The organism is Atopobacter sp. AH10 (assembly GCF_003664595.1).
Taxonomy (GTDB): domain Bacteria; phylum Bacillota; class Bacilli; order Lactobacillales; family Aerococcaceae; genus Atopobacter.
The window spans coordinates 1-57,671 of record NZ_QXPZ01000003.1 but is presented as its reverse complement, the minus strand read 5'-3'; the positions used below and the strand labels follow the sequence as shown (position 1 = coordinate 57,671).

At 38.8% G+C, this 57,671-nt stretch carries 48 protein-coding genes and 1 pseudogene (1 of these 49 running past the window's edge); 6 read left to right on the top strand and 43 right to left on the bottom strand.

Going from position 1 to position 57,671, the window contains the following annotated elements:
• Together D3H64_RS01530 and D3H64_RS01525 are read right to left on the bottom strand one after the other, a co-directional pair.
• A protein-coding gene (locus D3H64_RS01530) for a V-type ATP synthase subunit I (protein ID WP_121564158.1) crosses the window boundary here: on the bottom strand, nt 1-172 show its 5' portion. It extends 1,772 nt beyond the left edge of the window; only the first 172 of its 1,944 coding nucleotides appear in the window; its start codon is at nt 170-172; its stop codon lies off the left edge, out of view.
• Nucleotides 150-485, bottom strand: a complete 336-nt coding sequence (locus tag D3H64_RS01525; RefSeq protein ID WP_121564156.1) for a hypothetical protein — start codon at nt 483-485, stop codon at nt 150-152. Before D3H64_RS01525 ends, D3H64_RS01530 begins: the two co-directional genes overlap by 23 nt.
• A gap of 462 nt (nt 486-947) precedes the next feature.
• On the opposite strand from D3H64_RS01525, the gene D3H64_RS01520 reads away from it, so the two are divergent.
• Nucleotides 948-1,235 (top strand): hypothetical protein, encoded by a 288-nt coding sequence (locus D3H64_RS01520; RefSeq protein WP_121564154.1) that lies wholly within the window; start codon nt 948-950, stop codon nt 1,233-1,235.
• 210 nt (nt 1,236-1,445) lie between these two features.
• Here the strand turns inward: D3H64_RS01520 and cls are convergent, their stop codons facing one another.
• The 10 genes from cls to D3H64_RS01470 form a co-directional block, all read right to left on the bottom strand.
• On the bottom strand, nt 1,446-2,897 hold the full coding sequence (gene cls / locus D3H64_RS01515; protein WP_121564152.1) for a cardiolipin synthase: 1,452 nt from the start codon (nt 2,895-2,897) through the stop codon (nt 1,446-1,448).
• Between the two features lie 45 nt (nt 2,898-2,942).
• Nucleotides 2,943-3,548 (bottom strand): hypothetical protein, encoded by a 606-nt coding sequence (locus D3H64_RS01510; RefSeq protein WP_121564150.1) that lies wholly within the window; start codon nt 3,546-3,548, stop codon nt 2,943-2,945.
• A gap of 11 nt (nt 3,549-3,559) precedes the next feature.
• Nucleotides 3,560-5,251 carry a ribonuclease J gene (locus D3H64_RS01505; protein WP_121564148.1) on the bottom strand — a complete coding sequence of 564 codons (1,692 nt, stop codon included), beginning with the start codon at nt 5,249-5,251 and terminating at the stop codon, nt 3,560-3,562.
• A gap of 414 nt (nt 5,252-5,665) precedes the next feature.
• Nucleotides 5,666-7,765, bottom strand: coding sequence for a polyribonucleotide nucleotidyltransferase (gene pnp, locus D3H64_RS01500; protein ID WP_121564146.1), 2,100 nt, complete (start codon nt 7,763-7,765; stop codon nt 5,666-5,668).
• A gap of 159 nt (nt 7,766-7,924) precedes the next feature.
• A complete protein-coding gene (gene rpsO / locus D3H64_RS01495) occupies nt 7,925-8,194 on the bottom strand; it encodes a 30S ribosomal protein S15 (protein ID WP_121564144.1) in 270 nt (89 codons plus the stop codon).
• Nucleotides 8,195-8,361: 167 nt separating this feature from the next.
• Complete coding sequence (locus D3H64_RS01490) at nt 8,362-9,084, bottom strand: rhodanese-like domain-containing protein (protein WP_158589190.1); 723 nt, start codon at nt 9,082-9,084, stop codon at nt 8,362-8,364.
• 13 nt (nt 9,085-9,097) lie between these two features.
• Nucleotides 9,098-11,092, bottom strand: coding sequence for an excinuclease ABC subunit UvrB (gene uvrB / locus D3H64_RS01485; protein WP_121564140.1), 1,995 nt, complete (start codon nt 11,090-11,092; stop codon nt 9,098-9,100).
• Nucleotides 11,093-11,388: 296 nt separating this feature from the next.
• The gene (locus tag D3H64_RS01480; protein ID WP_121564138.1) at nt 11,389-11,763 is read right to left on the bottom strand and encodes a hypothetical protein; all 375 of its coding nucleotides are present in this window, start codon (nt 11,761-11,763) and stop codon (nt 11,389-11,391) included.
• A 30-nt stretch (nt 11,764-11,793) separates the two neighbouring features.
• The gene (locus D3H64_RS01475) at nt 11,794-12,924 is read right to left on the bottom strand and encodes a sulfurtransferase (protein ID WP_121564136.1); all 1,131 of its coding nucleotides are present in this window, start codon (nt 12,922-12,924) and stop codon (nt 11,794-11,796) included.
• Nucleotides 12,925-13,198: 274 nt separating this feature from the next.
• Nucleotides 13,199-14,497 carry an SLC13 family permease gene (locus tag D3H64_RS01470; protein WP_121564134.1) on the bottom strand — a complete coding sequence of 433 codons (1,299 nt, stop codon included), beginning with the start codon at nt 14,495-14,497 and terminating at the stop codon, nt 13,199-13,201.
• 528 nt (nt 14,498-15,025) lie between these two features.
• Here D3H64_RS01470 and rpsT point away from each other — a divergent pair.
• Nucleotides 15,026-15,280: a 30S ribosomal protein S20 gene (gene rpsT / locus D3H64_RS01465; protein WP_121564132.1), complete on the top strand. Its 255-nt coding sequence runs from the start codon at nt 15,026-15,028 to the stop codon at nt 15,278-15,280.
• A gap of 212 nt (nt 15,281-15,492) precedes the next feature.
• Here rpsT and holA read toward each other — a convergent pair whose 3' ends face one another.
• From holA to pdhA, 28 genes are all read right to left on the bottom strand, one after another.
• Nucleotides 15,493-16,512, bottom strand: coding sequence for a DNA polymerase III subunit delta (gene holA, locus D3H64_RS01460; RefSeq protein ID WP_121564130.1), 1,020 nt, complete (start codon nt 16,510-16,512; stop codon nt 15,493-15,495).
• A 79-nt stretch (nt 16,513-16,591) separates the two neighbouring features.
• Nucleotides 16,592-18,847, bottom strand: coding sequence for a DNA internalization-related competence protein ComEC/Rec2 (locus D3H64_RS01455; protein ID WP_147429881.1), 2,256 nt, complete (start codon nt 18,845-18,847; stop codon nt 16,592-16,594).
• A gap of 141 nt (nt 18,848-18,988) precedes the next feature.
• Nucleotides 18,989-19,711, bottom strand: coding sequence for a helix-hairpin-helix domain-containing protein (locus D3H64_RS01450; RefSeq protein WP_121564126.1), 723 nt, complete (start codon nt 19,709-19,711; stop codon nt 18,989-18,991).
• A gap of 293 nt (nt 19,712-20,004) precedes the next feature.
• Nucleotides 20,005-20,502 carry a pantetheine-phosphate adenylyltransferase gene (gene coaD, locus D3H64_RS01445; RefSeq protein ID WP_121564124.1) on the bottom strand — a complete coding sequence of 166 codons (498 nt, stop codon included), beginning with the start codon at nt 20,500-20,502 and terminating at the stop codon, nt 20,005-20,007.
• A 17-nt stretch (nt 20,503-20,519) separates the two neighbouring features.
• A complete protein-coding gene (gene rsmD, locus D3H64_RS01440) occupies nt 20,520-21,071 on the bottom strand; it encodes a 16S rRNA (guanine(966)-N(2))-methyltransferase RsmD (protein WP_121564122.1) in 552 nt (183 codons plus the stop codon).
• Entirely contained in the window at nt 21,062-21,379 is a 318-nt protein-coding gene (locus tag D3H64_RS01435; RefSeq protein WP_199700114.1) for a YlbG family protein, read from the bottom strand. Before D3H64_RS01435 ends, rsmD begins: the two co-directional genes overlap by 10 nt.
• Nucleotides 21,376-22,419, bottom strand: coding sequence for a CAP-associated domain-containing protein (locus tag D3H64_RS01430; protein WP_121564120.1), 1,044 nt, complete (start codon nt 22,417-22,419; stop codon nt 21,376-21,378). Before D3H64_RS01430 ends, D3H64_RS01435 begins: the two co-directional genes overlap by 4 nt.
• Entirely contained in the window at nt 22,416-23,726 is a 1,311-nt protein-coding gene (locus D3H64_RS01425; protein WP_121564118.1) for an FtsW/RodA/SpoVE family cell cycle protein, read from the bottom strand. Before D3H64_RS01425 ends, D3H64_RS01430 begins: the two co-directional genes overlap by 4 nt.
• Complete coding sequence (locus D3H64_RS01420) at nt 23,723-24,001, bottom strand: DUF1507 family protein (protein ID WP_233554861.1); 279 nt, start codon at nt 23,999-24,001, stop codon at nt 23,723-23,725. The genes D3H64_RS01425 and D3H64_RS01420 overlap by 4 nt, the downstream gene beginning before the upstream one ends.
• Nucleotides 24,002-24,216: 215 nt before the next feature.
• The gene (typA, locus tag D3H64_RS01415) at nt 24,217-26,067 is read right to left on the bottom strand and encodes a translational GTPase TypA (RefSeq protein ID WP_121564114.1); all 1,851 of its coding nucleotides are present in this window, start codon (nt 26,065-26,067) and stop codon (nt 24,217-24,219) included.
• Nucleotides 26,068-26,319: 252 nt separating this feature from the next.
• On the bottom strand, nt 26,320-27,117 hold the full coding sequence (locus tag D3H64_RS01410) for an inositol monophosphatase family protein (RefSeq protein ID WP_121564112.1): 798 nt from the start codon (nt 27,115-27,117) through the stop codon (nt 26,320-26,322).
• A 2-nt stretch (nt 27,118-27,119) separates the two neighbouring features.
• Complete coding sequence (locus tag D3H64_RS01405) at nt 27,120-27,419, bottom strand: UPF0223 family protein (protein ID WP_255420991.1); 300 nt, start codon at nt 27,417-27,419, stop codon at nt 27,120-27,122.
• Nucleotides 27,420-27,591: 172 nt separating this feature from the next.
• Nucleotides 27,592-29,349, bottom strand: a complete 1,758-nt coding sequence (locus tag D3H64_RS01400; RefSeq protein WP_121564110.1) for an ABC transporter ATP-binding protein — start codon at nt 29,347-29,349, stop codon at nt 27,592-27,594.
• Between the two features lies 1 nt (nt 29,350).
• Nucleotides 29,351-31,084, bottom strand: a complete 1,734-nt coding sequence (locus tag D3H64_RS01395; protein WP_121564108.1) for an ABC transporter ATP-binding protein — start codon at nt 31,082-31,084, stop codon at nt 29,351-29,353.
• A gap of 247 nt (nt 31,085-31,331) precedes the next feature.
• A complete protein-coding gene (gene purK, locus D3H64_RS01390; protein ID WP_121564106.1) occupies nt 31,332-32,489 on the bottom strand; it encodes a 5-(carboxyamino)imidazole ribonucleotide synthase in 1,158 nt (385 codons plus the stop codon).
• The gene (gene purE / locus D3H64_RS01385; protein ID WP_121564197.1) at nt 32,476-32,946 is read right to left on the bottom strand and encodes a 5-(carboxyamino)imidazole ribonucleotide mutase; all 471 of its coding nucleotides are present in this window, start codon (nt 32,944-32,946) and stop codon (nt 32,476-32,478) included. The genes purK and purE overlap by 14 nt, the downstream gene beginning before the upstream one ends.
• 156 nt (nt 32,947-33,102) lie before the next feature.
• Complete coding sequence (gene purD, locus D3H64_RS01380) at nt 33,103-34,362, bottom strand: phosphoribosylamine--glycine ligase (protein ID WP_121564104.1); 1,260 nt, start codon at nt 34,360-34,362, stop codon at nt 33,103-33,105.
• 23 nt (nt 34,363-34,385) lie between these two features.
• Nucleotides 34,386-35,957 carry a bifunctional phosphoribosylaminoimidazolecarboxamide formyltransferase/IMP cyclohydrolase gene (purH, locus tag D3H64_RS01375; RefSeq protein WP_121564102.1) on the bottom strand — a complete coding sequence of 524 codons (1,572 nt, stop codon included), beginning with the start codon at nt 35,955-35,957 and terminating at the stop codon, nt 34,386-34,388.
• A 12-nt stretch (nt 35,958-35,969) separates the two neighbouring features.
• Nucleotides 35,970-36,533, bottom strand: coding sequence for a phosphoribosylglycinamide formyltransferase (purN, locus tag D3H64_RS01370; RefSeq protein WP_121564100.1), 564 nt, complete (start codon nt 36,531-36,533; stop codon nt 35,970-35,972).
• Nucleotides 36,533-37,573 (bottom strand): phosphoribosylformylglycinamidine cyclo-ligase, encoded by a 1,041-nt coding sequence (purM, locus tag D3H64_RS01365; protein WP_121564195.1) that lies wholly within the window; start codon nt 37,571-37,573, stop codon nt 36,533-36,535. Before purM ends, purN begins: the two co-directional genes overlap by 1 nt.
• 1 nt (nt 37,574) lies before the next feature.
• Complete coding sequence (gene purF / locus D3H64_RS01360; RefSeq protein ID WP_121564098.1) at nt 37,575-39,119, bottom strand: amidophosphoribosyltransferase; 1,545 nt, start codon at nt 39,117-39,119, stop codon at nt 37,575-37,577.
• Nucleotides 39,101-41,317, bottom strand: a complete 2,217-nt coding sequence (purL, locus tag D3H64_RS01355; protein ID WP_121564096.1) for a phosphoribosylformylglycinamidine synthase subunit PurL — start codon at nt 41,315-41,317, stop codon at nt 39,101-39,103. Before purL ends, purF begins: the two co-directional genes overlap by 19 nt.
• Nucleotides 41,318-41,331: 14 nt before the next feature.
• Nucleotides 41,332-42,015, bottom strand: a complete 684-nt coding sequence (gene purQ / locus D3H64_RS01350) for a phosphoribosylformylglycinamidine synthase subunit PurQ (protein ID WP_121564094.1) — start codon at nt 42,013-42,015, stop codon at nt 41,332-41,334.
• A 2-nt stretch (nt 42,016-42,017) separates the two neighbouring features.
• Complete coding sequence (gene purS, locus D3H64_RS01345; protein ID WP_121564092.1) at nt 42,018-42,266, bottom strand: phosphoribosylformylglycinamidine synthase subunit PurS; 249 nt, start codon at nt 42,264-42,266, stop codon at nt 42,018-42,020.
• Nucleotides 42,267-42,829: 563 nt separating this feature from the next.
• Nucleotides 42,830-44,236 (bottom strand): dihydrolipoyl dehydrogenase, encoded by a 1,407-nt coding sequence (gene lpdA / locus D3H64_RS01340; protein WP_121564090.1) that lies wholly within the window; start codon nt 44,234-44,236, stop codon nt 42,830-42,832.
• Between the two features lie 9 nt (nt 44,237-44,245).
• Nucleotides 44,246-45,595 carry a dihydrolipoamide acetyltransferase family protein gene (locus D3H64_RS01335; RefSeq protein WP_121564088.1) on the bottom strand — a complete coding sequence of 450 codons (1,350 nt, stop codon included), beginning with the start codon at nt 45,593-45,595 and terminating at the stop codon, nt 44,246-44,248.
• 17 nt (nt 45,596-45,612) lie between these two features.
• Entirely contained in the window at nt 45,613-46,593 is a 981-nt protein-coding gene (locus D3H64_RS01330) for an alpha-ketoacid dehydrogenase subunit beta (protein ID WP_121564086.1), read from the bottom strand.
• A gap of 2 nt (nt 46,594-46,595) precedes the next feature.
• A complete protein-coding gene (gene pdhA / locus D3H64_RS01325) occupies nt 46,596-47,702 on the bottom strand; it encodes a pyruvate dehydrogenase (acetyl-transferring) E1 component subunit alpha (protein ID WP_121564084.1) in 1,107 nt (368 codons plus the stop codon).
• A 469-nt stretch (nt 47,703-48,171) separates the two neighbouring features.
• Between pdhA and def the strand changes: the two genes are divergently transcribed.
• The 3 genes from def to rnjA all read left to right on the top strand — a co-directional run bounded on the left by def (nt 48,172) and on the right by rnjA (nt 51,063).
• Entirely contained in the window at nt 48,172-48,723 is a 552-nt protein-coding gene (def, locus tag D3H64_RS01320; protein ID WP_121564082.1) for a peptide deformylase, read from the top strand.
• Nucleotides 48,724-49,160: 437 nt separating this feature from the next.
• On the top strand, nt 49,161-49,385 hold the full coding sequence (locus tag D3H64_RS01315; protein WP_121564080.1) for a DNA-directed RNA polymerase subunit epsilon: 225 nt from the start codon (nt 49,161-49,163) through the stop codon (nt 49,383-49,385).
• Nucleotides 49,375-51,063: a ribonuclease J1 gene (gene rnjA / locus D3H64_RS01310; RefSeq protein WP_121564078.1), complete on the top strand. Its 1,689-nt coding sequence runs from the start codon at nt 49,375-49,377 to the stop codon at nt 51,061-51,063. The genes D3H64_RS01315 and rnjA overlap by 11 nt, the downstream gene beginning before the upstream one ends.
• Before the next feature lie 197 nt (nt 51,064-51,260).
• Here the strand turns inward: rnjA and D3H64_RS01305 are convergent, their stop codons facing one another.
• From D3H64_RS01305 to D3H64_RS01295, 3 genes are all read right to left on the bottom strand, one after another.
• Entirely contained in the window at nt 51,261-52,700 is a 1,440-nt protein-coding gene (locus tag D3H64_RS01305) for an APC family permease (protein WP_121564076.1), read from the bottom strand.
• A 788-nt stretch (nt 52,701-53,488) separates the two neighbouring features.
• A complete protein-coding gene (locus D3H64_RS01300) occupies nt 53,489-54,928 on the bottom strand; it encodes an APC family permease (protein ID WP_121564074.1) in 1,440 nt (479 codons plus the stop codon).
• Between the two features lie 636 nt (nt 54,929-55,564).
• Nucleotides 55,565-57,004, bottom strand: a complete 1,440-nt coding sequence (locus tag D3H64_RS01295) for an amino acid permease (protein ID WP_121564072.1) — start codon at nt 57,002-57,004, stop codon at nt 55,565-55,567.
• A gap of 318 nt (nt 57,005-57,322) precedes the next feature.
• On the opposite strand from D3H64_RS01295, the pseudogene D3H64_RS01290 reads away from it, so the two are divergent.
• Nucleotides 57,323-57,671 (top strand): annotated as a pseudogene (locus D3H64_RS01290) (IS21 family transposase); the annotation flags it as partial.

Here is a 57,671-nt window from a genome sequence, read left to right as displayed (position 1 = left end):
ATGCGCGATAAAATTTAGCTTGATAATGATTGGCTAAAATTTCACTCGCTTGCTCTTCACGGTTGAGGTCATAGACTTCGAATTTTTCTAGAGATTGGATGGCTTTTAGCAAACTGTTCTTTTGATTGAGTGGTGCAATAAGAGTCACCTTATTCATCGTTGCTATTGCCATATCGGTGAATAACCTCCTTTATCGTTAATTCTACTAGCTCTTCACGTCGTTGGTCAAAGACCTGCGTCAAGCGCTGCTTTTCAGAGGTACCTTCTTTAGACAATTTCACCTGAACTTCATCTAAAGCGATATCCTTGTCCGACCGAAGTTTGTCTTGAAATTCAGACAACTCACTGTCTGCAGAATCTTTCAATCCGCTTACTTGACCTTCATGATCACTAAGCAGATTGGCGACACGACTAGCTGCTTCTTGCTCGATTCGTTGAGCTTCATTTTCGATTGCTTCAACAGAATCCAGAATAGAGTTGCTCACATCTCCACCTCCATCTTAACAAATTAACTTAATGCTTAAAGGCATTAACATTCTTATTATATACCAATTAAAATTGCATTCAAATTTAAATAAAGGCGATTTCAATAGAATACCCTGCATCATACTAAACATTTATATATAGGTAGTAATTGGTAAAAAACTCATCTCTTTTGTTTCAAATTTTTTTTTGCGAAGTCAACCTTTTCACTCCATCTTCAATCCCTAAGGAAAAGTCCATGCATCCGCCTATAGTGTAGTAGCATCTTGTCTTCTATCCATTAGCTAGCCCCATCTCCATTGGTGTAAAAGGCCATGAGATCACTTTTATACTTCTCCATTGTCCAATCAACTCCTTTTCCCTTAATAAAAAAAGAACCCCCTAAAAATGTCATCGTCCCCCTTGACAACAAGAACACCTGTTCGTATAATAGGAATACAAACAAACGTTCGGGGGAAGAAAAAATGGAACAACTATCTTACTTAGACTATCCAAGCATCCAATCTTTAGAAGACCTTATCGAGCCAATTGAAGAAGTCTTATCTCAACTTTCATTGGCCTACTGTGCTGACACGCCATGTCGAATCATTGCAGAGTTTAAAGATTTAAATGGTTTCGTTTATCAGGCTAGTTTCGATGCTCGAGTTCATCAGTTTAGTAGCCAAAAGCAAACCGTTTACGTGGAAGACCTAAAAACTAGAGCCTGCTATCTTTTGCCTATCGAAAGGATTCTCAGTGCTCAACCCCTTTAAAGCCATTCTTTTTAAACACCTATCCGCCCTGTGAAGAATAGCATCCTAGATAAGAGGATAGCTCTTTCAAAATCCCAATATCTTGGCAGCTAGAAGGGTCATTAGCTTTTCATCCTCCAATTTTGCTAGTCCATTTTATCCAATAAACGAAGAAAACGCCAGATCTCTTATCTGGCGTTTTCTTCGTTTATTTCATCTAGACTACTAACTCTACAATATAGGCGAGAACAGTCTGGAAAAAGCTTGTTTAAATTTTTTCCACTTAGACTGACGATTAAAATATTCAGCATCAGCAATATGGCACTTGCGACAATCTTCGATAAAATGCGCTGCCATTTCTCTAGCGACTCTGTGATCATAGATAAAAGCATTAATTTCAAAATTTAAACGAAAAGAGCGCACATCAAAATTAGCTGTCCCTATCGTACACATTTGCCCATCAACGACCATAGACTTACTATGCAAAAAGCCATCTTGATAAGTATAGACACGAGCCCCTAATTTTTCTAAAAGTTTAGCATAATACTCGGTTGCCCTATAAACCAAGACATGATCGGGTTTACAAGGGATCATCAGTCTCACATCAATTCCTGATTGTAAGGCTAGCTGCAAACTTTCAAACATACTTTCATCAGGGATAAAGTAAGGGGTCTGGATAAAAATATATCGTCGTGCCGTACTAATCATCTTCTTCATCCCTAATTTAATTTGCTGTTCAGAATCAGGTCCAGAGGTTACTATTTGCATAGCCGTTTTCCCACTTTCGTTATTTTTGGGGAAATAACGATCAGAGGGACGCAACTGCTCGCTTTCAATCGCTACAGCATTCCAATCCATAAAGAACCTGCTTTGAAGATTAAGAACTGCATTTCCTGTTAACCTGACATGAGTATCTCTCCAATAGCCAAGTTTGCCTTTCCCAATGTACTCATCCCCAATATTGTAACCTCCAAAATAACCGATTTTCCCATCAATAACAACTATTTTCCGGTGATTACGAAAGTTAATCCGAAAATTAAAGAAAGAATAGGCTGACCCAAAAAAGGGTTTAGCAAATCCTCCATTCTTTTCAATTGCTTTGAAAGCATCTCGGTGAGTACGATTAGAACCTAGCGCATCATATAAAACAATAACTTCGACACCTAGAGAGGCTTTCTGGGCCAAAAGATCAATGATTTTCTTTCCTAATTCATCGTCTCTGAAGATATAATAAAGCATATGAATATGGTCTTTTGCAGCTATGATATCCTTCATTAAGGATTCAAACTTTTCTTGACCATCAACGATAAGCCTCAGAGAATTATTGGTCGTAAGAATAGATTCATCATTATTGAGAAAAATGGTGGCTAAATCTTGTTGATAGGGATTGCCATTAAAATAACTTGTCAATAAATCGTCATTGAAGAGTTCTTTTTGCGTATCAACCCACTCTTCTAGTCCAATGAGATCTTGTAAGGCCATACGATTCAATCGTGACTTTGGTAAACGTCTACCAAAGAAAAAGTAAAGCACCAGCCCAACACCAGGTAAAAAGATTAAAAGTAAAAGCCAAGCCCAAGTTGCCGCAATATCCCTAGGTTCACGAAAAACTGTGATGATCGATATCAAGACATTCAGCGCCACAAGATAGGTTAGTATATTAAAAAGAGTATCTACCCACATCTTTTCACCTGCTCACTCTTAATAAGAATAAGGCTTAAACGCCATTTAATCATTTAATAAGTGGGATCGTTCTCTAGCATTAATATGCCCTGTATGACGAGGAATGAGCAAATCAGCCTTTCCTTTAATCACCAATACAAAGATCAAGGAAAAAATTAACCAATTCGCCAAAGCATTAACCATCAGATTTTTCCATGAAAGGACTTCTAATCCAAGCCAAGCCTCTACCATCCCACTCGCTCCAGAAACATATTGACTAATTGCTAAAATTAGGGAAAAAGCCAGGACACTCATCATAGATCCAGTCGTTGTATTTAAAATGGTTGACGTATACTTCCGATTAAAGGCAGTCCGAATCGTATATTTAGAAAAGAATCCAGCTACTGAAGAAGCTGCTAAAGGTAACATCAGCGTCAAAATAGTTAAGCTGAAATCTTGTTCAAAAAATCCTTTCACCAGTCCAATAAAAAGACCTGCTATAGCAGCCGTAAAGCCAGCAACAGCGACTCCTCTTCGTAAGCTATACCATATAATTGGAAGAAGCATCCAAAAGAAAGATAGACTAGGCGAAAATGCCGGCAAGTAGCTTAATCCTATCGTTGCAAGTAGAGTAAAGAAAAACTCCATCAGTAACTCAGTCGCTTTTGCCATACTAATCCCTCCTATTTTTTCGCTTTTTTGTAATTAGATGCGTCCATAACAACTGGAAGGACGACTGGACGACGACTGGTTTCTTGGAAGAGATAACGAGATACTTTTTCTCTAATAGCTTGTTTCAGGTCATTCCAATCAAAATCCTCTTGGTGTTTTTCTAAATAGTTTTCAGCTATTTCACGAGATAAACGTTCACTTTCATCTAAAAGATTGCCTGAAGTTTTCATGAAGATAAAGCCTCGAGAGATAGATCGAGGGCCAGATAAAATTTTTCCTTCTCTTCTTGAAATAGTCATCGCAATCACAAATATCCCATCTTCTGATAAAATGCGTCGATCCTTCAAGACGATATTCCCAATATCTCCTACACCAGCCCCATCTACTAAAACATTACCAACTGGCACTTGCCCAGTAACTTCCATCCTACGATGATTAAAGGCAATGACATCTCCATTCATTGGGACATAAGTATTCTTATAGTTCATACCGACTTCATGAGCCAATTGAGCATGCGCAACCAACTTGCTATACTCTCCCAAAACAGGAATCAAATATTTCGGTTGCAAGAGGTTGATCATTAATTGCAATTGCCCTGGTGTTGCATGGCCAGACGCTTTTGTATTCGATGGTAAGGTGACTACTTCAGCTTCAGAACGATAGATCAAATCTTTTGTTTGAGCTAAAAGCATTTCCATGGAAACATTAGGTGTAGTGGCAAAATAAACCACATCTCCTTCTTTTAATTGAAGGTCCTTATGTTGTCCCTTAGCCATAGCTTGCAGAGAATGTATAGGTTCCCCATTTGCCCCTGTTTCTAAAATAACAAGTTGATCCTCTTTTACTTTAGACATTTGATGTCGTTGGATAATCAAATCCTTGCTTGGAATGGTTAATTTACCCAAACGTATAGCTGTATCAATAATCCGTTCTAACTTTTTGCCTGTTAAATAAATTTTCTTGTTCGTTTCATGCGCCGCATCAAAAACCTGTTGCACCCGTTGAATGTTACTTGCTATACAAGCAACAATCACTCGACCACTTGCATTTAAAAATAAATCGACAATGCTATCCGCAATTTGATATTCACTAGCATTTTCAATTTCAGACTCAGCCTCACGAGAATCACTTAATAAGGCTAAAACCCCTTCTTCTCCTAAGTCTGTCAAGCGTCCAAATTGTGTTTGATAAAGCTTGGAAGCTGATTGATCAAACTTAAAGTCCCCTGTATAAACTATAGAACCTTGATCAGTTCTTAGAGCAATGGCGACAGAATCAGGGATAGAGTGAGTCGTTTTAATAAAACTGACTTCGATGCCATTATCAAAGGCTATTTCTGTGTCAGTATCGATCACATGATAATCATTAAAATGACAATCTACACTAGCTTCTTCCCCATAAATTTTCGCTAATTCAATGGTTAATTCCGTCCCAAAAACAGGTGCTTGAACATGTTCCAAAAGATAAGGCAGGGCCCCTACAGCATCCGCATGCCCGTGAGTGAGGAAAATTCCCTTCACTCGATCACGCCTTTCAATCAAATACGTGAAATCTGGGATAACCACATCAATACCTAGCAACTCATCATCTGGATAAAGCAAGCCACAATCAAATACGAAGATGTCTTCACCACATTCCACTACAAAACAACTTTTACCTGCTTCACGTGTCCCACCTAATGGGATAATTGTTAATTTGTCCATTCAAAAACTCCTTTATTTTATTTCAGAACATCGGGCAATTTCATGCCACTTCTTGTTATTTTTTGATCAACGTGAACAATTCAGTTATTCTATTATATCATAAGATTGGCAAAAATGAAGATCATAGGCTTTATTCGATAAGCTCTATAGGCTTGAAAAAGCACCCTCTAGACAATGGATGAATTAAAGAAACCTTTTTAATCCTGCTTTTTGTTCAAGAAACTAAAGGCTAGGAGCTAACATTCCAAAATTCCTCTAGTCATCTCGCTGCTAGAAATTAGGCAAACTCTAATCTAAAGCTTATAGGGCTACTAGTAAAACACGTCAATAAGAAAACTATTTCACAAGAAATCTCAAAGAAAAACCTCTTAAAGTCGGCCACTTTAAGAGGTTTTAAACAACAATTCCTTACTATTAGAGTAAAACTTTGTGAGATAGGTTGATCCGTCCACGGTTATCAATTTCCACTACTTTAACCTGTATATGGTCACCGATAGACACTTCATCTTCCACTCTTTCGACACGTTTATCTGAAAGCTGAGAAATATGAACTAAGCCATCTTTACCTGGAGCAATTTCTACAAAGGCTCCAAATTTTTCAATGCGTTTCACTTCACCGTCATAAATATCTCCAACTTTAATTTCACGCGTCAAATCTTCAATGATTTCACGAGCCCGTTGAATCATATCGCTATCGCTAGAAGCAATAGAGACATTACCTTCTTGATCGATGTCAATTTTCACACCTGTTTCATCAATAATCTTATTGATGGTTTCTCCACCACGACCAATAACTACCTTGATCTTAGCTGGATCGATCGTCATCATCTCAATCTTAGGTGCATATGGGCTTAATTCAGGACGAGGGCCAGCTAAAGTAGACGTCAATTGATCTAAGATTTGCATCCGAGCTGTTTTCGCTTGAGCAAGAGCTTCTTCTAAGATGTTCTTTGTAATCCCTTGGATCTTAATGTCCATTTGTAAAGCAGTAATGCCATCTTTAGTCCCTGCTACCTTAAAGTCCATATCCCCCAAGTGATCTTCAAGACCTTGAATATCCGTTAAGATGGTGTAATCTTCGTCTTGTTTCACCAAGCCCATAGCAATACCTGCTACTGGAGCTTTAATCGGCACACCAGCATCCATCAAAGCCAAAGTACCTGCACAGATAGACGCTTGTGAAGATGACCCATTTGATTCTAAGACTTCAGAAACCAAACGAATGGTATAAGGGAATTCTTCTACACTAGGAATGACTTGTTTCAAAGCACGCTCACCTAAAGCTCCGTGCCCAATTTCTCGTCGGCCTGGGCTACCAGCTCGGCCTGTAGCCCCCACACAGAATTGTGGGAAGTTATAGTGGTGAATAAAGCGTTTCCCTTCTTCTTGCCCTAACCCATCAATGACTTGGTACTCTCCTAAAGGCGCTAATGTGGCAGACGTTAACGCTTGCGTTTGCCCACGAGTAAATAGACCAGAACCATGAGCCCTTGGCAATAGAGCAACTTCAGATGAAAGAGGACGAATTTCATCGATAGCCCGCCCATCAGGACGTACCTTGTCCTTAGTAATCAATTGGCGAACCACTCGTTTTTCTAAATCCGCCACAATTTCGCCCATTTCTTTTAAGTAAAGGGACGCTTCTTCTGCCTCCATGCTGTCTACTTTTTCCGTTGCTTCTGCTATAATATCTTCCTTCACTTGTTCCATATTAGCTTCACGTTCAAGTTTATCGAAAGTTAAGACAGCTTGACGCATTTTTTCAGCGTATTTTTCATTGACCTCTGCGCTTAATTCTGGATCAATTTGAACCAATTCAACTTCCATCTTTTCCTTGCCAATTTCATCTCGAATTTGAGCTTGGAAGGCATTCAAACGTTTGATCTCTTCATGTCCAAAGAGCAAAGCCCCTAACATGTCATCTTCTGAAACTTGTTGAGCTGAACTTTCTACCATGTTAATAGCATCTTTGGTTCCAGCTACCGTTAATTCAATATCAGAAGCCTCTTGTTGAGCAACTGTAGGGTTAATCACATATTTGCCGTCAACACGACCAACATTCACACCAGCAATTGGCCCATCAAAAGGGATATCTGACACACAAAGTGCTAAACTAGAGCCTAACATAGCTGCCATTTCAGGTGAGCAGTCTGGATCAACAGAAAAGACCATATTAGTCACTTGGACTTCGTTTCGATAGCCATCCGCAAACATTGGGCGAATCGGACGGTCAATTAAGCGAGCTGTCAAAGTAGCGTGTTCGCTAGGACGTCCTTCCCGCTTGATAAAGCCACCTGGAATTTTCCCTGCAGCATACATCCGTTCATTATAGTTAATCGTTAGTGGGAAGAAATCTCCTGTACCTGGTGTTTTAGACCCAACAGCAGCTGATAAAACAACAGTATCCCCATAACGCACTAAAACAGCTCCATTAGCTTGTTTAGCTAATTGGCCAATTTCGACTTGTAGCGGACGTCCGCCCCACTCATATGTATAAACCTTCTTTTCTGACATCTTAATTTCTCCTTTACTAGCCCGCCTACTAAACAAAACACAAGGGAGGAGACTCCATCTTCTCTTCTGTTTTATTTAGTAGAGTCCAGGCCACATTTTTTCTTATACAACAAAAGCGAGCCACATCCCAAATGTCGCTCGCTTGAATCTCTTAATCGATTAACGACGTAACCCAAGACGTTTCACGAGTTCGCGATAACGTTGTACATCATTATTACGCAAGTAGGCTAACAAGTTCCGGCGATGACCGATCTTCTTCATCAAGCCACGGTAAGAATGGAAATCTTTCTTATGTTGCTTAATGTGATCGTTCAAAGCGTTAATGTCAGCTGTTAATACAGCAACTTGCACTTCTGGAGAACCAGTATCTCCTTCATGAGTTGCGTATTCCTTGATGATTTCGTTTTTGCGTTCTTTTGAAATTGCCATCAATGGCCACCTACCTTTCTTTTTAGTCACCACATCCACAGTCTAACGTTGGTGAATCGATTAGCCGTGAATAGGTCGTACCTTGCGTATTGTACTAAACTTTATAAGTAATGGCAAGACTTTAGAGAGAAATTCTTTTCATCTTTTAAACAAAGGAAGGACAGCCTTTATAAAGGGTAATAATCATACTCTGTCGTTCCAAGAAGGGCAAGATTGACATGCTTGTAACCTGCTTCTATTAGTTTTTGAGCTAGAGCTTGCCCCCCGCCTCCCTTAGCGCTCAAGATATAGATAGGGTGTTCTTTTCCTTTTAGCCATTTCTTTTCTAATGGCTTTTTAGCCAAATCATTTATTCCAGCTGCATTCGATAGGACTTTTTTCACTTCATTTTTCTTTCTTCCATCTAAAATTATTGCCTCTTTCTCTTTTAAACCATCTATAAATTCATCCATTAACAAAACTTGATAATAGACTAATTTTTGAGGATAGGCAGTAATCGCTTCTACTGGTCTAGCCTTAAACCCCTCTTTTAACAGTATTTCACAAGCTTCTTTTCCCTCTACATCACTAGAACCATAGAGCCAAATTTCCCTATCTACATTACGCAGTCTATCTATTTGCTCTTTTAATTGGCTTAGAGGGCATGAAACAGCCATAGGAATGTGCCCTTCTTGGTAATCTCCTTCAGAACGCACATCTAAAAGGAGAATTTTAGAAAAGTCTTTCTTTTTTTGCCATTTAAGCAAATTTTCCCCTTTTACTAGCCCTCTAGCCTTTAAAGTGTAAATAAAATTTTCCCTCTTTGGCTTAGCAAATACGGTCTTTGGACTAAGCATAAAACTCATTACACTCATGCCGATGCAAAAAGTTATAATGGCTCGTATTACCATCTTTTTCATCCCCTTAAATATGGTAAGTTGACCGTAATTCTAAAATAATATCCCGAATATGGGCAGCTTCTTCAAAGTCCAGTTGTTTGGCTGCTTGACGCATATCTAATTCCAGCAGATTAATCCCCTCTCTGCGTTGACTTGGCGTCATTTGTTTATATTGTTCAGCAAGAGAGAGATTATTATCTTCCTTCTTATCCTTGTCCTTCGCTTTAGAAGAAATCGTAATCAAATCTCTAATTTCCTTGACAATAGTCTTCGGCGTAATCCCACGTTCCTTATTATAAGCCATTTGTATCTCTCTACGACGTTTCGTTTCTTTTATCGCATATGCCATAGAATCGGTGATCTTATCAGCATACATAATCACCTTACCCTTAGCATTACGAGCAGCGCGTCCTATCGTTTGAACTAAAGAACGTTCACTACGCAAAAAGCCTTCTTTATCTGCGTCTAAAATAACGACCAGAGAAACTTCAGGGACATCCAAACCCTCTCTTAACAAGTTAATCCCCACAAGGACATCAAATTCCCCTAAGCGCAAATCCCTAATGATTTCTGTTCTTTCCAAGGTTTTAATGTCACTATGCAAGTATTTCACCTTGATACCTGCTTCTTGTAAGTAATCTGTTAGATCTTCAGACATTTTTTTGGTTAAGGTGGTGACAAATACTCTTTCATTCTTTTCAGTTCGTTGATTAATCTCACTAATTAAATCATCAATTTGCCCCTTAATTGGTCTTACTTCTATTTCCGGATCGAGTAAACCTGTCGGCCTTATAATTTGTTCCACATAACCATTCGTTCGCCCTAATTCATATGGACCTGGAGTGGCTGATATATAAAGAATTTGTGGTACCCTTTCTTCAAATTCCTCTAAACGTAAAGGCCTATTATCCAGTGCGCTAGGCAATCGAAAACCATACTTCACTAGTTGTTCCTTTCTCGCCTTATCTCCATTGTACATACCTCGAATTTGGGACATAGTAATATGTGATTCATCAATAACAAACAAAGAATCTTTCGGGAAAAAGTCCAACAAGGTATAAGGAGGTTCCCCCTCTTTTCTGCCATCCATGTGCCTCGAATAATTTTCGATCCCATTGCAATAACCCATTTCTAGGAGCATTTCAATATCATAGTTGGTTCTTTGTTCCAAACGTTGCGCTTCTAGGAGCTTGCCATTTTCCCTCAAATAGGTCAATTGTTGGTCTAATTCTAAACGAATCGTTTGTACAGCCCTTTCGATAGCCTCTTCATTGGCTACAAAGTGGGTAGCTGGATAAATCGCTGCAAAAGTCACCTGATCCTTGACTTCCCCTGTTAAAACATCCACTTCACAAATCCGATCAATCTCATCTCCAAAAAATTCTAAACGCAAACATGACGCATCATGAGAAGCTAGGAAAATTTCAACAACATCGCCTCGAACCCGAAAAGTCCCCCTCCTAAAATCAATATCATTACGAGAATATTGCATTTCGACTAAATGCATGAGGAGTTCTTCTCTTGTCATCTCTTGTCCCTCTCGCACAGCCAAGACATGGTTCTTATATTCCATCGGGTCAACTAAACCATAGATACAAGAAACTGAAGCCACCACGATAACATCTCGCCTTTCTAACAAGGCTGAAGTCGCACTATGGCGTAACTTATCAATCTCATCATTAACAGCTGCATCTTTTTCTATATAGGTATCTGAACTTGGCACATAAGCTTCTGGTTGATAGTAGTCATAATAAGATACAAAGTACTCTACAGCATTGTTCGGGAAAAACTCTTTTAACTCGCCATATAATTGTCCTGCTAAAGTTTTGTTGTGGGCTAAGACAAGGGTCGGCTTATTGACTGCCTGGATGACGTTTGCCACAGTAAATGTTTTACCTGTCCCAGTTGCTCCTAGAAGGGTTTGTTCTTTGACGCCCTTCTGAATATTTTGACTTAAAGTTTCAATCGCTTGGGGTTGATCCCCTTGCGGTAAATACTTGGAAACGAGTTCAAAATCCATCCCATCATCCCCCTTCTTTTCTTCCCTAGATTACCACAAAGCAGGTCAAATATCGAAGAAAAGCTATTCTTTTATACCAAGCAGACCAGAATAAATAAACAAGTCTCCTAACAGCTTATCAAAGTCTTGGAATTATCACTTTCACTTATTTTATAAAGTAAGACAAATGAGACTGGGGCAAAAGTCAAAAAACGAGGAAAGTGCGTCAATCAAGTTTTTCAAACCTTGATATGACGCACTTTCTTATTTGGACTTGCTTAATTATTGGTCATTTGTCCTTGCAGCAAAAGATCCTTTTAATGTCTCCCCTTTAAGAGAGCAAGGCAACTTTGAAAAAAGTTGAGGCAAACTAAAAGGCCTAAATAGAGATAATATGTTTTCACTTGGTCAAAAGACATTAGAAAGAGCCATACTAGATAAAGCAAAGTCGTCAAGAGCAACAATAAACTCTCTTTATTTCGCTTACGAAAGAATAAGCCTATAGCTAAAAGAGAAAAGGTCAAGGCCAAAAAGGAGCAATAAGGGCCAGCTTTTAATTCAAGCTGATGAGATAGATACAAGACGGATCTCATAAAATTTAAATGGTTGGCATAAAAGTCTTCCACTTGGAAAGCTAGAAAAATAATGCCTATTTCCCCCAGTCGGCAGAACCATATGCATACTTTCCTCACTCTTTTTCTCCTCTCCTTCTTTTGGCATCTTTACTTAGCTTCTGATAATTCCTTTAAAAGTTCTTTTGAAACTCCCTTTTGAATCGGGTATTTATCAGGATTTTTTTGATGGTGAAGATCCCAATCATACCATCCTCCATCTTGAACTAGGACATGGTCAAAGCCTTTTTGTTTGGCAATAAAGAAGACAGAGCAGTTCCGCCAACCCGTTCCACAATAGAAAGCTGTAGTTTTGTCAGCTGTAATCCCCCATTTTTCCCAATCTTTAAAGACTGGCGTAGGATCTTTTAGCGAACCATCTTCATTAGTGAAATAGTTCAAATCATAGGCTGTAGTAGAAGCTTCTGCATAAACAGCTCCTTTAATTTCACCAGCATTCTTAATATAGTTATAACCAGAAGTTTTACCCGTATATTCCTTCCAACTTCTTACCGAAGCTACAAGGAGATCTTTATTCTCTTCTTTAGCCTTTAATAAAGCATCCGAATCGCCAATATAGACATCTTTCCGTCCAGGCACTTCAGCTCCAAAGTCATCTACTTTATGCACTCTAGCAACTTTCTTCGTCAATTTTTCTCCAGCTGTCGTCCAGGCTTTTTTCCCACCATCTAAAATTTTAACCTGATCCACACCTAAATAATAAGCGGCAAAAGCTATACGGGAAGCCGCATTGACATCCTCTGCATAGACCACTAATGGAGTAGATTTTTTAACTCCCTTATTCAAAAAGGCTTTGACTAGCTTAGAAGCTTCAAAAAGATTCCAGTCAGATTCCTCGCTCTCTACCTCCATCGTATCTATACGTATAGCGCCTGGAATATGCCCCTTTTTGAAGGCCTTGTCCCCATAACCTGCTTCCAAAACAACAGTTGAAGGATCTTTTTTCAATTGCTCTTTTAACCAAGAGACATTGACAAAGAAATCAGTGTCTTCTATCTTATCTCCCACAAGATGTGTTACTTCCTTACTTGGTGCTTTGGGAGCCCATTTAGCCAATTCCCCTTCTTTAGCGAGGTCTTTTTCATCATTCACCCCTGCTTTATTCTCACTTTTTTGCTCTACTTTACTCTTGGCCTCTACTTGTGAACTCCCAGCTACATAAGAGGATAAAAGTAATAAACTGCTGGCTAAAGCTATACGTTTAGTCCATTTGTTTAACATCAAACCACTCCTTTTGGTATAAGAGGGATTTATAAGGACGTTAACGGCATCAATCAGTCATCTTCGCACGATACAAATCTCTTCTTTGTGTATTTTTTACCAAACTGTATTATAAACAAAAGACATTTAAAAATCGAGTCAGATCACTTTTCACAAATGTATTTAGCGCTCCAAAAAATAGCTTAAATGACTAAAAAAGCCCCCAAAGTTGAATCCTTTAATCCAACTTTTGGAGGCAGAATAAATTTATTTTTAGCTGAAATTAGCAGTTATTTTAGAATTTGACTACACCTAAAAGCGTAGCAATAATCAAAGATACAATACTTGCTGGCCATAAAATACGCAAGCTATATTTAATATGTTTGCCGATAGTCGAATCCGCTAACCCTAACCCAACGTATACTGCTGCTACACTTGGGCTTACAAAAGTTCCGTATGTCCCAGTTAATAAGAAAGCAGAAGCTACATCAAGTGGGGTAATTCCAAATGGTTTCACCACACCGATAATAATTGGAAGCAAAGCAAAGTAAAAGGCATCTGTCCCCAATACCATTAAAAGCGGTACACAGAAAAGAGCCATGAACCAGTGCATATGTGGCGTAATAAAACTTGGCAAGATAGCAACAAGGGTCTTAGCCATTTCTTTCACCATACCAGATTCAGAAATAATCCCCATGAACACACCTACAGCAAATAAGGTCATCGTCATGTTGATGGCTGCTGGAGCAAAAGATTTTAATTTCTTACTTTGTTCTTTCACTGATCTATAGTTAACCGTTAAAGCAAGAGAGAAAGCTACCATGAAAACAAAGTGCATTGGCAAAATATCAATCAATAAAAGAGCTAACATGCCAATGGTCAAGAAAAGATTGAAGAAATAAAGGGACTTATTAACTTTCAGCCCTTCTTCTTTCGTTGAGGAAGAGTCATGTTTAAAGCCCCCTTCAGGAACTTTAGCCCCGTTCATCACTTCTAAACGGCTGATGAAGTAAGAAATACCCAAAGCCATCAGCAACATAAAACCAAAAGATGGCAAGATGTGTAAAAATAATTTCATCGGTTCGATCTTGGCCACAGAAGCTGCACGCAAAGTAGGCCCTGCCCATGGTTCAACGTTCATTGTGGCCATCATTGCTGCCATGACGCCCAAGAGCGCTTCAGGACGAACGTTCATCTTACGCATAATAGGAATAAAAGCTGGCACAGTGATCAAATAAGTTGCTGCACCAGACCCGTCCAAGTGAGCGACAAAAGTAACAATGGACACTGCCATAAAGATTAGGGTTAGAGATTTCCCTAAATGAGCTAGAAGCCAATCGATGATCGGTTCAAATAAGCCTTGCTCGGACATCAAAGTGAAGTAGGAAATAGAAAAAATGAATAAAACAGAAGTTCCTAACATGGTGTTAAGACCACTATTGACAAAATCTCCTATTTCGCTAACACCAAAACCAGCAACAAAAGCTGCTAAGAGCGGTAATAGCACAAAGGCTACTGACGGCGCTAGCCATTCTTTGATCAAGACAACCATCATTGAAATGATCAGCACAAAACCAATAATTGATAAGTACATATGTTTCCTCCTTTAGCTTTCGCTAAAAATTGTTCCATTTATCACAAGCGTTTGGACAATGATTTGCAAGCTCTTACATTGCCACAAGCACCTGTATCCATAATAAAAGATAAGCAAAGTTCATTTCAAGCTAGGCCGTGTTCAAAAGCTGTCTTTTTCCTAAGCTATCCCCTTTTACCCTTTGGATCTAGTTCCTACTCTTCCTCCTATTGCTACTGGATAAAATCTTCACTTGTGAGCCAATAGTGAATCGCTCATCTTCCTCCTTTGTGACCCAATAGCAAAGCTCTCATCTTCCTCCTATCGCTACTAGATCAAATACTTATTATTTATTGATCACTTTCTTATAGCTTTAGCTTTTCCTTTTATGCATCATCCACAAGTCTTTGCAAGCTTTAGCTAGATTTTTTTCTAAAGAATGCTAGGAAGACTTGATTTTTATGTCAATAATCGATAGAATGGTTTACGTTCGAATTGTATTGCATAAATACGCTGAATTAATGAACTAGCGAAAGTGAGGTGCTGAAAATGCCAAATATCAACTCTGCTATCAAACGAGTAAAGACATCTGAAAAAGCTAACTCAGCTAACAGTGCAAAGAAATCTGCTATGCGCCGTTCTATCAGACGTTTCGAAGAAGCTATTGCATCTGGTGATGACAATGCTAAAGAATTGTACCAAGTAGCTCAAAAAGCAATCGACAGCGCAGCTTCTAAAGGTTTGATCCACAGCAACAAAGCTGCCCGTGACAAGAGCCGTTTAGCTGCTAAATTGTCTAAATAACAGCTTAAGCCATCTGCTTTAGATGGCCTTTTTCTTTTTTATAAACTACTGATTACAATAGACTCCTCTTAATGTAGAACATTTAGAATTTCTACATTAAGAGGAGTCTATTTTTTAATCCATATCTAGCGGCATTACACTCGTTCAAAAAAGAGTCTCTATACGCTCTAGCCTATTTAAAAAAGCAAACTTTTCTAGGAATCTGCCCTAGCTTAATGACAAAGGTCAATGATAAGCCATTCCACAAGTGAAGATGCTGCTCTTTGTCCGGTTTTAGCTAGGTAATTACTTTGGAGTAGGCGGAGGAAAATCTCCTCTAATCGTTCTAATTGAAAACGATCAACCGCTCGATAGGCCAATTTAATCCTATATTCATGAACGGATAGGCGACCAACAATATCATATTCCCTCAAACCTGCTTGTTTCATATATTTTACTTTAAGGAATAGACTATATTGGCTCAATAATAAAGCTAATATAGCGATCGGATCTTCATTTTGACTCATCAAATTTTGATAGATTTCCATGGCTCTATGTGAATCTTTTATATTAAGGGCATCAATCAAATCAAAAATAACCGTTTCTTTAGAAAGCGGTACTAAGTCTTCAATCAATTCCTTTGTTAAAGGCAAGCCTGCTTGATAAGCTAAAGTCAACTTATCCAATTCTTTCATCAACAAATCTAATTCTGGGCCTACCCGGTAAATGATTTTTTCGTATAAATTAGCTGTTAGAGGCAAATTCCTCTCCTTAGCTTCTCGTAAAACAAATTGTTCTCTATCCCGATTAGATAAGGGGGAACAATCCACTACAGCGACCTGCTTCATCAATATTTTCGTCAATTTCTTCCGATTATCCAGCTTAGCATAGGGTGCGGCTAAAACAAAGATCGTGCTAGGCGATGGATCCTTAAGATAATCCATTAAAGCTTCTGGATGATGATCTGGCCCGTTTTTAAGTAATTTGGAGGTTAAAAAATAGGCATCCGTCACCAACACTATTTTTCTGTCCCCAAAGAAAGGCATACTATTCGCTTCTTGAACAGCTGTTTGAATACTTACTTCTTTACAGTCCATGACAGCGACATTTAATGCCGCATCCTCTTCATCCATCAGCTCTTCTTTAAAAGCTTTTAGCAAAAGATCCATCAGATAGCTTTCCTCCCCTAACAGGAGATAGACCGGTAGTAATTTATCGCCAGCAATTTGTTGGCGGGCTTCTTGATATTTCATTTGATTCCTCCTACTTCTCACCTCACTTATTGTATCGAATTTTTAGCTTAAGGGCTAGACAGGATGCCTTCAGCTTTTCTTATCGGTCTCTACTATTTGAAACGATAGGCCCCATTCCAGCAAACCAATCTATTCTTACCGCACCTTCTTTTGCTGTTTGGCGTATGCGACAATTCGCCTTTTTCAAAACTTCTAGCACTTCTTGCTTAGGATGACCGTAGCGATTATTTTCACCAACTGATATCCAGGCTTCTTTAGGATGAATGGCATCTACAAAAGCTTGACTGGAAGAGCTATTACTTCCATGATGTCCCACTTTCAAAATATCCACTGCTCCAGCTTGACCTTTTTGAATCAAATTATTTTCTACCTCTACTCCAGCATCTCCCATTAACAAACACCTTAGTCCCTTATAATTGAATCGGCTGACAATAGATTGTTCATTTTTCTCTTGATAGAAGCGATCCGGAGAAATAACTTTAATATCAAGTCCTGCTAAATTGACTTCTTGACCACTTGATAGCAATCGCACAAGTACTGCCTTTTCTTTTGCCTTATCTAAAATAGCCCGATAATTAGGATCGCCTTCTGATCCTTTGCTAATCCATAATTCTCTAACAGCTAGTGTCTCCATCACACTAAGGGCTCCACCTATATGATCAGCATCTGGATGGGTGAGAATTAAAATATCTAAACGACTGATCCCCTCACGAAAAAGGGCAGGCAAGAGGTAGCGATTAGCATGTCGACGGTTTAATTCCTCATAGCTTAAAGCTCCCTCCCCACTCCCTCCTTTATAAGCTAAAACACCGCCAGTATCAATAAGAACGGTTTTTCTTTTAGCAGGAGTATAGGCTAAAAAAGCATCCCCTTGATGGACATTAAGCATGATCATAGAAGCTTTCAAAGACCAATGATTATAATTCAACAACAGGAAAGACAGACAGAAAAAACTCATAAAAGAGCTCAATCTTACCCTATTTTTCCCCCAATAAACAAGGAAAAAGAGGATGACCGTTAAAAATAGAAGATCAATACAAAGAGGTAACTTGCCCATCACCCAATAAGCATAAGGCCAGTCAGCTATCTTTTTAATTTGATCAAAAAATATTAAAAGCCAGCGATCTACTATGCTATAAATCCCCCACAATCTATTATCTAAAAGACCATAAAAACTAGCAAAGATCAATAAAGGTAGGAGGGCATAACTAAAAGCCACAGCAAACAAAGCAGACCATACCATCAAAAGTATGTTCACTCGAAAGAAAAATTGGCCTGTTAGAAAAAGCGTTAAGATGGATAAGAAGCAAGGAGGAATTAATGTCTTCCAGTAAGCATGAGGGTCAAGCCTTAGAGGATTTTCTTCTAAAAGAATAAGTATTAAAGTCATAGCAAAGCTCAGTATATAGCTGAGGGAGTGCAACTGGAAAGGTTTAACCAGCAATATTACTCCTCCCATAAGGGCTAGTCGATCAAAGTGAGTGAAAGATTTTATTGGCAAGAGGCTTAAAGCATGCATCCCCACCGCCCTTACCATAGAAATAGGCCAGCCCACTAGACTACCATATAAAAGTAAAAGGGCTAAAACTACTTGCTCTGTCCTTTTTCTCCTTATCCCCAAACGATAAAATAAACGCCTAAGTTCTAGCGCTATGACCTCTACATGAAAACCCGATAAAGCTAAAAAAGGCATCAAGCCCAATTGCTGAAAACTCCTTTTAAAATCCTCAGGCAATTGACTTTTGTCATTCAACAAAAATGATTGAAATAAGATAGATAAAAAAGGTCCCGGGACTTGTTCAATATAGTGATAAATCTTCCATTTCCAACTTTTTAATATGGCCTCTAGACCTAAAAGTTCCCCCAAAACTTCCAACTCATTGACCTTCAGTTTTCCAACAAGGCCTTGGCTTTTATAAAATTTTTGCTCATCAAAGCTATCAAAATTCTCTGGACCTTTTACTCCTTTCCATTCCCCCTTAACCCTCACCCTTATAAGACTAGCTTTTTTCATTTCTTGTATTTTATCCTTATCTAGATGACTAAGAAAAATCTTCCCCCTAGGAAAATGAGCTAAACCATACCCTCTACTCCCTTTTACAGAAATGTCGTGAGGATCTAGCTTAAGATCTAAACAAATGTTTTCCTGATCATGATAGCCTTGGCTCAAATAGCTATAAGTCTTTTCTTGATAAAAATAATTCAAACTCGTTAGTAAGAATAGGAGGCTCGCCAAAACTAACCAAGCTTTATCCTTAGTCCAAAGTAAGCGAAACATCCAGATAAGTAATAGCACCATAAAAACATAGGACTGTCCTTTTTGTAAACAGGCCAAAAGCAAAACTTGTCCTAGCCAAAAGAAAAACCACTGTCCATTTGTTTTTTCTAATACTGCATCACATACTTTTCTCAGCTCGCCAGCTCCTTTCACTAAAGGTTGATCTGTCAGCAAACTCGATCGATAAGTCTAATACAACTAATCCACCCTTATAAAATCCTTCAGCTTTTCAAATGTTTTCTGCCCAATACCTGAAATATTCTTTAAGTCTTCGATAGATTTAAATGATCCTTTTTCCTCTCGATAGGCAATGATATCTTTGGCTTTCTTTTCACCTATCCCAGAAAGACTCATTAATTGTTGTTGATCAGCTTGATTTAAATTAATTTGACTTCCTGAAGAATTTCCTTGACTTCCTGAAGCAGTGTTCGTTTGATTTGATCCCTCTGACATTCTAGAATCTGCCACTTCCTCTCCCATCATGGGAACATAAATGACTTCTTGATCTTGAACTTTTTTGGCCAAATTCACCTGATTTTGGTCAGCATCAGGGGTAAAACCACCTGCTTCTAGTATGATTTCCCCAATTCGTTCTTCAGCTTCCACTTCGTAAACTCCAGGATGAAGCACTTGACCTTTCACATCTACCACGATACTGGCTTTTTTAGAGTTAGTCTCTTTCCCCTTATCATTTCCCTTAGATTCTTTTTCATCCCTAGGGAATTTTGACTTCTCTACTAAAACATTTTCCTGTGGTTTTCCTCCTAAAAATCCTTTAGCATCAAGAGATTCCTGATTAATCATCACAACGTAAAAAATCATAGAAAATACTGCCATAAGTCCTAACCCTCCAGTCAACAACCAGCGTTTAGTCGACCAACCTTTCATAGATCTTTTTAGTTTTTCTACTATATTTCCCATGGACTATCCCTCTCTTTCTCTTGTCATTAATCTACGCAAGAAGTCAATTAAATGATTTTAAAAACTAGCAAATAGCTAAAAATACTCAAATAAGCTAACCCCCTAAAGTTGAGTGACTTACATCAACTTTAGGGGGTTAGCTTACTTTACAGCTGTTTTTAAAGGAAAGACTTCTTAGATTAAAGATCAACTTCTCTATAGCTAAAAAGAAGCCAAAGACAATCAATTCTTATCATAGTAACTATCTATTGATTTTAACTTTGCTAGCGCCAGGCTTTTGGGCTGTTAGGCATTTAGGCTTTTTCCATGGCTTCTTTCAAAATAGCTATAACTTCAGCAGGAACCATGGGCGAAATATCTTCTCCATAAGAAGCAATCTCCTTCACCAAAGAGGAAGAAATGTGCCGATATTTTGGATCTGACATCAAAAAAATACTAGTGATCTCTGGAGCTAGTTGGGCGTTCATTTGAGCTATGGTCTGTTCGTATTCAAAATCTTTGCTATCTCGAATACCCCTAATTAAACAAGAACAAGACAGGCGTTCTGCAAGATGAACTGTTAATTCCCCAGAATAGCTAACGACCCTTACCCGCTCCTCTTCACTAAAGATCTTTTCTAAAATCAAACGACGGTCTTCTAGAGAAAGGGTACTCTTTTTATTAGCATTCACTCCGATTCCAATGATTAATTCATCAACGACCCTTAAACTCTTTTCGATAATATCCAAGTGCCCCCTTGTAATAGGATCGAAACTGCCAACGAACAGAGCTCTTCGTATTTTTTCTCCCACAGTCTCACCTTCTCTCTTTAGGCTTTTTCTTGATTCACTCGATAAAAAGCAATCCGAGTGGCTTTATAATCTTTGATAATAACAAGTTCATACCCTTCAACTTTATCAGGTACAGACCTATCACTAGCTAGCTCATAACAAACTAAAGCTTCTTTCTTTAAGATATTCGCTTGACGAATAGCCGCTAAATCTCCGCTTATATCCGCTATTCTATAAGGAGGATCCAAATAAATCAAATTAAATCTACCTGGCAACTGTGTCCATAAATGACGGACATCGCCACGATAGAGACGCCCCTTCCTAGTTTTAACTTTTTTTAAATTGCTCTCTATGACCTGACAAGCAGCTGGATTTTTCTCCACCAAAATAGCCTCATCCATTCCCCTAGATAGGGCTTCTATGGCCATAGCTCCTGATCCACTAAAGGCGTCTAGCATTCTCCCGCCCTCAAAAAAAGGTCCAACCATTTGAAAAAATGAAGCTTTAATTTTATCACTAGTTGGTCTAGTCAGATCACCTTTCAATGTGAGTAAAGGAATCCCTCTATATTCTCCAGCCACTACTCGCATGGAACTTCACCTTGAGAGTTAGGGCTATTTTCAGTTTTGCCAAGATCTTTTACTTCATGTAAAATCTTCGAAAAATCTTTCGTTTCAATTTCTTTTCTTGTGCTGACGTCTACCGAACGAACAAAATGTAGTCTCTCTAAGCTAGAAAGAGTTTGAGCTGTTGTATGGCTATCAAGATACATAATGGCATATTTCATCCGTTTAGAAACATAATGTATATAGCCATATCGTTTCAATTGATTGATTTTCTTTAAAGTATATAAATAGACGATTATTTCCGTTCGACTTCTTGGTTCAAATTCTCTCACGGCCTTTCATCTCCTTCCTGACTCTCTTGAACAAGCCATAAACTATCTGAATCCACAACAGAAAAAGAACTACTTCCCCTTCCTTTTGGTGAAAAAAGATGGATATGATCCTGCTCTTTAAATAAATTAATAAGATTACTATATAGATACTGGAACTGTTGATTAGAAAAGAAGAAACTTGTTTGTCCTGGATATATAGCTTGAATGGCGTTAAAAACACTTGCAGAGGAATACAGTTGTTTTTGAGGTTGATTTTTCACGAACTTCAAAATTCGTTGAGCATCCGCATAAGCTAGCTCATTAGAATCTAGTTCAGGCAGATTTTTCTGTTCCCTTAGCGCATTGATCGTATTAAGCCACAAACGATTTAAGCTTTCTTGATCCACTTCTTCGGCATTGATCTCCGTTGGCATATTTTTGGGGCGATTATCTTCATAAACATTCAATCTTGAAAGTTCATCCGATGCAACATAGACGACACCTGCTAAACATTTGTCTTCTTTTCTAAACAAAAGAATGCCATATGAATGATTATCAAAAGCTACGATAGGAATATACTTTCTTTCTTGCTTACTAAGATCAAGATCACGAATCTTGTTATCTTCTTTGAGTGGTACAGATTTTTTTAAAGGGATCTCATCTCTTACATTGTCCCTAGTCATTCCGATATTGAAAAAGCCAGACATATCCTCTTTGCCTAAAGCCATCACTGATACCACCCGTTCATCACGAGTTTCTATAGACAGAAAGTGTCCACTAGTTCGGTAATATTGATAAATACGTCTAGTTTTACTGACTTCTAAAGAAATATCAGGATCTCCTAAAAGTTGAATAATGGATTCAACAGGTTGATTAATCCATAAGGCTCTCCCTAAAGCAGGAGAAAAAGCCTTCTCATCAAGCTCTGAATCAACTTTCATACTTTTATGACTGGCCAGATTATCTCCCTTATCCGACTCATCTGACATAGTAGGAATGATATAGACTAAAAAGACCAGAACGATGAAAGTAAGGCAAAAACTTCTCCAAAAAGCCTTCATGGTGTACTCTCCTTTTCCGAAGACGGCGCTAAACTTTCCCTGGCATGATCCGATGGGTTAAACCTTTGCCGTGAATATCTTTTACTTGGTCTATTTTTCCCTAGTCGTAAGTAGGATGATTCGACATCCAAACTAGCAAAAGCCAAGCCTATTGCCATGCTGAAAGCTAACAAACTTGATCCGCCATAACTCAGGAAAGGTAAAGTAATCCCTGTTAAAGGAATAATGGCAGTTAATCCTCCCAAATTTATGACACTTTGAATAAGAAACAGACTCGCCACACCAGTCAATATATACTTATTAGTACGGGTTCTAGCTTTTAAAGCTAAATAGTAAAGTCGTAAAATAAGGGTCAGCAAAAGTCCTAAAATCACAATTACCCCTACAAATCCCCATTCTTCAGCTAAAATAGCCATAATAAAATCGGTAGAAGCTTCTGGCAGATAGCCTGTTTTAAAAAGACTAGCTCCTGGCCCTTGCCCTAACCAACCGCCACGTGACATCGCCATAAACCCTCTCACCATTTGGAAAGAAGCAGCATCTGCATGTGCAAAAGGCTCACGAAAGGCTAGAAAACGGCTATACATATGTCTTGGTAAAAATTTTAAAAAGGATAATGGGACAAAACAAATGATAAATAAGGCGAGGCAGAAGACTAAAGGAATAAGGATCTTAGCTCCCCTCCGATACCGATTAGCCACCAATTGCAAAATAAACCAGAGGGTGAAAATCACAATATTTGTCCCCCAGTCCGGTTGACATTTGATTAAAAAGACCATCAAGGCAACTGGCCCATAAAGTAGACAACGTTCCAACCAAACATCTTTTTTTACTTGTATCAAACTCTCAAGGCTAGAGGAAAGAGCGTATTGATTCTGTCTCGTCGCACTAAAAGTGACGCCAAACCACCAAATCAAAAACACTTTAACAAATTCTGAAGGTTGCAATTGCATACTACCTATTAAAATCCAACTTTTAGCCCCATTAACTTCCCTTCCGATAAGAAGGACAAGAATCAGGCTAAAAACTAAGAGGACACTAGAAAGCCAAAGAAAGGATTGGTGCTTCAAATAACGTTTGAAAAAGATATAAGAAAGAACTGCTCCAGATAAACTGATCCCAATGAAAAAAAGTTGCTTAAAAATAACGGCTATAATAGAAAACCAACCTACCTCTGCTATGGCTCCCTTTGAGGATAAAACCGCTAAAAAGCCGATGATCATTAAAGCTAAATAAGTCAAAAGCAAGGTATTATCCAACTCCCGTAATATCTTACGCACTGGGAGCTTTAAACGAAAATTGTTCATGACCGAAATCCCTCATAGTGTTGGTCATAAATGACGGAGTAAACATCATTCAATCGGCTTTCTAGGCGAGAAATTAAGGCATGACCCTCTTCTTCACTAATGGCATCAATGGCGATGGCAAATTCCACCTGTTTCGTTAAACCAAATAATTGCGTATCGATCACTTCTTCAACAGCAGGACATTGAGTTAGGCACAGATAGTTTTTTTGCCGTTCAATCAATTGGTAGATGATGTCCGCATTTTCATTTAATATTTGCCATGCTTTTTCGGTCACTATCATCCCTCCTTAGAATCACTCCTTTTATTATAGCAAAAGTATAGGGAAAATACCTAGCAAGTCATTCAGCCAAAAAACGCTTTGGCCTCCTAGCAAAAAAATTTCTCGTTCGACTCAACTTTAATCCTAGCTAATCTTCGTTATTGACATAAAAACCCTAAAATTAGACCTTCCAGCCTAACTTTAGGGTTTGTTCAATTTATAGGAATTTTCTACTTAGCGGCTTCTTTTGCTTTTTTCAAGCGTTTAGCAGCTTTTTCACGTTCACCCTTATTCAAGATTTGCTTCCGCAAACGAATGGTTTCTGGTGTGACTTCACAATATTCGTCCTCTCCTAGGAACTCTAATGATTCTTCTAAAGAGAGTTTACGTGGCGTTTTAATGACTGCCGTTTGGTCTTTTGTAGCAGAACGCACGTTAGTCATTTGTTTAGCACGAGTAATATTAACTGCAATATCGTTGTCACGAGAGTTTTCCCCAACAACTTGTCCTTCATAAATAGCTGTCCCTGGTTCAATAAAGATCGTCCCACGATCTTCAACGCCCATGATCCCATAAGTAGTTGCCTTACCTGTTTCAGTGGCTACTAAAGCCCCATTACGCCGTCCACCGATTTGCTCTTCAATGACTGGTAAGTATTGATCAAAAGTGTGATTCATAATGCCGTAACCAGAAGTCATGGATAGGAATTCAGTAGAATATCCGATTAAACCACGAGCAGGCACTAAGAAAATGAGACGAACTTGATCATTACCTGTGTGGATCATATCTTGCATTTCACCACGACGACGGCCTAAAGATTCAATAACACTCCCTGCATATTCTTGAGGTGTATCAATTTGTACCCGTTCAAATGGTTCACATAAAACACCATCTACACGTTTTTGAATAACTTTAGGACGAGATACTTGCAATTCAAAACCTTCACGACGCATCGTTTCAATCAAAATGGACAAGTGTAATTCCCCACGTCCAGAAACAATCCAAGCGTCTGGCGAATCTGTCGGCTCTACCCGTAAAGAAACGTCCGTATGTAATTCACGCATTAAACGTTCTTCGATCTTGCGAGACGTTACAAATTTCCCTTCACGCCCTGCAAATGGCGAATTGTTCGTCAAGAAAGTCATTTGCAAAGTTGGTTCATCAATATGAAGAACTGGTAAAGCATCTAAATTATCTTCTGGTACGACTGTTTCCCCAACGAAAATGTCTTCCATCCCTGAAACAGCAATCAAATCACCTGCTTTAGCTTCTTGAATTTCTTCTCGTTGCAAGCCAAAGAAACCAAATAACTTCGTCACACGGAAATGTTTAACCGAACCGTCCAGTTTCATCAAAGCAACTGCATCCCCAACTTTGATCTTCCCACGAAATACTCGGCCAATACCGATACGACCAACGTAGTCATTATAATCTAAAAGAGCTACTTGGAATTGAAGGGGCTGATCAGAATTATCTTCTGGTGCTGGAATATGTTCTTTGATCGTTTCAAAGATAGGATCCATTGTTTTTTCTTGTTCTGCTGGATCATCAGAGCGAGATGATGTCCCGTTAATAGCAGAGCAGAAAACAACCGGAAATTCCAATTGATCTTCATCCGCACCCAATTCAATGAAGAGGTCTAAAACTTCATCAATAACTTCTACTGGACGAGCAGCAGGCTTATCAATTTTGTTTACCACAACGATTGGAACTAAATGTTGATCCAAGGCTTTCTTTAACACAAAACGTGTTTGAGGCATAGTTCCTTCTTGGGCATCCACTACTAATAGGACTCCATCAACCATTTTCATGATCCGTTCAACTTCTCCACCGAAATCGGCGTGCCCTGGAGTATCAAGAATATTAATACGAGTACCTTGGAAATCTACAGCAGTATTCTTTGCTAGAATAGTAATCCCACGTTCTCTTTCGATAGCATTGCTGTCCATGGCTCGGTCTTGTAATTCTGTCCGATCAGAAACAGAATGGGATTGTTTCAATAATTCGTTAACTAAGGTTGTTTTCCCATGGTCGACGTGAGCAATAATCGCCACGTTACGAATATCCTCTCTTTTTTTCATTACTTACTTCCTCCTCAAGAATTGCGCAATGGGTAAAAAGTGATTAGCCGAATAATGTCATGCAGGCAATCTTCCTATTAAGGCTAACTCATCTCATTTCTACTCACCAACTAGCTAGCTTTATAACCTAGCTAGTTTTCTGACCATAAAGAAAGACCTCGATTTTGGAGGTCTTCAACATTTCACATGAGCTAGTGCCTCTTCACCCATTCTTACGAACACTAGTGTAACACGAAAAAAGGCAATCTCAAACTATTTTTTTTGATCTAATTGAATCGCTTGAAGCAAGAATGGATAAATCCTTGGATGCGCAAAAATAATTTCACTCGAATCTGGTAAAGGAATCTCTTGTCCAGAGAAATCCGTCAGCTTAAAGCCCCATTCTTTAGCGATCAATCGTGCCACAACCATATCCCAAGGGGCACATTTACCAGCTACATAGGCAATACGTGATCCCAAAGCCATTTCAATAGTCGTTAGACCTGAAGATCCAGTAATCCGAATACCCATGGATCGATCTAAAAAGGCAGTAACCGCTTGAGGATGAGAATTACAAATAGAAGCAGAAATTTCAATTAGGCCTTGATCGAGATTTTTATCCGGTGCTTCTAACTTCTCGCCTTGATAGTAAACTCCTTCACCAGAAAAAGCTGATAATATATGGCCTGTATCACCTTCTACTAGTACCCCAAAAATTAATTCTTCTTGATCATAAAAAGCTAATATATGGGCATAATGGCGACGTTCTTGTACGAAATTCATGGTCCCATCGATAGGATCAATCACCCATTGAGGGCTTTTAAATGTTAAATCAGCTTTACCGGCTTGCTTTTCTTCGCCTAAAACGGCATCTAAAGGAAAGGCACTTTCTATTTTCCCCACAAGGAAGCGTTCCACTCCCTTATCCATTTGCGTCACTAGGTCGGTTCGACTCGTTTTTTCATCAATGACTAACTGTTCATCACTTTGAGCTTTTAACCAATGATAGGCCTCTTTCATCCATTTTTTTGCTAGCCCGAAGCGTTTTAAATGGTCTTCTTTTTCTAACACCCTTACTTCCTCCTTTTTTGACGCTGACTCTCTTCCATTTTTACCCAAATATCTGCTTCCTTAGTGGCCTTCATGGTGCGATAGATGGAGTAGCCACTCGCTTCTTCAAAGGCTTTATCCAATTGCTTTTCTTCGCTTTTACTTGGAACAATTCGTTTAAAAGCCTGATAAGCTAAACAGAGATCTTCTTTTCTAGCTCGCCTTTCGTAAGCATCCTCGATTAAACTGTATAAATTCACTACAAGAGCAATTTCTTCATGGCTCCAATCTGAGTTCATTGGGTAAGCATAGTTCCCAATCACTTGCTCATCCCCCTTTTTTAATATAGCTTATAACTAGCATTGTACCACAAATAAGAGTCCTATTTGCGTTTAAACAAGGACTCTTACTCTATATTCTAAGACTAAAAATTTTCAGTAACTCGCCTAACAGTATAGGTTCAATACAAAGATTTTATCAAAATTGTTCCACTCACTATTCTAGTAAAAAACTATTTGCTTGATCGAGATACATTTGATGATAAAAGCCTTTCGCCTCTAGAAGGTCTTTGTGTTGGCCTTTTTCAACAATCTTCCCTTGAGACAACACAATAATTTGATCGGCATCTTGTACGGTCAATAAACGATGGGCAATAATTAAAGTGGTTCTATTTTCCTTTAAGATTGCCATGGCTTCTTGAATCAAGCCTTCTGTTTCGCTATCGACGTGAGAAGTCGCTTCATCTAAAATCAATATTTTAGGATTTCTCACCAAAGCACGTGCGAAACTCAGGAGTTGCCTTTGACCAGAGGAAAATTCTTCTCCCTTGTCAACCACTGGCTGATGAATTCCCATTTCCAATTGGCTAATCCACTTCCAAGCTCCAACTTTTTCTAGGGCTTCTTGAGCCATTTCTTCAGTAATTGTCGGATCATCTAGCGTGATATTCGATAAAATCGTTCCAGAAAAAATATAAGGTTCTTGGAGAACTATAGCCATCCCTTTCCTGAGGGCTGCCCGACTAGCTTGAAAAATATTTTGGCCATCTATCAAGATTTCTCCAGCATTTGGGTCATAAAAGCGAAAAAGCAGGTTCATTAAGGTAGATTTCCCAGATCCTGTCTCACCAACGATAGCTATCGTTTCATGTGCTCCAACTTCTAAACAGAAATCTTTTAAAATATAGTGCTCGTTTTTATAAGCAAAATCAAGATTCTTGATGTCAATTTTCCCGTCTTGGATAGAGAGATCATCTTCCACTTCATCTTCTATATTTTCATCAAGAAATTGGAAAATTCGTTGACCTGCTGCCAATGAGCGTTGGACTGATCCTACAATTCTTACGACCATTCCCAAAGGTTCAAGTACTCGGGAAGTTCCTTCCACCAAGGCGTAAAGCAAACCCGCAGTCACAGCTTCCTTCCCTTGCAAAAAGCCCAAAGCTATAAAAGCTACTAAAGCTACTTGCGTTACATAAATCATCAGCTTGCTTAAAGTATAGGAAGCCCATGTTTCTAATCGCAAGCCCTTTAATTGCCACTGCATAAGTTGTTGACTAGCAGTCATAAATTTCTTAATCAGGTCATCTTGCATTCCAAAAGCTTGAACAATTTCCACGTTCTGTAAGCTTTCATTCATCTGCGAGGTTAAATCAGACCGTTGCTCTTGAACTTTGATTTGAATCGGTGACATTTTCTTTGTGTAAAGTCCTTGCCAAATAACTACAATAGGCAAAAGCACAAGCATGGCCAAACAAACCTCCTGACTTAAATGAAACAACATGAGGTAAGTCCCTAAAACCATGACGACATTCATTAATAGCATAGCAAGACCTGCTACATAAAATTGTCGACGAATTTCCTCTACGTCATTCGTTAAACGTGATACCAAACTTCCGCTTGCATGCTGGTCAAAATAAGCCATCGGAAGTTGATTCATCCGCTCAAACATTTGATCTCTCATCTTTTTAGCAATTTTATTGGACAGAACTTGTAAGGAATACATGGCAATAAAGCGAAATACCATTATCCCAATTGCTGTTAATCCAATTAAAAGTAACAGATGTATAAATTTATCCTGATAGTACACATGCCTTTGACCTAAAGGCACCAAAACCTGATCAATGATTTGCTTTATCAAAAGTGTCTGACTAACCCCTAAACTCGTTTGAAGGAAGAGGAAAACTAAACCAGTGATAAAGAGCCAAGGTTGCACTAGTAAATAGGCAAGCAAACGCTTAATAGTTGCTGTCATTTTAGCCCTCCTCTAACATCTGTTTCCTGTATTGGTTAGCATACCATTGCCCTTTTGCCATTAGTTCTTCATGTCGCCCTCGTTCAACAATTTCCCCTTGATCCAATACAATAATTTGATCGCAATCTCTCACTGCAGTCAGGCGGTGGGAAACAATCAATTGTGTTTGTTCACTTGCTTCTTTTCGAATCGCCTTTAAAATATGCCTTTCAGTTGAAACGTCAACAGCTGATAGGGCATCATCCAAAATTAAAATTGGCGCTTTATTCAAAAAGGCTCTAGCCATTGCTAAACGTTGCTTCTGACCGCCTGATAAGCTGACTCCCTTTTCCCCCACTAGGGTATCCAATCCCTCAGGCATGCGCAATATATCTTTCCATAAATCAGCCATTTTCAAAGATTTTTCAATAGCCTTATCCCTGACTTCACCCTGACCTAGAGTCAAATTTTCTTTAATACTTCTGCTAAATACTGCTTGTTCTTGCGGGACATAGCTGAACAAAGCCCGAATACTTTGCCTTGAAAAATGACTGATCTTTTGCCCATTGATGAATGGCTCTGCTTCAAAGAAAGGGTAGCGTGATAAAAGTGAACGAACTAGAGTAGTTTTCCCTGAGCCAGTTTTACCAACAATACCAATTTTTTCTCCTGATTTAATCGTCAAATGAATATGCTTCAAAACATCTTCATCCTCTAGTTTGTAGCGGAAGGAGAAATCCTGAAATACAAGTGAATGAAAATCAGCAATTTCCGCTTGCCCAAATTCCGTTAATTGATCCGTAATCTTTAAGGATTCTTCAATGCGCTCCCAAGATGCCTTTCCTTGTTGCATACTACTCATTAAATCCCCTAAAGAAACAATTGGCCATATCACCATTTGCAGATAGATCATGAAAGACATCATTGCCCCAACTGTTAATCGTCCATCTTGTAATAATTTAGCTCCTCCAATAAAAGCAAGCAAGTAACAAGCAGCTAAACAAAATGGAAAGGATCCCTCAAAGAAAGTAGCCCACTTGTTGACCTCGTTTTCCTTTTTCCTCAATTTATTCGTTAATCCATTAAATGCCTTTTCTATCCTTTTTTCTACCCCGAAGGCTCGAACAACACGTATACCGTCCACAATTTCTAACAATTTTTTATTCATGGACGATAAGGCTACTTGTTTTTTTGAATAGGCATCTTCTATCTTATCAGCGATAAAATAGAGCAAAATTCCTAGTATCAGCATTGGCGTTAAAGCAAGTAGGGTTAAAAGAGGGGAAATGGTTAAGATCATCATGCTTAATATATTGACAATATTCACTGATGAATTGAGCATCACCATAACGCCATAGCCCATGATCATCTCCATCGTCGTTACATCCGTATTGGCTCTAGTCAGAAGATCCCCTATTGGTAATCGCTTATAATAAAGTCCACCCCTACTAATGTAATGGCGATACAATTGATCTCTCAATTCTTTTCCAATATCATATTCACCATAATAAATGCAGTAATCTACAAGACTTTCCGCTATGTAAGCCAAAAGGGCTGAGGAAAAAGTGACTGTTAGCAAAAGCCCTAGTTTATTTCTTGTTAAATCCCCTTCCACCAATAGATCCACAAGATAACGAATGGCTTGAACTGGAGCAAGGCTAGCTAAACTAGCCACAAGCATAAGCGATAGGCAAGTTAAATAACGTCTTTTGTGTCCTTTAACATAAGTAGCTAATCGTTTAAATAAACTAACCATCCCACACCTCTTTCTTCCTTAGCTAAAAAAACACTCCCTTTAACACAGGGAGCGCTTGAAAAATCGCATATAAGGTATCATCTATTCTTTGCGGGGGTAAAATGGCCGTGACAGATCTTTTCTTGTTTTCCCAATGAATAGATAGACATCCTTCTCCCCCACTTATTCTTGTTCATTTTTTAACTATAAGAAGATTATAAACTTATTATTAAAAATAAGCAAGATATTGGGGTTTCTTTTTAATTTTCTACTCAGCATCAGCCGCTTCTTTCTTCAAAACTTCAAATTGACCAGCTAAATAATTAGCTTCATCAAAAGTTTTGGTTAAGTAAGTCACATGCCCCATCTTTCGTTTAGCTTTGGCTTCTCCCTTTTTATACAAATGATAGAAGCCATCTGGGTCAGTCATTTGCCATTTTAAAGCCTGATTTAGATTTTCGCCAAGCAAATTGACCATAATAGCCGGCGATAGGAGACGAATCCGAGCTAATGGTCGACCAGTAATCGCAAGAATATGAGCATCAAATTGAGAAAAATTACAAGCTTCAATGGTTAAATGGCCTGAATTATGTGGACGAGGTGCTAATTCATTGACATAAACTTTATCACCACACACAAAGCACTCTATCCCACACAAACCAACAAGACCTGCTTCTTTAGCAACTTTCAAGCCAACTTCTGCCACTTTTTGTGCCAATAAAGAAGAGGGATTAACCGTCTCACTGACTGCAAGAATACCTTGATAGTGACGATTAATAGTGACTGGGAAACATTGATAATTCCCTTCTAAATCCCCATTGACCATAATAGAAGCTTCCAAGTCAAATGCTACAAAGCCCTCTAAAATGCATGGACTGGCTAAAATTTGTGATAAATGATTTGCTTCCACTTCTAAATCTTTAGGATCGGACAAGCGAATCTGACCTTTCCCATCATAACCCATCCTAGTCGTTTTAAGGATCGCTGGATAGCCTAATTCTTCTAAAGCTGTCAATAAATCTTCTTTTGAATTTACTGGACGATAAGGAGCAGTCTCTAAGCCAATCTCATTTAACCAAGCTTTTTCTTTCAAACGATCTTGGCTTGTGAGAAGTAGATCTACACCTTGTGGTAAATAATGATGACGATTTAATTTATTTAAAAGTTCGCCGTTAACATTTTCAAATTCATAGGTTAAAACATCTACCTTGTTAGCAAAATCTAACAAGGCTTTTTCATCATCAAAACTTCCCGTACAGTGCCAATCCGAAACAGCAAATGCACAAGCATTAGGATTTGGATCGTAAGTAGCTACAAGATAACCCATGGCTTGAGCTGATTGCGCCAACATTTTCCCCAGTTGACCAGCTCCAATAATGCCAATCGTCGCTCCGGGATTAAGGATTTTTTTATCAGACAAGATCATCACTACTTTCTACAGCTTGGTCGTGTTGGATTTTCATCCACTCATCCAGTCTATCATAGACAGAAGAATCATGCACCGCTAGGAAGCGAGCTGCTAATAAAGCAGCATTTTTTGCTCCAGATGGTCCAATAGAAACCGTTGCAACAGGGACACCAGCAGGCATTTGAACGATAGATAAAAGGGAATCGACTCCGTTTAAACTAGAAGATTTCATTGGGACTCCAATGACTGGTAAGAGAGTCTTCGCTGCAATCATTCCCGGTAAGTGAGCTGCCCCACCAGCCGCCGCAACTATCACTTCAATTCCCTTTTCTTTAGCAGTCTCAGCAAATTCAAACATTTCTTGAGGCATCCTATGGGCGGAAACCACTGCTTTACTATAAGGAATTTTTAAAGTATCTAGAATTTCAGCACAATTTTTCATTTGTGCCCAATCTGATTTACTCCCCATCACCATTGCTACTTTAACATCTGACACAAGCCATCCTCCTTTATCCCATCCTTAAAAATCCTACAAAATCCCTTCGTCAATTAGACTTCCAGCTCTTTACTCTCTTTTTATTTCAAAAGCTACTTGTCTTTTTGAATCAATCAAACTGCTTATCAACTTATTCTAGTCTTTTATAAAAGCTTTGCCTATATCCTTCCGATAGTAGCAATCTGTTGCATCAATAGACTTTATCTCATCATAAGCTACTTTAATAGCTTGAGATAAATCTTTACCACGTCCAGTCGCCATTAAAATTCTCCCGCCAGCACTCTTATAATGCTCCTCTGTCGCTTTTTCTTCCTGAGTCACCCCGGCAAAATAAATTGAGGATTTATGACACTTTGTAATATCTATAGGCAAGCCCTTTTTATAAGTTGACGGATAACCTGCCGCCGCTAAAACAACTCCAGCTACCCATTCATCTGAAAATTCAGCAATGACTTCCTTTTTCGCTAGGTGGGCTTCTAACAAATCAACAAAATCATTTTTCAATCGTTGTAATATCACCTGTGTTTCAGGATCACCAAAACGGGCATTAAACTCGATTACTTTCGGCCCTTCTTTCGTTAGAATTAAGCCTGTATAAAGGACACCTGTATAAGGGCAACCCATTTTAACCATTTGTTTAGCAACTGGCCCTACAATTTTTTCAACCACTTGATCACATAAACTTTGATCCACAAAAGGCACTGGAGAAAAAGCTCCCATCCCTCCAGTATTCGGTCCCTTGTCGTTATCATAAATCCTTTTATAGTCCCTGGCAACGGTCAAAGGAATTACTTTTTCACCATTTACTAAGGAAAAATGGGAAAATTCTTCTCCTTCTAAAAATTCTTCCAACAAAAGGGAATGGCCTGCTGAAAGAGATTCTTTAACAATTTTCTTGGCTTCCTCTACATCAGAAACTATAGAAACCCCTTTACCTGCTGCCAAGGCATCTTCTTTAATCACATATGGCGGGGTCAATTGATCTATTTCCTCTAAGGCAGCTAGCAAATCTCCCGGTTTAAAGTAATGATGACGACCGGTTTTTACTCCAGCAGCCTCCATGACTTCTTTAGCAAATTGTTTAGAGCTTTCTAGTCTTGCTGCTGATTTTGTTGGACCAACAACGGCCAATCCTTCTTTTTCGAAAGAGTCCACCACACCTTTAACCAAAGCCTGCTCTGGGCCTACAAAAGTTAAATCTATTTTTTCTTGCTTGGCCAAATCTAGCAATCCTTCTACATCATCTACCGCAAGAGATCGAGTAGAAATTTTTCCCTCTATCATTCCTGGATTACCTGGAACAACAAGGACACTAGCTACCTGAGTACTCTTAGCAAAGGCTCTTGCAATGGCATGTTCTCTTCCACCAGAACCCACTACTAAAATATTCTTCATCTTTGCGTCCTCCTTGATATTTATTAGTGACGGAAGTGCCGATAGCCATTCTTCACCATTGGAATACCTAATTCATTACAAGCTAGAACAGAATCTTTGTCCCTTATAGATCCCCCAGGTTGCACAATAGCCTCTACTCCATATTGAGCTGCCAAGCGCACCGTATCATCCATTGGGAAGAAAGCATCACTAGCCATAACCATGTGAGCACGGTCCTCTTCTTCTTTTTCTTGACTTTGATCTAAAGCAATCTTAGCTGCCCCCACACGATTCATTTGGCCAGCCCCAATCCCCAGAGTCATATGTGCATTAGCTATGACTATCGCATTGCTTTTCACATGTTTAGCTACTCGATTGGCAAAGTGTAAGGCTTTTATTTGGTCTTCACTTGGAGCTAATTCAGTCATGACTTGGTAATCTTCAGGAAGATCTCTAACTGTATCACGGCTTTGGGCTAATAAGCCACCTAGGATAGAAACATATTCCTTGTCTTGGTCTAAAGCTTTAACCGGTAATGGTAAGGTTAAAAGACGAATATTTTTCTTCTTCTTTAAAATCTCTAGAGCTTCTGGCGTAAATTCTGGAGCAATCACCATTTCGATAAAGATTCTATGAATTTTTTCAGCTAGAGTTTTTTCAACAGGTCTATTAAAGGCTAAAATACCCCCGAAAATAGAAACTGGATCAGCCCGATGGCAACGATCAAAAGCTTGATTGATGTCTTTACCAATCCCTACACCACATGGGTTCATGTGTTTCAAAGCCACTGCACAAGTTTCTTCAAATTCACTAATCAGCCGAATAGCCGCATCTGCATCCTTCAAATTGTTGTAAGAGAGAGCTTTCCCGTGCAATTGTTTGGCTTGAGGAATCCCAATAATAGGTGAATTTTCAATCTTATATAAACTTGCTGCTTGTTGGCTATTTTCCCCATAACGCATTTCTTGCTCAAATTCGTAGGTTAAGGTCAAATCTTTCGAGTGGAATTCTTCAAAATCACCGAAGCCTTCTAAAGCCTTAGCTAAATGATCATGAATTAATCCATCATAATGACTGGTTTGAGCAAAGACTTTCTTAGCTAAATAAGCTCGAAAAGCTAAAGAAGTTGCCCCATCTTCTTTAAACTGACGGATCGCTTCTTTATAGTCTTGTGGATCAGTCAAGACTGTCACATCTCGATAATTCTTCGCTGCGGCACGAAGGATGGTTGGCCCTCCAATATCAATTTGTTCAATGGCTTCTTCTAGGCTGACCCCATCTTGTTGAATCGTTTCCTTAAAAGGATATAAATTAACCACCACTACATCAATATAGGCTAAGTCATGTTCGTTAATAGCCTGTCTATGAGAGGCTAAATCACGCCTAGCTAAAATCCCACCGTGGATCTTAGGATGAAGTGTTTTTACCCGTCCATCCATCATTTCTGGAAATCCTGTAAAATCTTCTACCTTAGTCGCATCAATCCCTGCTTCTACTAAGGCTTTATAAGTTCCACCAGTTGATAAAAGGGTTAAGCCGCTTGCCAGCAAGCCCTTAGCTATTTCCAAAATTCCCGTCTTATCCGATACACTCAGTAAGGCATAGTGTTTTGTCATGTCATCTTCCTCCTATTGTCTTTCTTGGCAAAAGCGGTCGATGGCTTCTGGATAGAGGCGGTGTTCAATTTGATGGATCCGCTCTTCCAATTCTTCCAAAGTCCATTCTGGATCTACATCAAGAGCCTCTTGACTCAAAATAGGCCCCGTATCGATGCCTTCATCGACTAAATGAACCGTCACACCAGTTCGGCTCGCACCTGCTTTATAAGCATCTTCAATCGCCGACTTACCCTTGAAAAGAGGTAAGAGGGCAGGATGCACATTGATTATCTTATTGGGATAAGCTTCTAAAAAGCTTTTACCTACTATACGCATATATCCTGCTAGGACAAGCACTTCTGCTTTCATTGATTGGCACCAAGCTACAATAGCTTCTTCCCATTCGAGGCGACTATCATAAGACTTCCGCTCAAATACAGCAGTCGGCACTCCTAATTTTTCAGCTCTTTCCAAAGCTTTAGCTTGCGCTTGATCACTAGCCAATCCTACCACTTGGTAAGATCTCCCCTTTTGCGCTTGGATTAAAGCCTCAGCGTTCGTTCCGTTGCCAGAAGCTAGAATAACCACACGCATTATAAAATCTTCCCTTCTTTATGCAGTCGAATAGCTGGTTTTAGACCTTCTCTATTTGCTAGCACACGTCCGACTATAAGGCCATCTTTGACCTCAGATAAGACATTTTCTACATGTTCCTCTGCTAGCGCAAGAACCATTCCGATCCCCATATTAAAGACTTGATACATTTGATCGTCCGGAATTTGACCTACTTCTTGCATAAAGTCAAAAATTTCAGGTCTCTTGATCTCATCAACAGTTATATCAGCCAATAAATGATCCGGTAAAATTCTAGGGACATTTTCCACAAAGCCCCCACCTGTAATATGAGCAATCCCATGAATCCAGCCTTTCTTGATTAAAGGCAGGACTTCTTCGACATAAATACGTGTTGGAGTTAACAAAGCTTCTTCTAGGGTTTGACCAGAGCTTAAACGATGGTTTTTATCTAGCTTCGCTTTTTTAAACAGCACATCTCTCACCAAGGAAAAGCCATTAGAGTGGACACCAGAACTTGGCAAGCCAATCAATACATCCCCTTCTTTTACCTTTTCAGGAATAAGTAACTGACTTTTTTCAGCGATTCCTACGCAAAAACCCGCCATATCGAATTCATCTTCATTGTATACATCTGGCATTTCTGCGGTTTCTCCACCGATCAAGGCAGCATGAGATTGTACACAACCTTCTGCAATCCCTTTGACTAATTGTTCAATCTTTTCTGGATGGTTTTTCCCAACAGCCAAATAGTCTAGGAAGAAAAGTGGTTCAGCCCCTTGCGCTAAGACATCATTAACACACATGGCAACGCAGTCAATTCCAATCTCATCTAGAGTATCTGCTTCTTGAGCTAAAATAATTTTAGTTCCTACACCATCCGTACCAGATACCAAAACGGGTTCTTTATAACCTTTAGGCAGTTCAAACAAACCACCGAAGCCCCCTAAGCCCGCTAAAACACCTGCACGTTTTGTCCGTTCAATGTGCTTTCCCATTCTTTTTACTGCTTCATATCCTGCAGTAACATCTACGCCTGCTGCCGCATAACGATTTTCCACATCAGTCATCGACATTTTCTCCTTTCAACACCCGCTTTTGAAGTGGGGTTAGTTGCCCTTTCAAACGTTCTTCATAGTCACACAATGGTGCAGGATAATCACCAGTGAAGACATCTGTACATAAACCACGATGAGGCGCATCAAAGTGAAGTCCAATCCCTTCGATCAAGCCTTCTACCGTCATAAAACCTAAACTGTCACAGCCTAGTATTTGACACATTTCATCTACCGTATGATTAGCTGCCATCAACTCCGAACTAGTCGACAAGTCAATCCCATAAAAGTTAGGGAAACGCAATGGTGGGCTAGAAATACGCAAATGAATCTCTCTTGCCCCAGCTTCTTTTAACAATTTGATCAAGCGCTTAGAAGTTGTTCCACGTACGATAGAATCATCTACAAGGACAATCGACTTGCCTTCAACCACCCCTTTAACCGCAGACAGTTTACGTTTTACCCCTTGCTCACGCAATTCTTGTGTCGGTTGGATAAAGGTTCTTTGAATGTATTGGTTTTTGATCAAACCTAATTCGTAAGGCAAACCAGATTCTTCGGCATATCCCGTAGCTGCAGATAAAGAGGAGTTTGGAACGCCAATAACCATATCAGCCTGTTTACAAGGTCTCTCTTTAGCTAATACCCGTCCTAAATTTTTACGAGCTGAATGCACATTTATCCCAGCAATATCACTATCTGGACGTGCAAAATAGATGAATTCCATGGATTCCAAGGCTATTTGCGTCTTATCTGTATATTGGTGGATAGTTAACCCATCTTTATTAATCACCACATAATTCCCAGCGTGCACATTTCGGACAAACTTAGCCCCCATAGCATGAAAAGCACAGGTTTCACTTGATAGAACATAGGCTCCATTAGCCAATTGCCCTACCGCTAATGGGCGGAAAGAATTAGGATCCACAACACCAATAAGCTCTTCATCTGTTAAGATCAAGAAATTAAAGCCCCCACGAATTTGATTCAAGGCTTCCTCCAGTCTTTCATGGAAGCTTGGTCGGTGACTCGTACGAATTAAGTGAACCAAAACTTCTGAATCTGAATCAGAATGAAAAACTGACCCATTCTCTTCTAGTTTCTTCCGCAAACTTCTAGCATTGGTTAAATTCCCATTATGAGCTAACGAAATGGTTTGGTCATGAAAATGAAATAAAAATGGTTGAACATTTGTCACCGAGCTGGAAGATCCTGACGTAGAATAACGCACATGACCAATTCCTCGATTCCCCTTTAAGCCATTTAGCTTTGCTGGATCTTTAAAAACTTGTGCTAAAAGCCCATTGCCTTTGTAATGGTAAAAGTCGCCATTTTCATTAGAAGTCGTAATCCCTGCCCCTTCTTGTCCCCTATGTTGAAGGGCATGCAAGCCAAAATAAACTAATTGATTGGCATTTTGATGACCGAAAACACCAAATATACCGCATTCTTCATGTAGAGACCCCGAGCAATCATCACGTTTTTCCTCTCTATCTGTCCAGTAATTTTCACTCAGGCAAGTTTGTTCATCATTTAATGGTTCAACAACCATGGCAACACCTCATTATATGAACGCTCGATACGACGAACGTTAATTTCTTCTAATCCTTCAGCTGTTTCAATAGATAATTTGTCATCGATCGTCACTTCACCTAATAGGCTGTAGGCAATATTTTGACAGTGTTCTTCAAATTTAGCTTGATTTTCTTTAGATACGGTCACTAAGAAACGAGAGCCTTCTTCACTAAAGAGTTGAGCTTTTGTCAGATCAGTTTTCAAGTTTGCAGAATATTTCGTATTAAAGCACATTTCTAACAAGGCAACGATTAGACCACCTTCAGATAAGTCGTGGCAAGAACTTAATAAATTCGCTAAATTAGCCTCATACACAGCTGTTTGATTGGCCACTTCTTCGTCTAAATCAAATTGAATCGCCCCATAAATACGACCTTCTTGCAACTTTTGAATTTGACTAGCAGAATAAGCTCCTTCTGTCTTACCGATAAGATACAACAAGTCACCCTCTGCTTTGAATTTATTTACTAAGAGATTGTCTATATCTTGAATTAAACCAACCATCCCAATTGTTGGCGTTGGATAAATAGCCCCATTTTGATTTTCATTATAAAGAGAGACATTCCCTGAAATAACAGGAGCTTCTAAAGCTCGACAAGCATCAGAAATCCCTTTAGCTGAATGCCACAATTCATAATAAATTTCTGGATCCTCAGGGTTACCGAAATTCAAGCAATCTGTGATCGCCAAAGGTTTCCCACCTGTAGCTACAATGTTTCTAGCCGCTTCTGCAACTGCCATTTGGCCACCCTTGTAAGGGTCAAGATAGATATAGCGAGCGTTACAGTCAGTCGTCATCGCTAAAGCTTTACGAGTCCCACGCACACGTAAAACAGCTGCATCACTACCAGGCCCAACCACTGTATTAGTCCGAACCATTGAGTCATAAGTTTGGTAAAGAGATTTTTTGGAGACCATTTCAGGCATATGGAAAAGTTCATCTAAAGCTTCTTCTAAATTCTCAACTTTTGGTAGGAAAGCTTCTTTTTCTTCTCCTCTTAAATGTTGAGGTAAAGTCATTTCACGATCATAAACCGGAGCTTCTTCTGCTAAAGAATGCACAGGAATATCTACTACTAATTCTCCATGTTGATAAATAGTGTAACGGTTCCCTTCCACTACTTTACCGATAGTGACAGCATCTAAATCATATGAAGCAAAGAGTTCACGTACTTCTTCTTCATAACCTTTATTAACACAGATCAACATCCGTTCTTGAGATTCTGAAAGAAGGATTTCATATGGCGTCATCCCTGTTTCTCTTTGTGGCACATGGTCAAGATTTAACTCCACACCAGAATTCGCTTTAGAAGCCATTTCAGAAGAAGATGAAACTAAACCTGCAGCCCCCATATCTTGTATACCTACCAAGGCTTCTTGATGGTTTTCTATCAAATCCAGGCATGCTTCCATCAACAATTTTTCCATGAAAGGATCCCCTACTTGAATAGCAGAACGTTGCCCTTGATTTTCTTCAGAAAATTCTGCAGAAGCAAAGGTAGCCCCATGAATCCCATCACGACCAGTTTTGGCTCCTACATACATGATCGAATTACCAAGCCCCTTAGCTTGCCCCTTTTGAATATTCTTATGATCAATTAAGCCCACACACATCGCATTCACTAATGGGTTACCCTCGTAAGAAGGGTCAAAACAAGTTTCTCCTCCTACAGTAGGAATACCGATGCAGTTCCCATAACCGCCAATCCCATCTACCACGCCATTCACAATATAACGGGTATGAGGATTGTCCAGTTCGCCGAATCTCAAAGAATCTAACATAGCAATAGGACGAGCGCCCATGGAAAAGATGTCACGGATAATCCCTCCGACACCGGTAGCTGCCCCTTCATAAGGTTCTACAGCAGATGGGTGATTATGACTTTCCATTTTAAATACAACAGCCTGCTCATCTCCTATATCAACAATACCTGCACCTTCACCAGGTCCTTGAAGAACTTGAGGCCCTTCAGTGTAAAATTGTCGCAAGACTTTTTTAGAATTTTTATAGGAGCAGTGTTCACTCCACATCACAGAGAAAACCCCAGTTTCCGTATAGTTTGGTAAGCGGTCAAGAATCTCACAAATCTTGTCGTATTCAAAATCTTGCAAGCCCCATTCACGATAAGCCTTGCTTTCCTTCATTTCTTCAGCTGTCATTGCTTGTAAGGTCATTTTTCCACCCTTTCTTAAAGCTCAGATCCGTCTTGTATATGCTCTTTTAGCGAACGGAATAACTTTATACCATCTACAAAACCAAGAATCGCTTCAACTGCACGTTCTGGATGAGGCATCATACCCAAAACATTTCCTTTTTCATTAACAATCCCAGCAATATTAGCCTTAGAGCCATTAGGATTATCTGATTCAGGATAAGTGAAGACAATTTGATGATTGGCCTTTAATTTTTCCAATGTTTCATCATCACAATAATAATTACCTTCAGCATGTGCGATAGGTAAGATAATTTCTTCCCCTTCTGTATAACGAGATGTAAAAATAGTCGAGGCATTTTCTACTTTCAAGCGTTGGGGTTTGCAAATGAATTGTAAGTTCTCATTGTGATGCAAAGCACCTGGTAGCAAGCCAGCTTCCGTCAAAATTTGAAATCCATTACAGGTACCAAAAACGGGCACCCCTTCTTCAGCTTTCTCTTTAACGACTTGCATGACAGGAGCAAAACGAGCAATAGCTCCTGAGCGAAGGTAATCCCCATAGGAGAAACCACCTGGTATTAAGATAGCATCATAATCATCTAGAGACTTAGCACGGTAATCCACATAATCCACTTCTTCTTTAAGGACAGAATGAATGGCTTCATACAAATCCACATCACAATTGGATCCCGGAAAGACAATAACTGCAAATTTCAACCTTATACCTCCTCAACGGTGTAACGGTAGCTTTCCATCGTCACATTAGCCAAAAGCTTATCAGAAATTTCATCAATTGTTTTTTCAACATGTGCTGGATCATTATCATCAACTAAAATTTCAATATATTTTCCTAAACGGACATTTTGAACAGTATCATAATTCATTTGGTGAACAGCTTTTTTAATAGCTTCCCCCTTAGGATCCAAAATTGATTCCTTATAAGTGACATAAACTTTAGCTAAATACATGGCTCTCTCCTTTTCTTTTACCGCTTGTTATTTGCCTTTCATTAACAAGTCCCTCTTAGGTGAAAAAGCAATTTACGAACTATAGTATCTAAAATACATGTTTCCGTTCGTTATTTAGTGCTCTTATAGCGAAAAAAAAGAGGAGTATTTGCTAAAGATCGGCAATTCATCTTTTCTGTAATTTGACTTTACCATGTATCTATTTCCTTTTCAATCTTTTTTGCGAACATTTTTTGATTAGCAATCTATAATTGTTCGTGATTTACTCATTTTAAAGAGCTTTTGTTCGGTAATTAGTCCTTAATAAACGGATTTTAGTTTTTCAAGATGCAAAAGTCGAACTATTTTTATTTTTTTAAGAAAAATAGCCTATATACCGAACATTATTTTTTTGCTTAAAAACAGCAAAAAAACAACCCCAAAAAATCCAAACAAATGTCGAACTTTTTGAGGTCATAAAGAAATTCTTTAATCATCTAGAAAGAGCTCTTTCTGACATAGAAACATTAGACAGGTGTAGTCAATCTGACATTCTCAAGACAAAACTCCTGCATCAAATGTGATTAAACATGAATTGGACGTCCTAAAGCTAGTTCAGCTGCATCCATAACTGTTTCTGAAATAGATGGATGTGAGTGGATGGTTAAAGCAATATCCTCTGCATTCATCCCTGCTTCAATCGCCAAGCCTAATTCAGCCAAAACATCACTAGCAGAAACGCCAACTATTTGCGCCCCAACTAGGACTTGATCCACTTCACGTGTCACCAATTTAACGAAACCATCCGTTTGGTTCAGTGAAAGGGCCCGGCCATTACCTGCTAGTGGGAATTTAGAAGCTTTCACCTTCATACCTTTTTCTTTAGCTTCTGCTTCGGTTAAACCCACACTAGCCAATTCCGGATCTGTAAAAGCAACAGCAGGCATCCCAATGTAGTCTACAGCCACTTTTTCTCCGGCAATAGCCTCAGCTGCAATCTTCCCTTCGTAACTTGCCTTATGCGCTAGGGCAGCACCTGGGACAATATCACCAATAGCATAGATGTGATCTAAGTTAGTCTTGCCTTGCGCATCAACTTTGACCAAACCTTTTTCTGTCATTTCAACACCGATAACATCTAATCCCATTTCATCGGTATTTGGTTTCCGTCCAACGGATACAAGAACATAATCCGCTTCAATACTTTCTTCTTTCCCTTTAACTTCATAACTAATCGTCACATGGTCATCACTTTGTATAGCCTTCTTAGCCATTGCCTGAGTGATCACCTTAATTCCCTTCTTCTTAAAGGATTTTTCGACAACTTTCACCATATCTTTTTCGAAGGAAGGCAAAATTTGTTTGGAACCTTCTAGAATGGTTACTTCTGAACCTAAGTTAGCATAAGCACATCCTAATTCAGTTCCAACAACTCCCCCGCCAATCACCACAAATCGTTTAGGAATTTCCTTAAAATTCAAGGCGCCTGTAGAGTCAACAACCCGACCTCCAAAAGCAAATCCTGGAATTTCAATTGGACGTGAGCCAGTTGCTATAATGGCATGGTTAAAAGTATAGGTTTGAGCCGATTCTTCTTGCATCACCCGTAAAGTCCGGTCATCAACAAAGAAGGCTTCTCCTCGTAAAATCTCGATTTTATTCTTTTTCAAGAGAAATTCGATACCGGAAGTTAATTTCTTAACAACTTGATTATCTTTCCAGTCTTGCGTTTTTGTAAAATCGATTTTCACATCGCTTGCGCTAATGCCCATAAAATCAGAATGTTGTGCTTGATTGAAATGATGTCCAGCAGAAATCAAGGCCTTAGAAGGAATACAGCCAACATTCAAGCACACGCCACCAATTTTATTTTTCTCGACAATCGCCACCTTTTGACCGGTTTGAGCCGCTCTTATGGCAGCTACATACCCACCAGGCCCAGAGCCAATAACAACTGTATCTAACTCAATGGCAAAATCTCCAACAACCATTTTGACACCTTACCCTTCCATTAATAATAATTCCGGATCAGCCAATAGACGTTTGAGTTCATTCATTGCTTTTTGAGCAGTCGCCCCATCAACAATACGGTGGTCAAAGCTCAATGATAATTTTAACACACGCCCAACAACAATGTTACCCTTTTCATCAACAACAGGTTCTTGTGCAATAGTTCCCATCCCTAAAATAGCTACTTCAGGGTAATTGATGATTGGCGTAAAGAAGGCACCTCTTGCAGATCCAATATTGGAGATAGTGATAGTTCCATTAGACATTTGATCACGGTCTAACTTACCGTCATGAGCTAACTGAGCTAAGTGATTAATTTCATCAGCAATAGCAAACATACTCTTGCTATTCGCATTCTTTACATTTGGTACAAAGAGGCCTGCTGGAGTATCCGTTGCAATACCGATGTTATAGTAGTCTTTATAAACAATTTCTTCATTCACATCATCAATCGATGCATTCAAAATTGGGAATTTCTTCACTGTCGCAACCAGAGCTTTCACCACATAAGGCAAGAAAGTCAACTTAATTCCTTGCTCAAGCGCCACATCCTTAAATCTCTTTCTGTGCTCCCAGAGTTTAGATACTTCTACTTGATCAAACAAGGTGACATGAGGCGCTGTATGTTTACTATTGACCATAGCTTCAGAAATCAAACGACGCATCTTAGACAACTTTTCTCTTCTTTCAAGTTCTGGACTAAGAGAAACATATGCCTGTTTCTCAACTCTACTAGTCACACTTGCTGATGGAACAAGATCAGCTTCTTTATTAGCTTCTGGCACTGGAGCAAGAACTTTAGAAGCATTTGAAGCATAGGAGTCAATATCTTCACGTGTCACATGCCCATTTTTACCACTTGGTGTAACCAAATGAATATTAACCCCTTTTTCTCTAGCATACTGACGAACACTTGGCATAGCTAGAACACGTTTATTTGGATCAGACGGATCAAGAGCAGGTTGAGCTTCTTCAACTGCCACTGTTTCACTAGTGCTTGAAATCGGACTATCTAAAGTCTCCTCTACAACTTCTCTAGCAGGAGAGGATTTTTCTACCGATGTCCCATCAGCCGCCGCAACTCCTCCATCTAACTCAGGATCGCCTGTTTCAATTTCAATAATCACATCGCCTACACGAGCAACTGTTCCTTCTTCAACATTCACTTTGACGACTTTCCCTGTGACTGGAGATGGAATTTCTTCTACAGATTTATCATTTTGCACTTCAACTAAGGTGTCATCTTCTTGAATAGTATCACCTACTGAAACGTCAATTTTAACAATTTCACCTTCAGCGATCCCTTCGCCTATATCTGGTAATTTAAATTGAAAAGCCATTTCGTCTTTATCCTCCTCTATTCAAACGCCACTATTTCACGGACTTTTTCCTCAATGTCTTTTGCATTTGGCAACCAGTCACTTTCTGCTTGACCAAATGGGAAAACTGTATCCGGAGCAGAAACTCTCCCAATAGGAGCTTCTAAAGATAAAATAGCTCGTTCACTTATTTCAGATACTACATTAGCTCCTACACCAGCTTGTCGTTGAGCTTCTTGAACAACGACAACACGGCCAGTTTTTTCAACACTAGAAATAATCGTTTCAATATCAAGAGGCGCTACTGTTCTCAAATCAATAACTTCAACAGAGATACCCTCTTTTTCAAGCTTTTCAGCTGCTTTCAAAGCCTCACGCACCATATAACCATAAGTAATGACAGACACATCTTTTCCTTCTCGACTAACAGCTGCCTTCCCTAGAGGAACTGTGTATTCTTCTTCAGGGACTTCTTCTCGGAAAGAACGATAAAGCTTCATGTGTTCCAAGAAAATAACCGGATCATTATCACGGATAGAGGAAATCAAAAGTCCCTTGGCATCATATGGATTACTTGGGATAACCACTTTCAAACCAGGACATTGAGCAACTAATCCTTCTAAATTGTCGGAGTGCAATTCCGGAGTATGAACACCTCCACCAAATGGCGCACGAACCGTAATTGGCATTTGACGAGTATTGCCCATCCGATAACGTATACGAGACATTTGACCTGCAATAGAATCCATCACTTCAAATACAAAACCGAAGAATTGGATTTCTGGAACAGGACGGAAACCTTCAAGCGCCAAACCAATAGACAAGCCACCGATGCCAGATTCAGCCAAAGGAGTATTGAAGACTCTATCTTCTCCATATTTTTCTTGCAATCCTTGAGTGGCACGGAAAACCCCGCCATTTTTCCCAACATCTTCACCAAAAATAAGAACTTTTTCATCCTTACCGAGCTCGATTTTCAACGCATCAGTAATGGCTTGAATCATGGTCATATTTGCCATAGTTACTTGCCCTCCTTCGCTTCATAACGTGCAATTTGCTCTTTTATTGTCGCTGGTGCTTCTTCATACATACTCTTTAAGAAAGTCGATACTTTTTGTTTCGGTTCAGCATCAGCGGCTTTGATGGCAACTTTAACTTCTTCCTTCGTTCGTTCGATAACTTCTTGTTCTTTTTCTTCGCTCCATAAACCCTTGGCCGTTAAGAAGCGACGGAAACGATCAATAGGATCCTTTGCCATCCAAGCCTCTAATTCTTCTTGTGGACGATAAATTTTAGGATCATCCCCGGAAAGTGTATGTTGGGCATAACGATAGCACAGCGTTTCAATCAAAACAGGTCCATTCCCATGAACAGCAAATTCACGCGCTTTCTTCGTCACCGCATAAACCGCTAAAGGATCCATTCCATCCACTTGTATTCCTGGAATACCAGCTGCTACAGCTTTTTGTGCCAAAGTAGTGGCAGCAGTTTGAAGAGAACGTGGGGTAGAAATAGCCCAACCATTATTTTGAACAAAGAAGATAGCCGGTGCATGGAAGGCTCCAGCAAAGTTAATGCCTTCGTAAAAATCCCCCTGACTCGTTCCGCCATCACCAGTATAAGTAACCACAACATTAGGGCGTCCATTTTTCTTAATGCCAAGAGCAACTCCTGCAGCCTGTACATATTGAGCCCCAATAATAATTTGAGGTGGTAGAGCATGAAGGTCTTTTGGATATTCATTACCTTTTTGATGGCCTCTAGACCACAAAAACGCTTGATAAAGTGGTAAACCATGTTTTACCAATTGAGGGACATCGCGGTAGCCCGGCAACAGCACATCATCTTTTTCAATCGCTTTAATAGAAGCCAACTGACTAGCTTCTTGCCCATAAGTTGGAGCATAAAAGCCAAGACGACCTTGCCGATTCAAAGCGTTACAACGCTCATGTAAAGTACGGGACCAAACCATGTCACTCATTAAGTCAACCAATTCCTCATCAGACAGTTCTGGCATAAGATCTGGACGAACTATTTCCCCTTCTTCATTCAAAATTTGAAGCATTTCAAAATTGCTATTGTCTGCCTTGAGCAAATCCTCAATGGCTATTAGTTTTTCCTTCGCCATATTATCCACTTTCCTCTCATCTCTTCATTAGCTAACAATAAACAGTTGTTTCGAATCTGTTACATTTTTCTTTATCCGTACTAAAAGTATCATGTTCCACGCTAGAATGCAAGGGAATCTAATTGGAATTAGATTTATTTCACTTTCTACTTTGTGTAATCGTTTCACAAGTTTACATTTCAACAAATTTTCAATAGGTAAACTTTGTGAATTTATTAACGATAGAGGTTAAAAATCTCTATGTTTCGCCTTGTTAGGATTTTGTCACAGATCTTTTTATTGTGTTACACTTGTGAAAGGAATCTCAAGTTTTCAAACAAGCGTTTCACTTTTAAACAAATCTCAAAGATGAAGCTGATCTCATTGGCTTGCAATTATTTTCTGCTATAATGGGAAAAGGTATAAATCAATTGGATGAAGATCTTTCGATCTCTATTTTTAAATTTCACAGCAAAGGATGATGATACTAATGATTACAATGGATAATATTGTTCGAGAAGGCAACGACGTCTTGCGTCAAAGAGGCAAAGAATTAACTTTTCCGCTAAGCGATGACCTACTCCAATTAGCAGAAGATATGATGATTTATTTAAAAAATAGCCAAGATGAAGAAATCGCTAAAAAGTACGGTTTACGTGCAGGTGTGGGTTTAGCTGCACCACAAGTCGGCCATTCTATTCGTTTAATTGCCGTTCACGTGCCTGAAGAAGATCCTAAAGACTCCATGAGCATGCTAATGGTTAATCCGAAAATTTTAAGTGAATCTGTTCAAAAAATCGCTCTGCCTGGAGAGGGTTGCCTTTCCGTTGACCGTGAATGCCCTGGATATGTCCCTAGAGCAAAAAAGATTACGGTTCGCTATCAAGATTTAGAAGGCAATTCCCACAAACTTAAGCTATCTGGTTACCATGCGATTGTGGTTCAACACGAAATCGATCACATTAATGGCATCCTCTTCTACGATCGCATCAACGAAGAAGATCCATTTGCTAAGCCAAATGGTTTAGAGATTATTCAGTAATTTAAAAAAATGGCGAGCCTTACAAAGGGAGATAGTCTTTACTCTCTCAAGAAGGCTCGCTTTCTTCTCTAAAGAAGCTACTAACTTCCCTTAGACAAGTATCTCAATCCCGATTGGGCTATCCATTAACTTATCTACCTGAACGGGCATCCCATAATGAACTATAGCTAGCTACTTTCTAATGCACTGAGGAAGAGATACTTATTCAGTTATCATAAGCTAGTCACTAATCTAACTCTATCAACACGGCTAGTCCTTTATAATGTCCCATTTAAAAGACATAAGATAGCAAACTATACTTCTCTTTTTCTAATCCGTTTTCTTTAACAGCTGGCTTTTTCAATTGGCTAATTTATGGTAAACTATATGCGACCTATTGCCCTCGTGGCACTATAAAGACTATAAATAGATAAAAAAACAAAAGGAGTTATCAGTCTATGATTTATAAAGTACTATACCAAACAACAACTACTCAAGTACCGCAACGTGAAACTACAGAATCCCTATACATTGAAGCCAACTCTGTTCGAGAGGTCCGGGAACTTCTCGACCAACATACTTCTTATCTGGTGGAATATATTCAAGAACTAGATGAAAAACACCTTGCTTACGAAAAAAATCAACCTGGCTTTGCCCTAACGGAGTTCTCAAATGAAGGTTAATTTAAAAAATAACGAAACTGGGGTTTTCGGGATTGGCGGTCTAGGTGAGATCGGCAAAAACTCTTATGGCGTTCAATTTCAAGATGAAATTATCTTAATGGACTGTGGAGTAAAATTCCCTGAAGATGATCTCCTTGGGATAGATTATGTTATTCCAGATTATTCTTATCTAGTTGCTAATCAATCCAAAATCAAGGGGCTATTCATCTCCCATGGTCACGAAGATCACATCGGCGGTATTCCTTTCCTTTTAAAAGAAATCAATGTACCGATTTACGCTACAAAAATTGCTCTTTCTTTAATTCGTAACAAATTAGAAGAGCACGGCCTTTTAAGAGATGCTGAACTACATGAAATTACTGATGATTCCGTCATCAAATTCCGCAAAACTTCTGTTTCTTTCTACCTAACCACTCACTCTATTCCTGATTCTTTAGGAATCGTCGTCAAGACCCCTTCAGGAACCATTGTTTTTACTGGAGATTACAAATTTGATTTAACCCCTGTTGGCCGACCAGCTGATTTACATAAAATGGCTAGAATAGGTGAAGAAGGGGTAACTTTGCTCCTTGCTGACTCTACTAACTCAGAAGTTCCAGGTTTTACAAAGAGTGAACAAGTTGTTTTCCAATCCATACGAAATATCATTAAGAAAACTGAAGGAAGGATCATCTTTGCAACCTTCGCTTCGAACGTCTCTCGTTTAGCCATGGTAACTGAAGTCGCTCAAGAAGTAGGTCGAAAATTAGCTGTTTTCGGTCGTTCAATGGAAACAGCATTTAAAACCGCTCGTGAACTAGGCTATATCAAAGCAAAAGACAGCGACTTTATTAAGCAAAACGAACTCAATCGCTACCCTGATGAGAAGGTTCTGATTTTATGTACCGGCTCTCAAGGTGAGCAAATGGCTGCTCTAAGCCGAATTGCCAACGGAACTCACCGTCAAGTTACTATCCAACCCGGTGACACTGTAGTATTCTCCAGTTCAGCTATCCCAGGTAATACCGTCAGCATTAACCGTGTGATCAATCTTTTATCCGAAGCTGGCGCCCACGTGATTCATGGGAAAGTCAATAATATCCATACATCAGGGCACGGTAGCCAAGAAGAACAAAAACTTATGCTCCGCTTAATGCAACCGAAGTACTTTATGCCTGTCCACGGTGAATACCGGATGTTGAAAATCCAAGCCAACATGGCTGAAAGCGTCGGTATACCAAGAGAAAATAGTTTTATCATGTCCAACGGGGATGTTTTAGCTATTACACAAAATTCCGCCCGTTTAGCAGGATCCTTCTCTGGAGGAGATGTCTATGTTGATGGTAAGGGAATCGGTGATATTGGTAATATCGTCCTCAGAGACCGTAAAATTCTATCCGAGCATGGTATGGTCGTAGTGGTCTCTACCATCGACTACGAAAGCAAACAACTCTTAGCTGGACCTGATATTATTTCTCGTGGTTTCATCTATATGAGAGAATCAGGCGACTTGTTAAAAGATGCCCAAACGATCACAAGAAATGAAATTCTAAAGCAACTCAACGGAGATAAAAAGGTAACTGAACGCTCACTAAGAAGTGCGATCATCGATGTTCTAGGACCATATCTATACGACCGTACAGAACGTCGACCAATCATCTTGCCAGTCCTCTTATCTGTTGATGAAGCAGATAACTAGTCTAAACAGAGCGATTCTGCCACAGTTTCTTTTTGAATAATTTATTATGAAAAATGCTCTTCTTTAGAAGAGCATTTTTTTGTTAAAAAGCCACCCCCAATAAAGAGGATGGCTGTCATAAACTGTAAAGATAAGCGCTTTTTCGGCTATAACAATTTATCATTAATCACTGCAAAGCTTTTATATTTATCCCCCTATTAACGATTCCTTGATTCTAGTTTGGCATCTTCTGCTTTTCTGATCTTCGGGAAGATTAAGCCTAGACCAAAGAGAACGACAGGTGTAATGATATTTAATCCTAGTTGGAAAGGATCGTCGGAATACATCCCCATTAGCGTGCAGGCAGCCGTTACCAACAGCATCCATATAGCAATAGCGATCCCCAAACGATTATTGTGGGTCATAACGAAACTTCTTGGATATTTTTCAGAATTTTTCTTAAGAAGAATGTAGGCATAGAATATCCATAAATAACGACAAGGTTCGATAATGGAATTTAATTTAACGAGTTGCTTTAAGACTGTAGCTGCACCTGGAACGGTCATCTGAGCGATAATAATACTCGAACACAAGGCAACGATTAACTTAATTCCATTGACGTAAGAGCCATGTTTATTTTGCTTTAATAATTTTCTTGGAATGTATTTAGATGCATTTGGATCATCTAAGAGCATCCGTAATGGAGCATCGATCGATATAACCATTACTGAACACAAACCAATTAAACAGCTAAAGGCATAAATAATCATAAACAAGTTGCCTACTCCATAATATTGACCTAATTTTTGGAAAGCCCAATAAGTCCCGTTAGCGAAATAGGAGTCAAAATTAGCATTGACTTCAGCCGGATCATAAATCATCCCTAAAGCAATTGTCCCAAAGACAGCACAGACAACCACCATAACAACAGCAAAGATCATTGATTTAGGGAATTCTTTTGCTGGATCCCCTTTCATATCATTGATATAAGGAGAAACTTTTTCAATCCCCCCAACCGCAAAGACTAAAATAGACAGATTGGACAAAGTTTTCCAAGTTAATTTAGGCATTAAGCCTGATAAAGTCAAATCAACATGCAAATATCCTCCATTAGGATTAATGACAGGAGCTGCAAACATAAGAACAAAGAAGAGAATGGATAGGACAAAACAGCTCGTCCCTGCTAAAGAACTTAAGCTCTTTAAAGGATTAATCCCTTTAGAAGCTACCCAACAGAAAAGTAATAGGACACATAAGGTCGTCGCTTGGACGATAGGCGCTGGAATAGAGTCATAAAATTCAGCGTTTTTAAAAATAATCCAAGATAAGGTCTTCAAGCCTCCCGAACCCATACTGGCAATATAGGTAATATGGACAGCCCAATACATCCATCCGGAATAATAAGCTAATTTATCATTAGTTGTTCGTTGAACCCATGTCGTCACACCACCTCCACTATCTTTAAAAGCTGACCCCAATTCCCCACACATTAATGCATAGGGGGTTAAATAGAAAGCAAACATGAATAGCCATAAAATAATGACTTTTACACCATCAAAAAACATATAGCCATTTGCAACATTCCCAAAGCCCCATAGACACGAAAAGCACATAAAAGCAAGAACCACCCAGGTAATCTTCTTCGTTTCCTTTTCCATAAGTCTCCTCCTATAAACTAAAGCGCTTTCTTTACTATATAATCCCATATTCATAAACATTTCTCAATATGATATAGTAGATCTAACTAAACTCTTACTTTAGCTGATTTCAGACTTTCACCTTTCTTATATAGCCCTAGCCTTCCATTTCAAATTCACTTATATAGCTTTGAATTTTCGAATTATATCTAAACAACTTTTAAAAAGCTCTCCTTTAGTTATTTTATTCTACATTATTTTATAAAAGCGCTTAAACATCTTATAAAAAAGCTTACCTAAAGGGACTAATTCTCCAATTAATATAAATTATTAGCAGTTCCTTCTCACTTAATTAATATCTTTGCACTAGTCCTATCGATTTCATATCTTATTATTGATTCTACTATTCCTATTTATAGGAGATCTATCTTGCCATTTTTTTGAACAAAATGAACATTTAAATAGAATCGTCATGGATTGCCCATTTCCTAACTTCCCCTCTGCATCTTGCATCTACCATAATGGCTTTCAAGTAGCTTAATCCAGTGTTTTATGGCAAAACAATGTCCTTATGTCTTATGCTCATGAGAATATTCTTTTTTATAAGATAGGCTAAGCTTTATCTTCCATTTCCAGATCCCAAAATTACCGACTGCCTTCTTTAAGTCGCTCAACTATTCCAAAATCCATTAACATCCTATGTAAAAAAGGAGAGCCGATTCACTCGACTCCCCTCTAGACTCAATTAGCTTTATTTCACTAGTAGAAAGACTATTCTTTCCTTCATTCTCTTCATTTCATTGACTGCTTTATTTTTCTATTTGCGCTAATTTTTTATCCTCTGCCCTTCTCATCATAGGGAATATTAGACCAAGGCCGAAAAGAACAATTGGGGTCACAATATTCAAGCCCATTTGGAATGGATCTTCAGAGTATACCCCCATCAAAGTACAAGATAGTGTCACCAAACCCATCCACCAAGCAATCAAAATAGCAATCTTATCATTCTTTACCATCATGAATTTCCGTGGATATTTTTCAGAGTGCTTTCTTAAAAGAATATAGGCATAGAAAATCCATAAATAACGGAATGGTTCAATAATAGAATTAAGTTTTGTCAATTGTTTCAATACTGTAGCTGCCCCAGGTACAAAGATTTGTGAAATGATAATAGTTGAACATAGGACGATAATCAATTTAATCCCATTAATATATGAGCCATACTTATTTTTTTTCAACAATTTTCTTGGTATATAGCGAGAAGCATTAGGGTCATCTAAAAGCATCCGTAAAGGAGAATCTATTGACATCACTAAAGTAGAACTTAAACCTACTAAACCACTCATGGCATAAATAATGAGGAAGAGGTTACCAAGTCCGTAATATTGTCCTAACTTTTGAAAAGCCCAATATGTCCCATTAGCAAAATAGGAATCAAAGTTAGCATTCACTTTTGCTGGATCATACATCATTCCCAAAGCAATGGTTCCAAATACCGCCGTTACAACTACCATCCCTACAGCAAACAACATCGATTTAGGGAATTCTTTGGCTGGATCCCCTTCCATATCATTAATATAAGGAGACACTTTTTCCATACCTCCAACTGCAAAAACCAAAATAGACAGGTTGGATAAGGTCTTCAAAGTAAATTTAGGCATTAAGGCTGACCAGCTTAAATCCACATGAAGTAAACCGGCATGTGGATTTATCACTGGTGCGGCAAACATGAGGAGGATGAACATAATCGACATCACAAAGCAGCAGGTCCCTGCAATAGAGCTCAAACGTTTCAAAGGATTCAAGCCCCTAGAAGCTACAAAACAGAAGGTCAATAGAACACATAGAGTAGTACATTGTACAATAGTCGATGGAATAGAGTCGTACTTTTCAGCATTTTGAAAAACAATCCAAGATAATGATTTCAAGGCTCCAGAACCCATCCCAGCGATATAAGTTATATGAACTGCCCAGTACATCCAACCAGCATAGTAAGCATACTTATCATTACTTGTTTTTTGTACCCAACTCGTCACACCACCACCGCTATCTTTAAAGGCAGACCCTAGTTCGCCTACCATAAAAGCGTACGGGAATAAGTAAAAGACAAACATGAATAACCACAAAACAATAACTTGTGTCCCGTTGAAGAAAACGTAGCCGTTTTTGACATTACCGAAACTCCATAAGATCGAGAAACACATAAACGCCAAAACCAACGAAGTAATTTTCTTACTATCTTTTTTCATAATCTCCCTCCTAGATATTGAATATTTTCTTAACTATATGTTCTCATATCAGTTAAGCGTTTTCAATATCATATATTAGATCTAATCTACATTTTAACCAAACTTCCATTCGCCTTAAGTTTTTTTATAGTCTACTTATTTTTCTTATCTTTCCAATTGTTTCCCTCTTTATGGCAACAACTTCATACGGCTTTTATCGTTTTTCTGTCCATAAATTGAAATCCTTTTATTTTATTCATTACCTTTCTCTTATATAGGAAGTTCTTATTAACTTTTTTGATCTATTATTTATAAATAGATGTATTTTATTCATAACTGAGATAACTTTTGTGCTATTTTATTTCATAGATCAAGTTACTTATGCCTGACTTATATCTTATCAAATAAATATAGATTAGATGACTCGACAATAATCTCTCCATCTTAGGACTCCATAAATGAATTTTCAAAAAGAAATCTTATCAAGCTTCCACTCTTTAAACTACTTGGACTTTAAAATACGATCTAATAACCAAAAAAGACTAGCCTCGATTAGGCTAGTCTTTTTTTAAACAATACTTCCCTTTTTAAGTAAGCGCTTTTGCTTATATCATGAGCTTGTAGTCACCTACAGCCTTAATAGCTTATCCATTCCTACTAAGCTTCTATATGCCCTTCTTTTTCATCTTCCTTCTTTCTAATCATAGGGAAGATGATCCCTAAGCCAAAGAGCACGATTGGCGTAATGATATTAAGACCCAATTGGAATGGATCTTCAGAATACATCCCAAGCAAGGTACAAGCTAATGTGACTGTAAACATCCAAATAGCAATAGTTATACCTAGTTTGTCACTCTTCACGAAGACATATTCACGAGGATATTTTTCAGAATGCATACGTAAGAGGAAATAAGCAAAGAAAATCCATAAATAACGGAATGGTTCGATAATGGAGTTCAGCTTAGTTAATTGTTTAATAACTGTTGCCGCACCAGGCACAAAAATTTGTGCCACAATAATGGTCGAACACAAGGCAATAATCAACCAAATCCCATTAATAAAAGCACCATATTTATTCTTCTTCAAGAGTTTCTTAGGGATATAACGAGAAGAATCAGGATCGTCTAATAGCATACGTAACGGTGCATCAATTGAAAGAACCAATACCGCAAATTGTCCGATCAAATTGCAAATAGCATAAATGATCAAGAATAAGTTGCCTACACCATAATATTGCCCCAATTTTTGGAAAGCCCAGTAAGCCCCGTTGGCTAAATAAGAATCAAAATTGGCATTAATTTCTGCTGGATCGAACATCATGCCCATAGCAACCGTCCCAAACACGGCACAGACAACCACCATTGCTGCAGCAAACATCATGGATTTAGGAAATTCCCGAGCTGGATTCCCTTCCATCTTATTAATATATGGAGATACTTTTTCAATCCCACCAACTGCAAAGACCAAAATGGATAGATTGGATAAAGTATGTAAAGTCATCTTAGGCATTAGAGCAGATAAGCTAAGATCTACATGCAGGTAGCCCCCATTAGGATTAATGACGGGTGCAGCAAACATCATAACGAAAAAGAGAATAGACATCACAAACATACTTGTCCCTGCAATGGAGCTTAAATTTTTCAATGGGTTTAACCCTCTAGAAGCTACCCAACAGAAGAATAAAAATACCCCAAGAGTTAAGGTTTGTACGATAGGTCCAGGAATGGAATCATAAAATTCGGCATTTTGGAAAATGATCCAAGAGAGTGCTTTTAAGCCACCTGACCCCTTACTAGCAATGTATGAAATATGAACAGCCCAATAAGTCCAACCTGCATAGTAAGCGAGTTTAGCAGATGAGGTTTTTTGTACCCAGCTCGATACACCACCACCTGATTCTTTAAATGCCGATCCTAGTTCACCCACCATGAAAGCATAAGGAATGAGATAAAAAACAAACATGAATAACCATAAAACAATGACTTGAGTCCCATTGAAGAAAATATAGCCGTTAGCTACGTTACCAAATCCCCACAGTGTACAAAAACACATAAAGGCCAGCACAAGCCAACTGATTTTTTTATTATTCTTTTCCATAAGCTCCCTCCTAAACTTAGCATCACACCAAAAACAAAAGCGCTTTCACGTTTATATAATTGCATATTCATACAAATAATGCAATAAGAACTAAGCTATCTCATTAAACTTTTATATTGATATGACAAGTCTTTTGACGTTTTTATATATAAATAGAGCTATTTTTATGGCATTTTGATTCTTTTTGCTGTATTTGGTAAACTAAAAATCAGCCAAGTGGCAATTAAAAATCCAGCCGCTTGACCAACAAAAGAGTCCACTGCCACCCCTAATACGATATCCTTTTAGTATACGACCACTGAAAGGATGGAATTAGAGGTGTTAACAGTGAACCAAATTTATGATATACGATTGATGCACGACATGGAAGGGAAAAGTATCAGAAGCATTGCCAGGGAGACTGGTTTCGATCGCGCCACAATTAGTAAATATGTCAATCAGGAAGATTTTAGCCCTGATGTTCCGATTAAACAGAAGCGAAGTCGCAAAACAGATCCCTATCGAGCACTTGTTAAACAATGGCTCCTAGACGATTTTAAAGCCCCCAGGAAGCAAAGACATACCGCTCAAAGAGTCTATGATCGACTCCTTGAACTCCACAAACAAGGAGATTTGGTCTTAAAGGCTTCACCTAGGACCATTCGCTCTTTAGTGGCTGAATTAAGAG

Coding starts and splice junctions, on each gene's coding strand:
- D3H64_RS01520 (WP_121564154.1), top strand. CDS start 948: ATGGAACAACTATCTTACTTAGACTATCCAAGCATCCAATCTTTAGAA.
- cls (WP_121564152.1), bottom strand. CDS start 2,897: ATGTGGGTAGATACTCTTTTTAATATACTAACCTATCTTGTGGCGCTG.
- D3H64_RS01510 (WP_121564150.1), bottom strand. CDS start 3,548: ATGGCAAAAGCGACTGAGTTACTGATGGAGTTTTTCTTTACTCTACTT.
- D3H64_RS01505 (WP_121564148.1), bottom strand. CDS start 5,251: ATGGACAAATTAACAATTATCCCATTAGGTGGGACACGTGAAGCAGGT.
- pnp (WP_121564146.1), bottom strand. CDS start 7,765: ATGTCAGAAAAGAAGGTTTATACATATGAGTGGGGCGGACGTCCGCTA.
- rpsO (WP_121564144.1), bottom strand. CDS start 8,194: ATGGCAATTTCAAAAGAACGCAAAAACGAAATCATCAAGGAATACGCA.
- D3H64_RS01490 (WP_158589190.1), bottom strand. CDS start 9,084: ATGGTAATACGAGCCATTATAACTTTTTGCATCGGCATGAGTGTAATG.
- uvrB (WP_121564140.1), bottom strand. CDS start 11,092: ATGGATTTTGAACTCGTTTCCAAGTATTTACCGCAAGGGGATCAACCC.
- D3H64_RS01475 (WP_121564136.1), bottom strand. CDS start 12,924: ATGTTAAACAAATGGACTAAACGTATAGCTTTAGCCAGCAGTTTATTA.
- D3H64_RS01470 (WP_121564134.1), bottom strand. CDS start 14,497: ATGTACTTATCAATTATTGGTTTTGTGCTGATCATTTCAATGATGGTT.
- rpsT (WP_121564132.1), top strand. CDS start 15,026: ATGCCAAATATCAACTCTGCTATCAAACGAGTAAAGACATCTGAAAAA.
- holA (WP_121564130.1), bottom strand. CDS start 16,512: ATGAAATATCAAGAAGCCCGCCAACAAATTGCTGGCGATAAATTACTA.
- D3H64_RS01450 (WP_121564126.1), bottom strand. CDS start 19,711: ATGGGAAATATAGTAGAAAAACTAAAAAGATCTATGAAAGGTTGGTCG.
- rsmD (WP_121564122.1), bottom strand. CDS start 21,071: ATGCGAGTAGTGGCTGGAGAATATAGAGGGATTCCTTTACTCACATTG.
- D3H64_RS01430 (WP_121564120.1), bottom strand. CDS start 22,419: ATGAAGGCTTTTTGGAGAAGTTTTTGCCTTACTTTCATCGTTCTGGTC.
- D3H64_RS01425 (WP_121564118.1), bottom strand. CDS start 23,726: ATGAACAATTTTCGTTTAAAGCTCCCAGTGCGTAAGATATTACGGGAG.
- typA (WP_121564114.1), bottom strand. CDS start 26,067: ATGAAAAAAAGAGAGGATATTCGTAACGTGGCGATTATTGCTCACGTC.
- D3H64_RS01400 (WP_121564110.1), bottom strand. CDS start 29,349: ATGACAGCAACTATTAAGCGTTTGCTTGCCTATTTACTAGTGCAACCT.
- D3H64_RS01395 (WP_121564108.1), bottom strand. CDS start 31,084: ATGGTTAGTTTATTTAAACGATTAGCTACTTATGTTAAAGGACACAAA.
- purK (WP_121564106.1), bottom strand. CDS start 32,489: ATGATCTTGTCTGATAAAAAAATCCTTAATCCCGGAGCGACGATTGGC.
- purE (WP_121564197.1), bottom strand. CDS start 32,946: ATGGTGATGGGGAGTAAATCAGATTGGGCACAAATGAAAAATTGTGCT.
- purD (WP_121564104.1), bottom strand. CDS start 34,362: ATGAAGAATATTTTAGTAGTGGGTTCTGGTGGAAGAGAACATGCCATT.
- purH (WP_121564102.1), bottom strand. CDS start 35,957: ATGACAAAACACTATGCCTTACTGAGTGTATCGGATAAGACGGGAATT.
- purN (WP_121564100.1), bottom strand. CDS start 36,533: ATGCGTGTGGTTATTCTAGCTTCTGGCAACGGAACGAACGCTGAGGCT.
- purF (WP_121564098.1), bottom strand. CDS start 39,119: ATGGTTGTTGAACCATTAAATGATGAACAAACTTGCCTGAGTGAAAAT.
- purL (WP_121564096.1), bottom strand. CDS start 41,317: ATGACCTTACAAGCAATGACAGCTGAAGAAATGAAGGAAAGCAAGGCT.
- purS (WP_121564092.1), bottom strand. CDS start 42,266: ATGTATTTAGCTAAAGTTTATGTCACTTATAAGGAATCAATTTTGGAT.
- lpdA (WP_121564090.1), bottom strand. CDS start 44,236: ATGGTTGTTGGAGATTTTGCCATTGAGTTAGATACAGTTGTTATTGGC.
- D3H64_RS01335 (WP_121564088.1), bottom strand. CDS start 45,595: ATGGCTTTTCAATTTAAATTACCAGATATAGGCGAAGGGATCGCTGAA.
- D3H64_RS01330 (WP_121564086.1), bottom strand. CDS start 46,593: ATGGCAAATATGACCATGATTCAAGCCATTACTGATGCGTTGAAAATC.
- pdhA (WP_121564084.1), bottom strand. CDS start 47,702: ATGGCGAAGGAAAAACTAATAGCCATTGAGGATTTGCTCAAGGCAGAC.
- def (WP_121564082.1), top strand. CDS start 48,172: ATGATTACAATGGATAATATTGTTCGAGAAGGCAACGACGTCTTGCGT.
- D3H64_RS01315 (WP_121564080.1), top strand. CDS start 49,161: ATGATTTATAAAGTACTATACCAAACAACAACTACTCAAGTACCGCAA.
- rnjA (WP_121564078.1), top strand. CDS start 49,375: ATGAAGGTTAATTTAAAAAATAACGAAACTGGGGTTTTCGGGATTGGC.
- D3H64_RS01305 (WP_121564076.1), bottom strand. CDS start 52,700: ATGGAAAAGGAAACGAAGAAGATTACCTGGGTGGTTCTTGCTTTTATG.
- D3H64_RS01300 (WP_121564074.1), bottom strand. CDS start 54,928: ATGAAAAAAGATAGTAAGAAAATTACTTCGTTGGTTTTGGCGTTTATG.
- D3H64_RS01295 (WP_121564072.1), bottom strand. CDS start 57,004: ATGGAAAAGAATAATAAAAAAATCAGTTGGCTTGTGCTGGCCTTTATG.